General features: G+C 37.3%; 77 protein-coding genes and 1 pseudogene (2 of these 78 running past the window's edge). 73 read left to right on the top strand and 5 right to left on the bottom strand.

Annotated features, from left to right (window positions below):
• Window positions 1-420 carry the start of a sensor histidine kinase gene (locus tag NST85_RS20550; protein WP_127193410.1) on the bottom strand. The gene continues 948 nt to the left of window position 1, outside the view, so only the first 420 of its 1368 coding nucleotides appear in the window; it begins with the start codon at window positions 418-420; its stop codon lies beyond the left edge, outside the window.
• Window positions 417-1091, bottom strand: coding sequence for a response regulator transcription factor (locus NST85_RS20545; protein WP_127193409.1), 675 nt, complete (start codon window positions 1089-1091; stop codon window positions 417-419). The genes NST85_RS20550 and NST85_RS20545 overlap by 4 nt, the downstream gene beginning before the upstream one ends.
• Before the next feature lie 164 nt (window positions 1092-1255).
• Here NST85_RS20545 and NST85_RS20540 point away from each other — a divergent pair, with 164 nt between their 5' ends.
• The 64 genes from NST85_RS20540 (at window position 1256) to NST85_RS20225 (ending at window position 43675) form a co-directional block, all read left to right on the top strand.
• Window positions 1256-1924: a Yip1 family protein gene (locus tag NST85_RS20540; RefSeq protein ID WP_341190240.1), complete on the top strand. Its 669-nt coding sequence runs from the start codon at window positions 1256-1258 to the stop codon at window positions 1922-1924.
• Between the two features lie 445 nt (window positions 1925-2369).
• Complete coding sequence (locus tag NST85_RS20535; RefSeq protein ID WP_127193407.1) at window positions 2370-2936, top strand: GNAT family N-acetyltransferase; 567 nt, start codon at window positions 2370-2372, stop codon at window positions 2934-2936.
• Window positions 2933-3892: a hypothetical protein gene (locus NST85_RS20530; protein ID WP_341190239.1), complete on the top strand. Its 960-nt coding sequence runs from the start codon at window positions 2933-2935 to the stop codon at window positions 3890-3892. Before NST85_RS20535 ends, NST85_RS20530 begins: the two co-directional genes overlap by 4 nt.
• A gap of 73 nt (window positions 3893-3965) precedes the next feature.
• Complete coding sequence (locus NST85_RS20525) at window positions 3966-4181, top strand: class I SAM-dependent methyltransferase (RefSeq protein ID WP_341190238.1); 216 nt, start codon at window positions 3966-3968, stop codon at window positions 4179-4181.
• Window positions 4178-4555 carry a class I SAM-dependent methyltransferase gene (locus NST85_RS20520; protein WP_341191142.1) on the top strand — a complete coding sequence of 126 codons (378 nt, stop codon included), beginning with the start codon at window positions 4178-4180 and terminating at the stop codon, window positions 4553-4555. The genes NST85_RS20525 and NST85_RS20520 overlap by 4 nt, the downstream gene beginning before the upstream one ends.
• On the top strand, window positions 4555-5322 hold the full coding sequence (locus tag NST85_RS20515; RefSeq protein WP_341190237.1) for a hypothetical protein: 768 nt from the start codon (window positions 4555-4557) through the stop codon (window positions 5320-5322). Before NST85_RS20520 ends, NST85_RS20515 begins: the two co-directional genes overlap by 1 nt.
• A gap of 32 nt (window positions 5323-5354) precedes the next feature.
• Window positions 5355-5927 carry a histidine phosphatase family protein gene (locus NST85_RS20510; protein ID WP_341190236.1) on the top strand — a complete coding sequence of 191 codons (573 nt, stop codon included), beginning with the start codon at window positions 5355-5357 and terminating at the stop codon, window positions 5925-5927.
• A 45-nt stretch (window positions 5928-5972) separates the two neighbouring features.
• Complete coding sequence (locus tag NST85_RS20505; RefSeq protein ID WP_127193402.1) at window positions 5973-6482, top strand: hypothetical protein; 510 nt, start codon at window positions 5973-5975, stop codon at window positions 6480-6482.
• 40 nt (window positions 6483-6522) lie between these two features.
• Window positions 6523-6903 (top strand): glyoxalase, encoded by a 381-nt coding sequence (locus NST85_RS20500; RefSeq protein WP_127193401.1) that lies wholly within the window; start codon window positions 6523-6525, stop codon window positions 6901-6903.
• A gap of 36 nt (window positions 6904-6939) precedes the next feature.
• Window positions 6940-7407, top strand: coding sequence for a DUF4362 domain-containing protein (locus tag NST85_RS20495; RefSeq protein ID WP_341190235.1), 468 nt, complete (start codon window positions 6940-6942; stop codon window positions 7405-7407).
• A 54-nt stretch (window positions 7408-7461) separates the two neighbouring features.
• A complete protein-coding gene (locus tag NST85_RS20490) occupies window positions 7462-7962 on the top strand; it encodes a DinB family protein (RefSeq protein ID WP_127193399.1) in 501 nt (166 codons plus the stop codon).
• Between the two features lie 36 nt (window positions 7963-7998).
• Window positions 7999-8253 (top strand): DUF2164 domain-containing protein, encoded by a 255-nt coding sequence (locus tag NST85_RS20485; RefSeq protein ID WP_341190234.1) that lies wholly within the window; start codon window positions 7999-8001, stop codon window positions 8251-8253.
• An 89-nt stretch (window positions 8254-8342) separates the two neighbouring features.
• Window positions 8343-8843, top strand: a complete 501-nt coding sequence (locus NST85_RS20480; RefSeq protein ID WP_127193397.1) for a DNA topology modulation protein FlaR — start codon at window positions 8343-8345, stop codon at window positions 8841-8843.
• Between the two features lie 63 nt (window positions 8844-8906).
• Entirely contained in the window at window positions 8907-9425 is a 519-nt protein-coding gene (locus tag NST85_RS20475) for a GNAT family N-acetyltransferase (protein ID WP_127193396.1), read from the top strand.
• 47 nt (window positions 9426-9472) lie between these two features.
• Complete coding sequence (locus tag NST85_RS20470; RefSeq protein ID WP_127193395.1) at window positions 9473-10021, top strand: DNA topology modulation protein; 549 nt, start codon at window positions 9473-9475, stop codon at window positions 10019-10021.
• 229 nt (window positions 10022-10250) lie between these two features.
• Complete coding sequence (locus NST85_RS20465; RefSeq protein ID WP_341190233.1) at window positions 10251-10565, top strand: hypothetical protein; 315 nt, start codon at window positions 10251-10253, stop codon at window positions 10563-10565.
• An 18-nt stretch (window positions 10566-10583) separates the two neighbouring features.
• Window positions 10584-11330, top strand: coding sequence for a metallophosphoesterase family protein (locus NST85_RS20460; RefSeq protein ID WP_127193393.1), 747 nt, complete (start codon window positions 10584-10586; stop codon window positions 11328-11330).
• A 44-nt stretch (window positions 11331-11374) separates the two neighbouring features.
• Window positions 11375-11908 carry a hypothetical protein gene (locus NST85_RS20455; RefSeq protein ID WP_148125751.1) on the top strand — a complete coding sequence of 178 codons (534 nt, stop codon included), beginning with the start codon at window positions 11375-11377 and terminating at the stop codon, window positions 11906-11908.
• Between the two features lie 20 nt (window positions 11909-11928).
• Window positions 11929-12363, top strand: coding sequence for a GNAT family N-acetyltransferase (locus NST85_RS20450; protein ID WP_341190232.1), 435 nt, complete (start codon window positions 11929-11931; stop codon window positions 12361-12363).
• A gap of 20 nt (window positions 12364-12383) precedes the next feature.
• Complete coding sequence (locus tag NST85_RS20445; RefSeq protein WP_127193390.1) at window positions 12384-12869, top strand: GNAT family N-acetyltransferase; 486 nt, start codon at window positions 12384-12386, stop codon at window positions 12867-12869.
• A gap of 39 nt (window positions 12870-12908) precedes the next feature.
• The gene (locus NST85_RS20440; RefSeq protein WP_341190231.1) at window positions 12909-13439 is read left to right on the top strand and encodes a hypothetical protein; all 531 of its coding nucleotides are present in this window, start codon (window positions 12909-12911) and stop codon (window positions 13437-13439) included.
• A gap of 35 nt (window positions 13440-13474) precedes the next feature.
• The gene (locus NST85_RS20435) at window positions 13475-14035 is read left to right on the top strand and encodes an AAA family ATPase (protein WP_127193388.1); all 561 of its coding nucleotides are present in this window, start codon (window positions 13475-13477) and stop codon (window positions 14033-14035) included.
• A gap of 112 nt (window positions 14036-14147) precedes the next feature.
• Window positions 14148-14537: a zinc ribbon domain-containing protein gene (locus tag NST85_RS20430; protein ID WP_127193387.1), complete on the top strand. Its 390-nt coding sequence runs from the start codon at window positions 14148-14150 to the stop codon at window positions 14535-14537.
• A 75-nt stretch (window positions 14538-14612) separates the two neighbouring features.
• On the top strand, window positions 14613-14996 hold the full coding sequence (locus tag NST85_RS20425; protein ID WP_211350174.1) for a MerR family transcriptional regulator: 384 nt from the start codon (window positions 14613-14615) through the stop codon (window positions 14994-14996).
• 50 nt (window positions 14997-15046) lie between these two features.
• Window positions 15047-16003, top strand: a complete 957-nt coding sequence (locus NST85_RS20420; RefSeq protein WP_211350172.1) for an aldo/keto reductase — start codon at window positions 15047-15049, stop codon at window positions 16001-16003.
• Window positions 16004-16118: 115 nt separating this feature from the next.
• Entirely contained in the window at window positions 16119-16499 is a 381-nt protein-coding gene (locus NST85_RS20415; protein ID WP_127193386.1) for a hypothetical protein, read from the top strand.
• A 174-nt stretch (window positions 16500-16673) separates the two neighbouring features.
• On the top strand, window positions 16674-17375 hold the full coding sequence (locus tag NST85_RS20410; RefSeq protein WP_341190230.1) for an NUDIX hydrolase: 702 nt from the start codon (window positions 16674-16676) through the stop codon (window positions 17373-17375).
• 353 nt (window positions 17376-17728) lie between these two features.
• Window positions 17729-18115 carry an ACT domain-containing protein gene (locus NST85_RS20405; RefSeq protein WP_127193384.1) on the top strand — a complete coding sequence of 129 codons (387 nt, stop codon included), beginning with the start codon at window positions 17729-17731 and terminating at the stop codon, window positions 18113-18115.
• Complete coding sequence (locus tag NST85_RS20400) at window positions 18103-18879, top strand: Cof-type HAD-IIB family hydrolase (protein ID WP_127193383.1); 777 nt, start codon at window positions 18103-18105, stop codon at window positions 18877-18879. The genes NST85_RS20405 and NST85_RS20400 overlap by 13 nt, the downstream gene beginning before the upstream one ends.
• Before the next feature lie 113 nt (window positions 18880-18992).
• Entirely contained in the window at window positions 18993-19892 is a 900-nt protein-coding gene (locus NST85_RS20395) for an alpha/beta fold hydrolase (RefSeq protein WP_127193382.1), read from the top strand.
• Window positions 19885-20331: an aminoacyl-tRNA deacylase gene (locus NST85_RS20390; protein WP_341190229.1), complete on the top strand. Its 447-nt coding sequence runs from the start codon at window positions 19885-19887 to the stop codon at window positions 20329-20331. Before NST85_RS20395 ends, NST85_RS20390 begins: the two co-directional genes overlap by 8 nt.
• Before the next feature lie 47 nt (window positions 20332-20378).
• A complete protein-coding gene (locus NST85_RS20385) occupies window positions 20379-20714 on the top strand; it encodes a hypothetical protein (RefSeq protein WP_127193380.1) in 336 nt (111 codons plus the stop codon).
• 53 nt (window positions 20715-20767) lie between these two features.
• Window positions 20768-20926: a hypothetical protein gene (locus NST85_RS20380; RefSeq protein WP_170220220.1), complete on the top strand. Its 159-nt coding sequence runs from the start codon at window positions 20768-20770 to the stop codon at window positions 20924-20926.
• Between the two features lie 83 nt (window positions 20927-21009).
• On the top strand, window positions 21010-21525 hold the full coding sequence (locus tag NST85_RS20375; RefSeq protein ID WP_341190228.1) for a GrpB family protein: 516 nt from the start codon (window positions 21010-21012) through the stop codon (window positions 21523-21525).
• Between the two features lie 25 nt (window positions 21526-21550).
• Window positions 21551-21967: a hypothetical protein gene (locus NST85_RS20370; protein WP_341190227.1), complete on the top strand. Its 417-nt coding sequence runs from the start codon at window positions 21551-21553 to the stop codon at window positions 21965-21967.
• A gap of 12 nt (window positions 21968-21979) precedes the next feature.
• Window positions 21980-22327: an ASCH domain-containing protein gene (locus NST85_RS20365; RefSeq protein WP_341190226.1), complete on the top strand. Its 348-nt coding sequence runs from the start codon at window positions 21980-21982 to the stop codon at window positions 22325-22327.
• 69 nt (window positions 22328-22396) lie between these two features.
• The gene (locus NST85_RS20360) at window positions 22397-23017 is read left to right on the top strand and encodes an O-methyltransferase (RefSeq protein ID WP_341190225.1); all 621 of its coding nucleotides are present in this window, start codon (window positions 22397-22399) and stop codon (window positions 23015-23017) included.
• Window positions 23018-23022: 5 nt separating this feature from the next.
• On the top strand, window positions 23023-23586 hold the full coding sequence (locus NST85_RS20355) for a GNAT family N-acetyltransferase (RefSeq protein WP_341190224.1): 564 nt from the start codon (window positions 23023-23025) through the stop codon (window positions 23584-23586).
• A 28-nt stretch (window positions 23587-23614) separates the two neighbouring features.
• On the top strand, window positions 23615-24001 hold the full coding sequence (locus NST85_RS20350) for a hypothetical protein (protein ID WP_341190223.1): 387 nt from the start codon (window positions 23615-23617) through the stop codon (window positions 23999-24001).
• Between the two features lie 34 nt (window positions 24002-24035).
• Window positions 24036-24380, top strand: coding sequence for a CPBP family intramembrane glutamic endopeptidase (locus NST85_RS20345; protein ID WP_341190222.1), 345 nt, complete (start codon window positions 24036-24038; stop codon window positions 24378-24380).
• Window positions 24381-24572: 192 nt separating this feature from the next.
• Window positions 24573-25229 (top strand): MgtC/SapB family protein, encoded by a 657-nt coding sequence (locus NST85_RS20340; RefSeq protein ID WP_341190221.1) that lies wholly within the window; start codon window positions 24573-24575, stop codon window positions 25227-25229.
• Window positions 25230-25249: 20 nt separating this feature from the next.
• A complete protein-coding gene (locus NST85_RS20335; protein WP_341190220.1) occupies window positions 25250-25912 on the top strand; it encodes an HD domain-containing protein in 663 nt (220 codons plus the stop codon).
• A gap of 21 nt (window positions 25913-25933) precedes the next feature.
• The gene (locus NST85_RS20330; RefSeq protein ID WP_341190219.1) at window positions 25934-26638 is read left to right on the top strand and encodes a class I SAM-dependent methyltransferase; all 705 of its coding nucleotides are present in this window, start codon (window positions 25934-25936) and stop codon (window positions 26636-26638) included.
• 26 nt (window positions 26639-26664) lie between these two features.
• A complete protein-coding gene (locus tag NST85_RS20325; protein ID WP_127193371.1) occupies window positions 26665-27123 on the top strand; it encodes a GNAT family N-acetyltransferase in 459 nt (152 codons plus the stop codon).
• A 98-nt stretch (window positions 27124-27221) separates the two neighbouring features.
• A complete protein-coding gene (locus tag NST85_RS20320) occupies window positions 27222-28157 on the top strand; it encodes a phosphotransferase enzyme family protein (RefSeq protein ID WP_341190218.1) in 936 nt (311 codons plus the stop codon).
• A 13-nt stretch (window positions 28158-28170) separates the two neighbouring features.
• On the top strand, window positions 28171-28443 hold the full coding sequence (locus NST85_RS20315) for a hypothetical protein (protein ID WP_127193369.1): 273 nt from the start codon (window positions 28171-28173) through the stop codon (window positions 28441-28443).
• Between the two features lie 19 nt (window positions 28444-28462).
• Window positions 28463-29005, top strand: coding sequence for a GNAT family N-acetyltransferase (locus NST85_RS20310; RefSeq protein ID WP_341190217.1), 543 nt, complete (start codon window positions 28463-28465; stop codon window positions 29003-29005).
• Window positions 29006-29039: 34 nt separating this feature from the next.
• Window positions 29040-29669 carry an HAD hydrolase-like protein gene (locus tag NST85_RS20305; RefSeq protein WP_341190216.1) on the top strand — a complete coding sequence of 210 codons (630 nt, stop codon included), beginning with the start codon at window positions 29040-29042 and terminating at the stop codon, window positions 29667-29669.
• Between the two features lie 16 nt (window positions 29670-29685).
• Window positions 29686-30207 carry a DinB family protein gene (locus NST85_RS20300; protein WP_341190215.1) on the top strand — a complete coding sequence of 174 codons (522 nt, stop codon included), beginning with the start codon at window positions 29686-29688 and terminating at the stop codon, window positions 30205-30207.
• 22 nt (window positions 30208-30229) lie between these two features.
• Window positions 30230-30811 (top strand): DJ-1/PfpI family protein, encoded by a 582-nt coding sequence (locus NST85_RS20295; RefSeq protein ID WP_341190214.1) that lies wholly within the window; start codon window positions 30230-30232, stop codon window positions 30809-30811.
• Window positions 30812-30846: 35 nt separating this feature from the next.
• Window positions 30847-31323: a hypothetical protein gene (locus tag NST85_RS20290; RefSeq protein WP_341190213.1), complete on the top strand. Its 477-nt coding sequence runs from the start codon at window positions 30847-30849 to the stop codon at window positions 31321-31323.
• Window positions 31324-31343: 20 nt separating this feature from the next.
• The gene (locus tag NST85_RS20285) at window positions 31344-31811 is read left to right on the top strand and encodes a GNAT family N-acetyltransferase (RefSeq protein WP_341190212.1); all 468 of its coding nucleotides are present in this window, start codon (window positions 31344-31346) and stop codon (window positions 31809-31811) included.
• A 140-nt stretch (window positions 31812-31951) separates the two neighbouring features.
• Window positions 31952-32755: a phosphotransferase family protein gene (locus NST85_RS20280; protein ID WP_341190211.1), complete on the top strand. Its 804-nt coding sequence runs from the start codon at window positions 31952-31954 to the stop codon at window positions 32753-32755.
• A gap of 30 nt (window positions 32756-32785) precedes the next feature.
• On the top strand, window positions 32786-33499 hold the full coding sequence (locus tag NST85_RS20275) for a class I SAM-dependent methyltransferase (RefSeq protein WP_341190210.1): 714 nt from the start codon (window positions 32786-32788) through the stop codon (window positions 33497-33499).
• A 125-nt stretch (window positions 33500-33624) separates the two neighbouring features.
• The gene (locus tag NST85_RS20270; protein ID WP_341190209.1) at window positions 33625-34356 is read left to right on the top strand and encodes a Type 1 glutamine amidotransferase-like domain-containing protein; all 732 of its coding nucleotides are present in this window, start codon (window positions 33625-33627) and stop codon (window positions 34354-34356) included.
• A gap of 92 nt (window positions 34357-34448) precedes the next feature.
• Complete coding sequence (locus NST85_RS20265) at window positions 34449-35315, top strand: alpha/beta hydrolase (protein WP_341190208.1); 867 nt, start codon at window positions 34449-34451, stop codon at window positions 35313-35315.
• 103 nt (window positions 35316-35418) lie between these two features.
• On the top strand, window positions 35419-36351 hold the full coding sequence (locus NST85_RS20260; RefSeq protein WP_341190207.1) for an ABC transporter ATP-binding protein: 933 nt from the start codon (window positions 35419-35421) through the stop codon (window positions 36349-36351).
• On the top strand, window positions 36348-37493 hold the full coding sequence (locus tag NST85_RS20255) for an ABC transporter permease (protein WP_341190206.1): 1146 nt from the start codon (window positions 36348-36350) through the stop codon (window positions 37491-37493). Before NST85_RS20260 ends, NST85_RS20255 begins: the two co-directional genes overlap by 4 nt.
• Window positions 37490-37951, top strand: a complete 462-nt coding sequence (locus NST85_RS20250) for a VanZ family protein (RefSeq protein ID WP_341190205.1) — start codon at window positions 37490-37492, stop codon at window positions 37949-37951. The genes NST85_RS20255 and NST85_RS20250 overlap by 4 nt, the downstream gene beginning before the upstream one ends.
• Before the next feature lie 17 nt (window positions 37952-37968).
• Window positions 37969-38808 (top strand): GNAT family N-acetyltransferase, encoded by an 840-nt coding sequence (locus NST85_RS20245; RefSeq protein WP_341190204.1) that lies wholly within the window; start codon window positions 37969-37971, stop codon window positions 38806-38808.
• Window positions 38809-39114: 306 nt separating this feature from the next.
• On the top strand, window positions 39115-40569 hold the full coding sequence (locus NST85_RS20240; protein ID WP_341190203.1) for an ABC transporter substrate-binding protein: 1455 nt from the start codon (window positions 39115-39117) through the stop codon (window positions 40567-40569).
• Window positions 40570-40693: 124 nt separating this feature from the next.
• Window positions 40694-41536 carry a carbohydrate ABC transporter permease gene (locus tag NST85_RS20235; protein WP_341190202.1) on the top strand — a complete coding sequence of 281 codons (843 nt, stop codon included), beginning with the start codon at window positions 40694-40696 and terminating at the stop codon, window positions 41534-41536.
• Window positions 41536-42375, top strand: coding sequence for a carbohydrate ABC transporter permease (locus tag NST85_RS20230; RefSeq protein WP_341190201.1), 840 nt, complete (start codon window positions 41536-41538; stop codon window positions 42373-42375). The genes NST85_RS20235 and NST85_RS20230 overlap by 1 nt, the downstream gene beginning before the upstream one ends.
• Window positions 42376-42643: 268 nt before the next feature.
• Complete coding sequence (locus NST85_RS20225) at window positions 42644-43675, top strand: LacI family DNA-binding transcriptional regulator (protein WP_341190200.1); 1032 nt, start codon at window positions 42644-42646, stop codon at window positions 43673-43675.
• Window positions 43676-44191: 516 nt separating this feature from the next.
• Here the strand turns inward: NST85_RS20225 and NST85_RS20220 are convergent.
• A complete protein-coding gene (locus NST85_RS20220) occupies window positions 44192-44575 on the bottom strand; it encodes a hypothetical protein (RefSeq protein ID WP_341190199.1) in 384 nt (127 codons plus the stop codon).
• 1095 nt (window positions 44576-45670) lie between these two features.
• Here NST85_RS20220 and NST85_RS20215 point away from each other — a divergent pair.
• The 4 genes and pseudogenes from NST85_RS20215 (at window position 45671) to NST85_RS20200 (ending at window position 49383) form a co-directional block, all read left to right on the top strand.
• A complete protein-coding gene (locus tag NST85_RS20215) occupies window positions 45671-45793 on the top strand; it encodes a hypothetical protein (protein WP_341190198.1) in 123 nt (40 codons plus the stop codon).
• A 544-nt stretch (window positions 45794-46337) separates the two neighbouring features.
• Window positions 46338-46610, top strand: a complete 273-nt coding sequence (locus NST85_RS29375) for a hypothetical protein (protein WP_445671160.1) — start codon at window positions 46338-46340, stop codon at window positions 46608-46610.
• Window positions 46611-47716: 1106 nt separating this feature from the next.
• The gene (locus tag NST85_RS29370; RefSeq protein ID WP_445671186.1) at window positions 47717-47836 is read left to right on the top strand and encodes a hypothetical protein; all 120 of its coding nucleotides are present in this window, start codon (window positions 47717-47719) and stop codon (window positions 47834-47836) included.
• Window positions 47837-48547: 711 nt separating this feature from the next.
• Window positions 48548-49383: pseudogene (locus tag NST85_RS20200) on the top strand (IS256 family transposase).
• Between the two features lie 101 nt (window positions 49384-49484).
• Here NST85_RS20200 and nrdG read toward each other — a convergent pair.
• Window positions 49485-49985, bottom strand: coding sequence for an anaerobic ribonucleoside-triphosphate reductase activating protein (gene nrdG, locus NST85_RS20195; protein WP_341190195.1), 501 nt, complete (start codon window positions 49983-49985; stop codon window positions 49485-49487).
• A 4-nt stretch (window positions 49986-49989) separates the two neighbouring features.
• Window positions 49990-52179, bottom strand: a complete 2190-nt coding sequence (gene nrdD / locus NST85_RS20190; RefSeq protein WP_211350170.1) for an anaerobic ribonucleoside-triphosphate reductase — start codon at window positions 52177-52179, stop codon at window positions 49990-49992.
• A gap of 156 nt (window positions 52180-52335) precedes the next feature.
• Between nrdD and NST85_RS20185 the strand changes: the two genes are divergently transcribed.
• The 5 genes from NST85_RS20185 to addB all read left to right on the top strand — a co-directional run.
• Window positions 52336-52881, top strand: a complete 546-nt coding sequence (locus tag NST85_RS20185; RefSeq protein ID WP_341190194.1) for a GNAT family N-acetyltransferase — start codon at window positions 52336-52338, stop codon at window positions 52879-52881.
• Between the two features lie 78 nt (window positions 52882-52959).
• Window positions 52960-53421 (top strand): hypothetical protein, encoded by a 462-nt coding sequence (locus NST85_RS20180; RefSeq protein ID WP_127193343.1) that lies wholly within the window; start codon window positions 52960-52962, stop codon window positions 53419-53421.
• A gap of 101 nt (window positions 53422-53522) precedes the next feature.
• On the top strand, window positions 53523-54044 hold the full coding sequence (locus tag NST85_RS20175; RefSeq protein WP_341190193.1) for a hypothetical protein: 522 nt from the start codon (window positions 53523-53525) through the stop codon (window positions 54042-54044).
• 28 nt (window positions 54045-54072) lie between these two features.
• Window positions 54073-55131 carry a methyltransferase domain-containing protein gene (locus tag NST85_RS20170; protein ID WP_127193341.1) on the top strand — a complete coding sequence of 353 codons (1059 nt, stop codon included), beginning with the start codon at window positions 54073-54075 and terminating at the stop codon, window positions 55129-55131.
• Window positions 55132-55357: 226 nt separating this feature from the next.
• Window positions 55358-55817, top strand: the start of a protein-coding gene (gene addB, locus NST85_RS20165; RefSeq protein ID WP_127193340.1) for a helicase-exonuclease AddAB subunit AddB. Its footprint extends 3065 nt past the window's final position; the window shows 460 of its 3525 coding nt (coding positions 1-460); it begins with the start codon at window positions 55358-55360; its stop codon lies off the right edge, out of view.

Genomic DNA, 55817 nt, shown 5'->3' with positions numbered 1-55817 from the left:
CATCGCTTTCGTTCCCATTTCCGTTTTCAACGGCAACCCTAAGAGGACCGTAGCAATACCTCTCGGAGAGTCTTGAACAACTCCTCCGTCTAATACTTTCTGTAGTTGCTCCATCGTCACATTGCTAGGTTTCTGTCCGTTAGGTTTTCCGTAAGACTGGAACTGGCCCGTTGCTTCGTAAATTCGAATATGATAAGAATTGAGCTGCTTCATTCCACTTACGAACGAGTCCGCTTCACTTAACGGAAGGATCTTATAAATCTGGACAATGTCTTGGCCAAAGTTACGTAAGTTGATTTGAGCGTTTTCGTTCAATTTTCCTTCAAATATCCAAGTTGACACATAGAAAGAAATGATCGTACCCGCGATGACCGAGACTAGAAATGTCAAGACAACACGTATATATAAGGATCTGATCATTCGTATACCTCAAGCCGGTACCCAAGCCCGCGTACCGTTTCGATACGGAAATCGGGTGTATTTGCGAACCGTTCGCGCACGCGTTTAATATGTACGTCTATGGTTCGATCATCTCCAGCATAATCGATCCCCCAAATTTGATCGATCAACTGCTCGCGTGTATAGACTTGTCCGGGTGTTCCAGCGAGCTTATATAGCAATTCGAACTCTTTGAGCGGCAAAGTGAGTGATTCCGTCCCTCTCGTCACCTTATATGTCTGCCGATCAAGAATGACGTTGCCGATCTGGATCGTCTGCGTGGAACCAATCCGGTATCGTTTCAGTAACGCCCTAACACGAACCGTTAACTCTAACGGATCGAATGGTTTCGTCAAATAATCGTCCGTCCCAAGTTCGAAGCCTTTCACTTTCTCCCATGTTTCGCCTCTCGCAGTCAGCATAAGTATCGGAAGATCAGGATTGGCTTTTCGGAGCTCCTTGCATAATGTCCAGCCATCCATAATAGGCATCATAATATCGAGTACGACAAGATCGACATGCGTTGAGGCGTAAATGGCTAGTGCTTCTTTACCATCCGCGGCCTCGGCAATTTCGAATCCATCGTTGCGTAGAAACAAACAGACGAGTTCACGAATGTTCGCATCGTCGTCAGCAACTAGTATAGTAGGCATCGGTTCCCTCTTTTCCTGTTTCCACCCTAAATAGTAATAATCATTATACTACAAATCGTTTCGAATTCATCGGGGCTATTCCCTTTGGGGTTTCGGGATGTATAATAATGGAATGACAAAGGTAGGGAAAATAACCCATATTTTAAGTAAATAAGGAGGAAATCATGGAATTGTTAAAAGACGAACAAAGACTCCATGATGCTAATGGAAGTAATGGAAATGATCGATGGAATATTTGGCTTAAGATTTGGATCAGACCCAGAGAGACGATGAGGCGTATTCTTAATGAACCAAACAATGTAGATCAGGTCATTTTACTCTTGCTAGTAGGAGGGTTTATCTACGGTTTGAATCAATCAGTCCTAAAGAATTCAGGTGATTCAACATCATTATGGTCTCTACTTTTATCACTAACATTCGCAACGATTATAGGAGCAATTATTTACTATTTTGTAATCGGGGGATTATTTTACTGGGTAGGTAAGTTGTTAGGTGGAACTGGTTCATATCGAGATGTTCGTTTGTCATTAGCTTACGCGTACATCCCTAGTGTAATAACACTGGTGACTTGGATCCCATCCCTTATCTTGTTTGGCAAAGAAAACTTTACTTCAGAAACTCCAAGGATGGATAGTAGTATTGGTTTACTCATCATTTTTTTAATTTTTGGAATAATTGAGTTTATTATAGGCATTTGGAGTGTTTTTATTTTCTTAAAATGCCTTGGGGAAGCTCATCGGTTTTCTGCTTGGAAGGCTTTGTTAACGTTTATATTACCATTTATCTTACTAGTAATACTTGGTGGAATAATCGCAGTAGCTTTAGGTGGATAATTTGTAGGTGAAGGTGGTTGGCAGATGGATAAGTATACAAAACCAAACTGTCATCTTATATCCATCATACATATTATCCGTGTGTACAAAGTGGGGAGTGCTGTCTATGGGAGAACGATTATATTACCTTATTGAATTTATTGTATTTATTGGAATTGGGGTCTATTCTCTATTTAAACCAGAGTACCTAAAGAAACTAATAAGTAATAAACTTGTAGTAAGGATACTTGCAGTGGTATGTCTGGCTTATGGTTGTGTGAATCTTTATAATTTTTTGAATTACTAATTCATATTGCGATATGTATAATAATGGAATAAGTCCAGTCGACTCGACAAATGACCCAGTCTAAGATAAAAGCTATCTAAGGCTGGGTTATTTCGTGAATATGTGAACGTTGTTGTGGGAAAGATCTTTGCCAATTACCTTGAAAGGAAGATCTAGAATATGATTATAGAAACCGACAGGCTTTTTATAAGTGATTTTAAGGAGGAGGATTGGTCGAAGGTTCATAGTTACTGTTCCGATGAAGAGGTAACAAAATATACATTGTGGGGCCCCAACTCAGAAGACCAAACGAGGGATTATATTAATAGCTCTATTTTAGCTCAGTATATAAAACCTAGAGAAAAGCATGAGTTAGCAATAACTATCAAAACTACTAATGAACTAATTGGTAACTGTTGCTTAAACATTGAGGGGAGCAATGCTGAGATTGGGTACTGTTTTTCTAAGGAATATTGGGGAGACGGGTTTGCTACAGAGGTTGCAAATGGACTGTTAAAGTTTGGCTTCAACCAAATGGGACTTCATAGAATTTATGCGACGTGTAGACCACAGAATACCAGCTCAGCAAGAGTAATGGAGAAGATCGGAATGAAGAAGGAAGGCCATTTAAGAGAACATGTTAGATCCAAGAATAATTGGCAGGATTCGTTTGTTTACTCAATACTTATACAAGAATTTGAATCTATTTTGAATAACAATAAGACTACTTCTGGGATAATTCTATGAAAGCTATCGTAGTCTTATCGTTGCTTCTAGTACTTATGGGATGCTCGGGTGGGTTGAATTCAAAAGACGAACCTATCTCGCCAAATGCCACCAACTCCACTAATGAACTCAAACAACCAATCGGAATTGAGACTACGGACGTAACATTCAATGATTTTATTGTACCTTCAGAATATCAATTAAAGCGGGATCTTAGTCATTCTGATATCGATGCTACGTACAGATTATACGAGTTCGAAGTGGGCAACTCTCTTCAAGAGATAGAGGATTGGATAAGAAGTGAATCATCTCGCTTGGGTGGAGAAATTATGGAGCGATACACGTTTGATACTAAGTCTGAGGAGAGTATGGATTTAATCGTTCTGTTACCCTCCAAAGTCGGAACGAGAATAATTAGCACGTATACACCCCGATACATGGACAAGAAACACTTAGTAATTGAAGAAACACTTATTAAGCAACCCAGAACAATTGACCAAAATTACGAAGACCATGCCTTAGTTATATATACTCCTACGGAGAATGGATTAATAAAAGAATCATTTAAAGGTAATTACTATCATCAACATACCGATATTTTTTCAGTCTATTTCTATACACAAGCATTTTTCCAAGAGTTAATTGAAGTTAATAAATACAATCTAGAACTTAAATATGATATGACCAAAGATGAGTTGGATTATACTGTTGGATATTTTGATAAGGAAGGAAATGAGATGGATCCATATGACATAACGGATGAGAATCGTGATGAATTTACGTTCGGGATTCAACTAAAGAAAGATTTCCTACCCCGTGATGAAACCCAAAGAGAATTGATATTATTCAATTGGGCAAAGACAGTTTTAATTGGTGACAAAGCGGATTCACGAGTGTATGAAGGTAGTGAGAAAGTTAATTTTTTATCTGCGGGAAAAGTGTTTAAATCATTTACATTACACGAACTAGTGGAGTAAAGAAAATTGAATTGGATTATTGGACTAACGATGAAACTAAGCAATATAAAAAAATATGGGAGGAGCTTAGCGCATGAGTATTTTAGAATCATTGATCGAACAATCGAAGAATCCCAATAAAAGAATAGGCAAAATCATGTTAAATATCATGAACAAAGCTCACATGAGTAGAACAAAGATTGCCTTAAATAAGTTGAGTATAAAAGAAGGTTACATCCTATTGGATATCGGTTGTGGTGGAGGGGAAACCATACGTGAAATGTCCAAAATGAACACCAATATAAGATAATTGGGGTTGATTATTCGGAGACATCCGTAAATTTATCAATTGAAAGAAATTCTAAAGATGTGCAGTCTGGGAAGGTTGAAATAGTTGTAGGAGAAGTATCAAAATTACCCTTCGAAGATAATTATTTTGATATCATTACAGCAGTTCAGACCCATTATTATTGGCCCGATCTTAAAAATGATGTAAAAGAAGTGTACAGAGTGATGAATACAAATGGGAAACTCTTAATTGCTGCTGAAATATATAAAATTAATTATCATATGGAAGGTTATAAAACAAGTGATGAAATGAAAGAATTGCTGCAAAGTTTAGGATTTAGGAAAGTAACGATAGAAGAAGATGGAAAATGGCGATACGTTATAGGAGAAAAATAATGCTAGCAAATCAATTAGACGGTAAAGAAACTATACATAAAGTTAGACTCTTAAGAAAAATGTATTTGGCTGGGCTATTGGGCGGGAAAGTGATGCCTGAGGACGCTAATCCAGGTTTAGACAGGGATTCTGCAACCAATTACTTATATTTCACTTTATCGATGGCACTTAACTATCAACGTAATTCATACACACTATGGGATTCAGCACAAAAATCCTTTAACGATAAAGAAACTGTTGGAATATTTAATCCTAGTTATGTAGCATCAATAGATGAGAATGAATTGAGAGAACTACTATTGAAACATAAGCTAGCGCTGCAGCCAAATAAGCATTGCGCTACTTGGAGAACATTATGCCAAACTATACATACTCACTTTGAGGGTGATATCCGAAATTTATTTATTGAGTGCGATTGGTATATCCCGAATATTCTTGAGTATATCCAAAAGTCGCATAAACAGCATTTTCCGTACCTGAGTGGTCCAAAGATCTGTAACTATTGGCTATATGTTATTAGTAACTATACGGGTGCTAAATTGTCTGGAAAAGAGGCATTGTCAATTGCCCCTGACACCCATGTAATTCAATCGACAGTACGTTTAGGTTTAGTAGAAGAAAGAGATATAAATGACAGTAATATTCAAAGTAAAGTAAATAAAGTTTGGAAGGATCTTTTAACTAACACGGAATTGTCGTTAATTGATCTCCATACTCCCTTATGGTTGTGGAGTCGTAATGGATTTAAGGAACTAGTAGAAAGTTAACCAGGGACACCAACAATTATATGGAGGTATTTATGAACACTTATATTTATATGGTAAGGCACGGAGAATCACTTAAAACGGAGGGGAACGAGAGAACACGAGGGCTAACTGACAAGGGTAAGACGGATGCCCATATAATAGCTGAATTATTAAAAGATGAGGGAATAAATACGTTCGTTTCAAGTCCGTATAGTAGGGCAAGTTTAACTATAGAGAATTTAGCCCATTCATTAGGTAAAGAAATAGTAGTATTTGAAGATCTTAGAGAAATAGACTTCTCAAGCGATGATAAGATATTGGATGATAAAGAAGTGTACCCAGCAGTAAGAAAGATGTTTGCTGACCCAGGCTTCTCGTTGCCTGGAGGGGAGTCTATTACGACTTGTCAGAAACGATCTATAACTACCTTGAAGCAAATTCTAAGGGAATATAAAGGTCAGAAAGTTGTACTAGGAACTCATGGGGCAGTTATGACATTAATGATGGGGTACTTCGACAGTCAGTACGATCTGGATTTTTTATTTAAAACTTCGAAGCCCGATATTTACAGAATGGAATTCGATGGGGAAGTATTGAGGGAAACCAAGAGATTATGGCAAGGTTAATTACAGCAGTGTGCCTGAAATCCTCAATAGAAGGAGAACAATAAAATGCGACTCCACAGGATGATTCCCTTTTTACTTTTATTTTTCACCATGGGTTGTTCAAGTTCAAGTCCCGTTTTCGCACCACCACCTTCAGTTTCAAGTAATCTAGAACCTAAAAGCAAGATGTATAGTGACGGATCCATGCATATTGAAGAGAAGGCAACTTCACTTGGAATTGTGCCATTCGATACGACAGATACAAGTGGAAATGATAATGTTGACTTTGATTATTTAATAGAAGAAGTTCCTGAAGTAGAAGAGTATAAATTAATGAAGCAAGGGATTAATCCAGATTACGATTTTTATATTTATGAAAATCCAGAGGCAATCTTTCTTAAAAGTACTGATTGGGAGAGTGAATACTATATAGTAGAAGTTGGAGAGAGAACTGGATCAGAAACGATTCATATTTGGCATAAATTTGCGGTTGAATATGAACTAGAAGATGTCTTGATCTATGATAGTTCAACTGGAAAATACATAACGTTAGATGAATGGAGATCGAAGAAGTAGCGAAGCATAAACGATCATTATAAAAGAAGGTGCATAGCGTATGAATAATGGGTTCTCACACTGCCTACAAATCTTTCCGACGATCAATATTAACAGAACAGCAGAATATTATGAGAGATTGGGGTTCAGAGCTGTCTATTATCTAGATTCGATAGAGCCACATGTATGTTTATATCGGGATTCAATAGAGATTATTCTAACACAGTCTAAGCAAGATATATTTGTACCCAATAGAGTAAGTCATGGATATGGTTATGACGCTTACTTTATCGCAACTGAACAACAAGAAATAGAACATGAGTTTATAAATCTAGGTGTTAAGATCGTGCGCCCATTATCAACTACTGATTATTACAATAATGAATTTGTATTTGAAGACGTTGATGGTCGATGGATTGCAGTGGGTAATAAGATATTATAGATGAGCAGAACGAGAATATATCGGAGGGTGAACTAGATGAAAAAGTATATTTTATTACTAAGCCTGTTACTTGCTGTTGGATGTTCTAATAACAAAGTAAATAACGAAGTTCAAACACCTCTAGATTTTACTTTAGAACAAGCAGAGAAGAATGGTGACATTATCGTGGGTCCTTCGGGTCAAAGGAATACGGAAAAAATGGATGATTTCATATCAAGCCACAATAATAATGAGAAGGCAACATTAAGAATTGCTACTTATACTGATGAAGGTGATGCAATTCTATATGACTTAAGTACAGACGAAGATACAATTTATTATTCAAGTGACAATACTAGAGACGCTTTCGGTGGAGATGTTGGAATTAAGAAGACAACATGTAAGAACATAGTTAAAGAAGAAGATACAGAAACCACATTATATATTATCGAGGGATGTAAAGATCGTATAGGACCCTATGATTCGGTAAGAGATATAGATATAGTATTAACATTAGTAAAGTAGTATCTCCTTGGCTCTCAGAGGTATACACTTTTAGTAAAACGAAGGAGGACTTACATGCAAACATTTTTCCGTTATAACTGGACGGTAAGAGAACAATGGTATCAATGGTGTGAAGATGTAATGTATGATGAGTTGATTCGTGAACGAACCGGTGGTGTGGGTAGCATATTGCAAACTCTATTTCACATTATTGATGTTGAATGGAGTTGGATCCGTATATTACAAGGAAAGCCAGACTTCCAAGAAGATTTTGAGAATTATAAGACTTTAGATAAACTTATAGAACTAGATCTTAAGTTTCGGCCTGAGGTAGAGGAATTTGTTGAAGCATGGAACGAAAGCATGGAGAAGCGCCCTTGTTATGATCCCCAGCCTGATGGAAATGTAGCTATAGATGCGTGGGGAGAAGTTATGCGTCACGTGATTGCACATCAGATCCATCATATGGGACAATTATCGGTATGGGCGAGAGAAGTTGGCAAGAAGCCAATATCCGCAAACGTCATTGGTAAGGGTCTCATTAAACTAGAAACAAAAGTTGAAGATAACGGATAAAATTCTAGTGTCCAAGTGGAGGTTATCGATATGGTCATGTCTATCAAATTAGCTAAAGAACAAAAAGCAGAAATTATTAATAACATTCAAGCCTATTTTGAAGAAGAACGATCCGAGAGCATAGGGGAATTAGGGGCGGATCAATTAATTGATTTTATGATACAAGAATTAGGACCGCACATTTATAACAAGGCAATTGAAGACTCAAGAAAGCTAATAACTGAAAAAATGAATCAAATTGATGATGAGTTATACACATTAGAGAAGCCTATTAAAAACTGGAAAAGATAGCTTTCAGACAAAAGACGCCTCAGCCTAAGATAAGAGTATCTATGGGCGGGGCGTTTCGTAAATACTCAAATATTGTTAGGGGTGATCAGATGGGGTTGAAAATACATATAATAGGCGGTGCTGGAAGTGGTAAGTCCTACATAAGTGAGAGATTGGCTCAGCAATTAAACATTCCTCATTATGATTTAGACGATATATTTTGGGATAATACCTCGTATAGTTATGGTGTTAAAGCCGATGAGGATTTACGAAACCAACGCTTTCAAGAAATAGTAGACTGTGATTCATGGATAATTGAAGGGGTATATCTGGGGTGGATTAAATCGAGTATTGAAAGGGCCGATAAGGTATTTATATTACAACCAAATATGAAGCTTCAACATAAACGTGTTATTTTCAGATTTATTAGGAGAAAGTTGGGTCTCGAACAAGTAAAAATGAAGGAAACGTTCAAAGGACTAAGAGAACTATTGAAATGGAATAAAGGATATAACGAGAAGAAACTTCCGAGTTTTATTGCTTCGCTAGACCAATACAAGAATAAAGTAATAGTAACGACCGATAGTGAGGACATATTTAAATACATATAAGATGAAGAATGCCCCTATGTTATTTGTGGGTAGATAAAATATTAAATTGTTGAGGTGATGTTGATGAAGTTAAGGAGAGCAGAACCAAGTGATATTGAAGGGCTTGCCTATGTTAGTGTTGAGACTTGGAAAACCACATATGCTGGTTTAATTTCAGATGCATTTTTATCAACTTTAACTGTAGAAGGGCGCAAGGAGATCTGGGATAGGTCTTTCAAGAATCTTAATATAGATGAAGTAACATTTGTATTGGCTGATAATCAGGATAGAATAATAGGATTTGTAAAGGGTGGTCGCTGTAGAGAAAGTAATTGTGATTCGGCCGCAGAGGTTTATTCAATATATATATTGAAAGAGTTTCAAGGAAGTGGGTATGGAAAATTACTATTCAAAGAGATGGTAGAACATTTAATAGGAAGCCATTATCATACACTTAAAGTGTGGGTTCTGGAAGGTAATCCAGCAGTACACTTTTATACTAATTTAGGAGGCCAGATAGTTGGAAAGAAAGAAATAAAGATAGGAGAAGAAACACTCATAGAATTAGCAGTACAGTGGAAGGACATTAAAGATATACGCTAGCTGTAGGAATGGGACGAAACAAGTTGAATGTTAAAGAGGTCATACATATGAAAATAATGATCATTGGCTCGAGTGGTTCAGGTAAGTCAACATTTTCACGGGAAATAGGAGAATTATTAAAGTTGCCTGTGTATCATCTAGATGCTTACTTTTGGAAGCCAGGCTGGATTCAGACTCCACATGAAGAATGGGAGAACTTTAATACACGTTTAGTAACGAAAGAGGAGTGGATCATTGATGGCCACTACGGAAGAACGGTTGAAATTCGAATGCAGGCGGCGGATGTTATTATTTTCTTTGATTTGTCTCCGTGGATCACAACATACAGAGTAATTAAGAGAAGAGTTCAGTATCATGGGAAGACAAGACCAGATTTAAATGAAGGTTGTCCAGAGTCGTTAGACTGGCAATTTATAAAATATGGTTGGAATTTCCGCAGGGATAAGAGACCTGGAATAATTGAAAAACTTAAGAAGCATTCATCGGATTCAAAAATCATAATAATTAAGAATCGTAAGGAGTCAAGGTTGATAATACAAGCACTAAGAAGTACAGGTAAAAGCTATTTAGAAGATAAGGAGAACGCCCCAGACTAAGATAATAGTTATCAAAGCCTGGGGTATTTCGTGAATACAAAACAGCTGCTTGAAAGGAGAGCATATGTCGTTTTACAACAACTATCCACTAAATTCGAACCAGGATATATTTTCGAAAAATTCAACGGGACGATATTTTGCCTATTTATCGAACAGGAGCAAGTGTTTATCTTTTTTATCAAATAACATAGAAGACTTTGATTTTAATAGCAACGAATTATATAAGGCGATGCCAATGGGTTACACGACACTAACCATTTTAGAAAGGGCGTTTCTTATTGATGGTGAGGGTATCAAGACATGGCCTGTTGAGAACGAAGGAAAAATCTACATTATTAGAAATGAAATGGTGCCGAAGCATTACTGGGGTCAAGACCAGAAGGAATATCATTTACTTCTTGAGTCATTTAAGGGAACCTATGCATTAAAGAATGCAACGAAGTGGTGTGAGGATTTATTTATAAAAATTAGTAACGAAGAGAGTAATAGTAACGTTTCAAAATTAATAGGGGCTGTAGTAGTAGAAGAATTTAACTGGCATTAGTTGAAAAGGAGAAAACTTATGACTCAATCCATCGCAATTATTTCAGATATTCATAGTAATAGTATTGCACTAGAGGCTGTATTAAAGGATATTTCAGCTCGCGATATTAAACTAATCGTTAATTTAGGAGATAGTTTGTTCGGTCCGATTGATCCAGTAGGTACGGCTCGTCTATTAATGAATAATACAGATGTTATAAATATTATGGGGAATTGCGATCAGATTCTTTTAAAGGAAGAAAGTGATTCTGCTACATATAAATTTGTAAAACCATTTATCAATGATGAGATCAAGCAGTGGATCAGATCATTTAAAACCACATGGGAGTTTGAAACCATTCTGTTCTGTCATGGAACACCGTTTTCAAATGAACAGTATTTGTTAGAAGAAGTAAATGAGATGGGTGTTCAATATAAGAATCAACAGCAACTTTCAATGGAACTTGAGGAAGTGCCACATCATTACATTTTTTGTGGTCACAGTCATGTATTTAGAACAATATATTTACCTAGTGGTAAGTTGATTGTGAATTCTGGAAGTGTAGGGTTACCTGCCTATGATGACGAGGCACCTTTTCCGCATGTGATGGAATCTAACTCCCCCTATGCCGATTACGTTATTGCTCATAAGACTGAGGATGGAAATTGGAGTATTGAACATATAATGATTCATTATGACTGGGATAAAGCTAGTTCTATTGCTGAAGATAATGGGCGAAGAGATTATGCATTTGCAATAAAAACAGGCAGGGCATTAAGGGAGTGATGCCCCAACACAACTGAATTTTCTATTATAAAAGGAGATCTATGATGAAAAGGAAATGGTTGCTGTACATTATTATAATTTTATTATGTTCAAACCTAATTACGCTCTATTTTTTATGGAATTCTAGACCAGTCGTTGAATCACAAAAGGATACTAATAATTTTGTTCTATATGAATTAGAGGGAAAGGGAGACAACTGGCAGGTTAATGATTATAAGGTTCTCAAAACGACAACGAAAATCAAAAGAAGTTTAGCCAGATTAGTGTACCTAGGAGAAAGCAATCAACTAGATCAATCAACATACTTTACATTCCAGGTCATTGAAGAGAATAAGGTCGTATACTCGAATGAATACACAAGTGAAGGTGGATCCATTAGTATATTATTAAACATTGATGATTTAGGCTCAATTGAGAGTGAGTTAACTAAGTTCGATATGGATATCAGCCGTGAAAATATTGAAAACACAGAAATTAAATTGATATGGGAAGATAACAATGGAAAAATAAACGAAGAAACGATTAAATTATCTATAATTGATGAGGTATCAGACGTTTATCTAAAACCTAACAAATAATCATTGAAAGTGGGATCACCATGATTACTATACAGCAAATTAAAACTGAAGATTTAGAAGATCTATGCGAACTCTTCGATGAGCTAATTAGCGAAAAGACAAATTACACAAAACTAGTAGAGGTATTTCAAACTATAGAGAACAATGATAATTATATTATTCTTGGTGCATTCAATGAGGATGGATTAGTTGGTACTCTTATGGGGATCATTTGTCATGATTTTGTAGGAGAATGTAAGCCATTTATGGTAATCGAGAATGTTATTGTGTCCAATCGTGCTCGAAGACAGGGAATTGGGAAGAAGCTAATGTTAGAAATCGAAAGGATCGCCAAAGAAAGAGATTGTTACTATATCATTTTAGTATCGGGGGAACAAAGAAAAGAAGCCCATGTGTTTTATGAGAAGTTAGGATTTAAGGATGAACAAGTAGAGGGATATAGAAAACATTTATAGTAAATGGAGGGCTCAAAAATATGATAACTATTCAATCGGTCGAGTATCATCAAAAATCAACATTACGGAACCTTATTGAACTATATAAATACGATTTTACTGAGTATTATCCAGAGGATGTCAATGAGAATGGTCTATATGAATATAAGTATTTCGATCATTATTGGACCGAGACCGGTAGACATCCATATTTTATTCGTGTAGAAGGTATACTGGCTGGATTTGCTTTGGTAAGGGAGATCGAAACTACGGATAATAGTACAATTTATTCAATAGCTGAATTCTTTGTAATGAAGAAATATAGACATCAGGGGATTGGCCAATATGTTGCAGCCGAATTGTTCAATAAATTTAATGGAGTTTGGAAAGTTGCTCAAATTGAAACGAACAAACCTGCTCAGAAATTTTGGAGAAAGACCATTGAGGGATATACAAATAACAATTTTCAAGAAATTAGAGAAGATGGGTGGGATGGACCCATTCAAACATTTTCGACAATAACCTAATAAAGCAGAAGATAATTCAGACTAGAAGGAGCAATTAATGTGCTGAGAAAAGAAGCATTCATCTTATACCTAGTTCTAGTAATGTTCGTATCTGGATGTTCGTCAAATTCGCTAGAGGGTATGCAGAAATATCAAAACGATAAACAAGGAATAGAATTTAAACTTCCAGAAGACTGGACGGTCACAGATAAATCAATGGGGCAAGGGATTACATGGCTAGTTGTTTCAGAAGATGAATATATTGTATTAGAAGGACACACTGGGCCATTTATAAATATCTATGGCTTCAAACCTGGTGATATGAGCATTATTTCTGAAAAATTGGAATCTCTTAGAGAGATTAGTGATGGTAAGGATTTAACTGAAACTACATCAAAAATAGGAGGCAAGGAGGCTATAAAATTTGTAACCGAAGAGCTTGGTGAAGGGAACGAAAAAGGGAGAATCGTATTTTACATAATAGACGATAAGGACATGTCGATGTTAATTGAGACCATTGAATTAGCAGAAGATCACGATAATAGTATAAAGAAAATGGACAATACAATTAAGTCGATAAAGTTTAAATAATAATCAAAATACATAAGATTCAAAAGGGAGGACACATGAAATTCATTATCATTTTTGGGCCACAAGCAGTTGGTAAGATGACAGTAGGGCATGAGCTAGAGAAAATAACGGAATTAAAACTTTTCCATAATCATATGACTATTGAATTAGTTTCTCCCTTTTTTAATTATGGTACAGCTGCGGGAAAAAGATTGGTTGGTTTATTTCGTCGGGAGATATTTGAAGAGGTTGCAAAGAGCGATTTAGAGGGATTAATTTTTACATATGTATGGGCGTTTGACTTGAAAGCTGACTGGGACTATGTTGATAAAATATGTGATATTTTTGAATCCAAGGGCGGGGTTGTTTACTTTGTCGAGCTGGAAGCAAATTTAGAAGAAAGGCTTGAGCGTAACAAAACCCCACACAGATTAAATCACAAACCAACAAAAAGAAATATAGAGCGTTCTGAACATGATTTAAGAAGTACAATGGAAAAATACAGATTAAACTCTTATGATGGAGAAATCCATAAGGAAAATTATATTAAAATTAACAATACTGAACTAAGTCCCGAGGAAGTCGCAGTGATCATCAAGGAGAAGTTTCATCTATAGACTACACATGACCCAGTCCAAGATAAGAGCTATCTATGGCTGGGTCATTTCGTGAATCGAAAAATATTGAGGAAGAATATCTTAAATATAAACTAAGAAAGGAAGAAAAATTATGAACGAATGCCCTTGGTGTGCAAAGGAAGTAGTTATAGTGAATAATATTTGCCCTGAATGTAAGCATGAAGTCTTACTGGATAAACAGGGGAATGTTACTTTTGAATATGCTGAAGAAATAGAAGAGTCTACAAATAGCGAGGAAAATTTAGAACAAGCAATAATGGAAAGATTTAAGTGTGTAAAGTGTGGTCACAATGAATGCGATGTTAAGGAAGTAGCAATGACAGGGACAGGATTAAGTAAAATTTTTGATGTGCAACACAATCATTATTTATTCGTATCATGTGATTATTGTGGGTACGTCGAAGTGTACAATCCAGATATTCTTGCAAGGAAGAAAAGTGGAACCGTAGGAACTATCATGGACATATTCTTTGGGAGTTAAGTTAATTATTTATAGGGTTGACTTAGAGTGAACTCTAACTAGTAAAATGAAGTTAATCAAAGAGGAGGCCTCTTCATGATTGATACGGAATTATCCATTCAGCAGGTTGCAGCTAGAATAGGACTTAGTGTACACACCCTTCGATATTATGAAAAGATTGGTCTGATGGAACCCATATGCCGAGCATCAAACGGACATCGTACTTACCATACGCATGATCTTGAATGGATTATACTTCTTATGCGATTACGCTCTACCGGAATGCCGATTGCTGAGATGCAACGGTTTGCGGATATGATGCGTCTAGGGGATGCGGGGATTAGTAAGCGAAGGGAACTGCTGGAGGAACATGAGCAAAAACTGCTTTTGCAAGCTAAGGAGCTCCAGGATACTTTGAGTGTTCTACGTGACAAGGTTACATATTATAGGGCATGGGAAGCAGCCCAGCATCAAGAGTAGGATGAAATGATCAGAGTCCAGACTCACTTTTGTTGAGGAGGAATGTTACAGTGCAACAACTGCCATTAGGTGCCACAGGTATGAAAGTAAGTGCATTAGCCCTAGGGTGTTTAAACTTCGGCTCACGTACAAATAAAGAGATGTCCTATCGTTTACTAGATCAATATCAGGACGCAGGCGGATCTTTCTTGGATACGGCGAACAATTACGCCTTCTGGAATGATGGATGCGTTGGTGGGGAAAGTGAATCGCTGCTTGGTCAGTGGATGAAAGAACGTGGTAACCGGTCACGCATGACTATAGCAACAAAGGTTGGAGCTAAGCCGACCTTTCCGGGTGGTGGATTTGAGCATAAGGAAGGATTAAGTCGCAAAGCAATCGAGCAAGCGATCGATGAAAGTCTGCGGCGTCTTCATACTGATTATATTGATTTGTATTATGCTCACATTGACGATGCGGACATACCTCTGGAAGAGACGCTAGAGGTTATGGAAGGATTAGTTCGGGCGGGGAAGGTTAGGGCTCTTGGTTGTAGTAATTATAGTGTTTCTCGAATAGAAGAGGCTCGAAGTATCAGTCAAGCCCATAACTGGACATCATACTCCTGCATTCAGCAACGTCATACATATCTTCGTCCGAATAGGGATGCGGATTTTGGCGTACAGCTGAGTGCGGATGATGATTTGTTAAAATATTGTGAGCGCCATGAGGACTTTTCAATCCTTGCTTATTCACCTTTACTTAATGGTGCATATACACGTGAGGACGTACCTTTTCCCGAGCAGTACGAAGGACCAGAAGTTCAGGCAAGAATGAGAGTTTTGAAGGAAGTAGCTGCAGAGACAGAAGGGACAATGAATCAGGTAATCCTGGCTTGGCTACTGCAAAATACTCCGTCCACGATTTCGCTGGTTGCTGCAAGTAGTTTTGGACAACTTAGAGAGAATTTAGGCTCTTTGGACATCCGGTTAACTCAGGAACAGTTGGAGCGATTAAACAAGGCATAGACATCATCAAAGTTGAATCGGTGAACACGTTAATCAGCTTAAGGCATGGTGCCTTAAGCTGATTAACGTCATAAAATGTGAAAAGGTTAAGAATTCAACAAGAGAGGAGTCACAAATGCATAAATCCTTAATGTTAACAATGCTACTTGCTCTTTCATTGCTATTGATGAGTTGTTCAAAAGATAATGCAACACAATTATTAGGTATTTGGGAAGCGGATCAAGTAAGTCAGAAAGTGGGTAGTAAGGAATTAATAAGTCAATATAATCATTGGGAAATAACTGAAGAGAACATAATACTAAAAAGTTTTAATTTCGAAATCCAAGGAGACACAACAATACAAAAATTTAGTGAGCAAACAAGGACATTAAAATATACATGGGAATCGAATAAACAACTCCAAATAGATAATCAAACATTTAATATCAAGCTGAAGAAAAATGAGATGAACCTAATAAATGAAAATATTGTTATACACTTTAATAGACAAAAATAATGGATTAACACCGCATTTACGATACAGGGCTACCGCTTCTTGTTTGGCAGTTGTATAATCATGGAAGAAGATAACAATAACCCAGTCTAAGATAAGATCAATCTAAGTCTGGGTTATTTCGTGAACCCTCAAATGTTATACACTAACACTGTTATTTCGGAGGAGTGGGTATTTGTGAAGATCAAAGCGATTAAAGGATTAGATGAGATCAGGGAAATTGTGAAAGTGTCCATGGAAGAATCTAAGTCTGTTATTGAAATGTTCGATGTCTTCGATGAAAAGATGATCAAGATCGGTATAGATAGTCGAGAAAATGTGCATGCCAAAGGGCTTTGGCATCAAACATTTCAGTGTTGGATAGTTAATCATACGATTAGCGAAGGAGGAAGTTTTCTTTTTCAATTACGACATAAAGACAAAGATACATATCCGGGGTTACTTGATATATCGTGTGCTGGACATCTGCAAGCTGGAGAAGTAGTGGATGATGGAGTTCGTGAATTACAAGAAGAGCTTGGTATTACAGTTTCGATCGATGAATTAACATACTGTGGGATGATAGCAGAAGAAAATTTCATTTCGACGGAAATTATGGATAGGGAATTTAATCATGTCTTTATTCATGAGAGCAATAATAATTTAGAGGATTATGCCTTTCAGAAAGATGAGATTTCCGGTTTATACTTCGTGAATATGAAGGAATTCCAGAGGCTACTAAATGGAGAAATAGACACCATCTTAATTGAAGGGATAGTAATGGATGAGGTACTGCAGACCGTACGGCCTGATCAAAGAAAAGTTCAAGGATCCGATTTCACTCCAAATTCATACGAGTATTATCAACTGATATTTAATAAGATTGATAGCTTACTCTAGTATTAAATTAATAGACAGGTAGTGGTATGATGCTTATGAATAGCGTATTGATCATTGGATTTTTATTTTCTCTTGTTGCTATTTTTAGAAATGATGAAGAAGAATAATTAAAGAGTTTTTTAATATCGATTTCTGTTTTTTCAATACTACTGTGTGTACTAAAAATAAATGAATCAACTAGCCATCTAGCAGTAGTAAATTTCTTGATAGGTGTTTCAGTGGTATCATTTTTGATCTATCAATTTTTAGAGACAGATATTAGATGGAAATAGTATAGAGACGAAGAATGATGGATTTAAGTTGATTTTTAGTTTTGATTATAGCAACTATGTGACTGCCAAGGAGGATCTACTATGAGACTACTTTTACTAGAAGAAAATTACGTAGTAGTTAAATTCAAACCCAATCATGGGTTACCACAGTGGGCATCGGATTATGATGGTGGACTGCTATCCATAACTTTTACCCCAGAAGAGCTATCGATAGTTTGTAAAGAAGAAAAAGCATTAGTTGAAAATGTAGAACATATTGAAAAAACGTGGAGATGCCTAAAGGTTGAAGGGCCACTTGATTTTAATCTAACCGGTATTTTAAATGAGTTAACCAAACCGTTAGCAGAACAACAAATTAGTATATTTGCTATCTCAACATTTGATACAGATTATCTATTAGTCAAATCATACAATATTGATAATGCAATTCAGGCTCTTGAGCAACAAGGACATATATGTACAAGATAGTATTTTTTGATGTTGACGGTACCTTATTAAGTGAAATTGACAGAAAAATGCCGCTGAGTACACAAGTAGCAATTGAGAAGTTAATGAATAAAGGAATAAAAGTAGTGCTTGCTACAGGCAGACCGTACAATTTGTGCGCAGAGTTTAAGATGATGGGAATAGATACTTTCATCTCAGCAAACGGAGCTCTTGTTAAATGTAATGAGAACACCATTTATAAATCAGTGCTGACAACAGAGACAGTTGAAAGTGTCTCAGCTTTCGCGGAGTTGAACGGGCACGGTATTTCTTATTTCACTGAGGGCTACACCATGAACGGTATAGGTTCTGAAAATGGGCGGATTATGAATGCATTAAGAGAGACTTTGTCGCTTATGGATTATCCAGAAAAAATGGGCTCATTGTCAGAAGAAATATACGGTATGTGTTTGTATGCAGACGATAGCGAAGCTCAAAAATTCGTGGACAGATTTCCAGCACTGAGTTTCAAGCGATGGCATGGCTATGTAATGAGCGTGTTTGAAGAAACGGAAGCATGCAAATCATCAGCGATACAGAGAGTATTGGAGCATTTCAACATTTGTAGATCTGAAGCCATCGCTTTCGGAGATGGTGGAAACGACATCGATATGTTGGAGTATGTAGGGTTAGGAATTGCCATGGGGAACGGAGGGCAGCAGTTACAACAAATAGCGGACTTTGTTACTAAAAAGGCTAGTGAAGACGGAATTTCCTACGCGTTAGAAAAATTTGGTATCATATAATATAAGAGATGTATGAACATAAGTTATAATTACAAAAAGTACTACTACAACAATGACCCAGTCTAAGATAAGTGTTATCTAAGGCTGGGTTATTTTGTGATTGGGGGATAGTGATGGGAAGAAAGAGTATCAACACGCAGGTAACTTCGAGCAATCCGATGCACTTTAAAACTTCAGAGAAAGAATTGAAATACAATATTGCATATGAAAAAAGTCTTTCTTTATGGAGTGTCCCATATACAACAATGTATGTTCCTACACGATTTGGACGAACCCATGTTATTTCTTGCGGTCCAGATGATGGGGAACCCCTCATTCTTTTACATGCCATGGGATTTAGCTCAACGATTTGGTTTCCCAATATTGAACCGTTAGCTACAAAATACAAAGTGTATGCCATTGATTTTATCGGTGATTTGAATAAGAGTGCACCCAGCATGTTACCTGCAAATAGGGAAGAGTGCGGAGAGTGGTTAGACGAAGTGCTGAATAGATTGGGAATTGATGCCTGTATTATGGGTGGGATTTCTTATGGAGGTTTTCTAGCCTTAAATTATTCTATTTATGCGACTTCTAGAGTTAAAAAGTTGTTCTTGCTTAGTCCAGCATCCACATTTGTACCGTTACACAATCAATTTATTTATCGAATTATTGCGATGAATGCAATTCCAGTGAAATGGAGTGTACATCACTTTATAAAGTGGTTATCCAAACATAAACTAAACAAAGCGCTTGTAGACCAATTTCACGCAGCATTTAGATATGGTTCTCTTTCGTTACGAGTTCCTCCAAGTGTATACAGCGACGATGAGCTTAAGAAACTTGTTATGCCTGTCCTTCTTCTCCTCGGAGATCAGGAAGTAATTAGCGACGTCAACTTGGCATACACTCGTGCCACTCAATTAAGTAAGAATATACTTGCAGAGATTATTCCTGGAACAGGTCATCTGCTTAATTTAGAGAATCCGGACTATGTAAACATGAAGATTAATGAGTTCTTGCATTATGGATAAATTAATATCGATCTTAGAGGAACAAGATATTGAGTATGAGATTCTCGAACATAGAGAACAAATAAACACCGCACAGGAAGGTGCAGACTACTTTGGTATTGTTATTGGTCAAACTGCTCCGACTCTTATCTTGAAAACAGAGAAAGGATTTTATGCTTTAATTGTCTCAGGGGATTATGGAAGAGTGAACCTTGATATTATCAAAGAATTAATATCCGTAGAGCAGGTGAAATTAGCTTCCCCCAAGGAAGTTGAACAAGTGACGAGTAGTAAGATCGGAAGCGTATCCTTAGTCAATCCAGGAATTCCAACTATTTTGGATAATCAACTGAATCGCTATGCATTTGTGTATGGAGGAACAGGAATCCCGCAGACGACATTAAAGATACGACCAAGTGATTTAGAGAGGGTTAATGAAATCGAAGGTTATATAGGATAGGTATTTGAGAAAAGATCTTAACTACTACACAAAAGAAGGTGCGTTTAATGGAGCGAAGAATAGTAAAGGGTGGGATTTACAGTTTCATTATTGGCTTATTAATTGGTGTGTTAGTTTTCCCAGATTATCAAACCACGAAATTGGCTGGGTCCAATGTTTATGAAATTGTTCATGATCCATTAAGAGTCTATTTATTTAAACTTATTCGATTCTCATCTATATTATCGCTATTAACTATGATTATGGCATGGGTGACTGGATACTTTGTGTTTACGAATGAGAAGACTAAATTTAGTGAATTAGTAAAAGGATTTATAAAGGCATTGGTCGTAGGTTTGCTAATCATTTTAGTGGCGTCTTTAATTACTAGTTTATTTAAATGAATTATCACCTGTATAACTTGATTGTAAATATACTCTTGAAGGAGCTGGGAAATATGCAAAAAGCTTTAATAGTTTACTTTCTTACGGAAAAGAGAAACAATATTGATGAACTTAATAATCTTTTAGCAGAAGGATGGAAAGTGGAAAGTCAAAGACCGATGGGTGTCGGAGATAATAACGCAGCATTCTCACTAGTTATTTTAGAAAAATAACTCAGACATACAACCCGGCCTTAGGTAGAACTAAGGTTGGGTTGCTTCACTTCATAGACGTGAGGAGATTGGAGAGATCTATAATGGTAGAAAGAACAAAAGTAGTTGAGGTTGTACCCTACAACCCAGAATGGAAAACGGAGTTTGAACAGATCAAGACGATGATAATGAACTATATTGGCGATGTAATCCTTGCCGTTGAACATGTTGGCAGCACTTCTATTGAGGGATTATCCGCTAAACCCATTATTGATCTTGATGTTGTTATGGACAGTTATGATGTACTGCCAGATATTATTGAGCGTTTAGAAAAGGCCGGATTTGAATACCAGGGTAACTTAGGCATTGAAGGCCGTGAAGCATTTAAGAGAACTTTTGACGACGGATTTATGAAATATCATCTCTATGTATGCCCTAAAGATGGAAAAGGATATGTCGAGCATATTGCATTTCGAGATTACTTACGTGCAAACGAATCGGCTAGAAAAGATTACGAAACATTAAAGCTTAAATTAGCGGAAACCTATCGCTATGATATTGATAATTACTGCGATAAAAAAACAGACTTTGTAAAAGATATCCTAAGATTGAAAGGATAGGACTCAATTACCAAGGAGGTAACACATGAAAAATAATCATGTTTTATACAATGTAGCTTGGATTATCGGAGCGTTGGTATTGGTTTACTTGGGTAGTTCATATCTTGATTATGCGAATGAAAAAGTCAGAACAATGTATGATGGAACATATATTTTATGGGCACAGGTCATTGTTCCTTTTGTCTTAGGAGTGTATTTAGGAATCATGAATGGATTCCCAAGCAGAGTTAAGTTTAACAAATCCCAAATGATCATTTTTATCCCGAGCTTTTTGCTTATGCTGTATGCCATTGCTCCATACTATATTCAAATCCCTTATAATAGAATTTATCTAGAGATTATGAGACAACATGGCCATTATTTATTTGGGATCATAAGTGGAATGACTTTCATATCCGGACTATTTGAAACAAAGCATAAGAAGTTAACTACAACTTACTAAGGAGTCATACGAATGAAGCATACGATGTCATTATTTAACGAGCCTTTTGAAGCCATCAAGTCAGGTGCAAAAACTGTAGAGATTAGACTAAATGATGAGAAGCGAAGATTAATTCAAGTAGGGGATAATATTGAGTTTTTTAAACTTCCAGATAAGCAAGATCGTATAGAAGTGCTCATAGAACAATTGATGGTTTTTAAGACTTTTGAAGAGATGTACAATACACTATCGTTCAAAGACTTTGGTTGCGAAGGCAGGTCAATGCAAGAAATGATCGATGGAACATATGAAATATATACTCCTGAACAAGAAGATAAGTGGGGCACGCTGGGTATCAGAATCAGATTAATTGAATCATAGTTCATTGGCTTGGGTACGGCGAATAGCTTTCTGAAAAGAGCCAATTAGGTTATTAAAGGAGTGTTGTACTTGTCGAATATTAAAGATTACATATTGAGTTTTATTACTTTAGATAATAATTTATTAGGTTCAATTAGTGAAGAAGAAGCACAGAGAAAGGATATTCAACCAGGAGTCGGACCGGAAGTTGGTAAATTATTAGGTCTGCTCATAAGATTAATAGATGCCAAAAGTGTCCTTGAGTTTGGGACTTGTATCGGTTATTCAACAATTTGGATTGCTGAAGCTCTGAAGGAAACATGTGGGGAGCTATTATCCATTGAATATAATGAAAATATTTTAACAGAGGCAAAGAAGAATGTAGAGCTAGCTGGGTTGGATCAAGTTGTGAATTTCAGATTGGGAGATGCCAGTGAAATCATCAAAAGTTTAAGTGGCCCCTATGATCTGATTATTCAAGATTGCGATAAAGCATTATATCCAGAAATGCTAGAAGAGTGTATAAGATTAACACGACTAAATGGGATTATTATCGCTGATGACACATTATTCAAGCCAATGGGGATTCCAGATAAATTTAGTAGACCTGTCGATGAGTATAACCACAAAGTATTTTCTGATGATAGATTGTACAGTACAATTCTTCCGATTGGTGACGGGATAACAATAAGTATAAAGATTAAGGAATAATGAGAATGAATAGGGAAACTTACATGAAATCGGAAGAGAGAGGTACCATGATGAGTGGCAAACTAACTTTAAAACGATTATCAAACTTGGATGAAGCGGCTTTACTAGATCAACAATTTTCTCAACATTTCCCGTGGTACAAATCAGGAGACTATTACAAGGAGTGTCTTGAAGAGAATCGTGAAGGTAAAAGAGTTACACTAATGGCGTTTTACGAAGATCAATTAGCTGGATGCTGTCACTTACTATACGAATCGAAATATCCTTTTTTCCAAAGTGATAAAATACCGGAAATTAATGACTTGAACGTATTCCCAGAATTCAGAAGAAAGGGGATAGCAAGCAAATTATTTGATGAAATAGAGTCCATAGCAGCAACAACATCTAAGTATATAGGTCTGGGTGTTGGACTTTACAAAGATTATGGGAACGCTCAAATGATGTATGGTAACCGTGGGTATGTTATGGACGGTAAGGGAATGACATATAACAATATCCAAGTGCAGCCGGGTCATTCCGTAATGGTTGATGATGAATTGCTTATTTATCTAGTAAAAGAATTAGACTAAGCATCATTAGACTTAAGGGGAGAAACGTATGGCTTTATGGGAGCAACTTTTACTATTTGGAATTCCAGGCCTTTTATTGTTTTGTGGTTTTCATTATTGGACACCGAAATTAACGAATAAAGGAGTATCCCTGATTTTTTCCTTCTGGTTCTTTTTATGGATACCAGTTATTATCTTACTTCCCTTATCCATTTTGTTGTATTGGTTGGGTGGGGGGAGCATGATATTTGCTGATTTCAAAGAACGATTTCATCTTGTCGCCTTTTCCAATACCGATTGGCTTTGGGTGGTTGGGGCTGTTATATTTACCATCATCGCTGATCAACTGTTAGAACCCGTAGGCAAATATTTTGCAAGGTTACGTTTTTTCTCCCCACCAAGTTACCTGCCAGCACCATTTAATCCACCCCAGTAAGTTTTTTGGCGTTACGCTAAAAGGGAATTGGCGATTGCTAGCTGTCTTTATACCAATACATATCATTGCCATGTTTAGTGAAGAGTTAATGTGGAGAGGTTACATTTTACCATTACAGGTAGATACTTATGGGGTTTATGCATGGATTATAAATGGTTTACTATGGGCGTGGGTAGTGCATGCTTGCTTAAAATGGCATCTAATTGGCATGATCCCTGGAATGTTAATCGCACCTTGGATAGCGCAGCATACAGGTTCAACCTGGGCCTCATTTGCTGTACATGCTATTGGCAACGCCCCGCTTTGGGTCATTTTACTTGTAGGTGTTCTAAAGTCGACGATAGATGAAGAGCCAAATCACGTAGAAAAAACAGCTTGAACTAGCATTATTGTATAACCACCGTATAACAGCACATTTCTGTATTAGGGAGTGCCTCTCTGATTAGGAGTGTGCTGTCTTTTTGATAAGGCATAATGCACCTGCGCCGAGGGCGAGAGGAATGTCATTTTACACTGTGATACAATATTTGTAATTGAACTCTGGTTTATCCACTATGGGAAGGTGAAAACAATGGAATTTGAGCTTTTGTTACGGGTTCTTCTCGCTGGAGTATGTGGCGTAGTTATCGGATATGAACGTAAAAACAGAAGGAAGGAAGCGGGGATCCGGACGCATTTTGTTGTAGCCGTGGGAGCTGCATTAATGATCATCATTTCGAAATATGGGTTCCAGGATCAAATCGGTTGGGAAAATTTATCGTTGGATCCATCCAGAATGGCTGCTGGGGTTGTCAGTGGTGTCGGCTTCCTTGGAGCAGGAATGATCTTCATGCAGAAGCAAAGTGTAATAGGACTTACAACAGCAGCAGGGATATGGGCTACAGCAGGTCTGGGAATGTCTATAGGTGCAGGAATGTACCTTATCGGTATTGGAGTTACACTGATCCTAGTTTTGGGACAGATTATTTTGCATAGCCATTTCATTTGGACTAAATCCCCCAAAACTGAAAGACTTCTGCTCGCATTAGCAAATGAAGAAGGCGCCATCGATAAAGTCATGGAGAGATTGAAAGATGGACGCATTGAAGTGTCGAGCTTTACATCCGAGAGTAATGAGTTGGAGATTTCGCTGGAACTGACCGTGACATTTCAAGGAGCGGCTACAGTTATGGACCTGGTAACATTAATTCAAGATGAACCTTTTGTGAAGAAGGTTGCGGTGGAATAGCAGTTGGAAAAGAGGTCAATATGAATAGTGAAGCGCGTATTATCAAACTTGCTGAAGTGTTTGTGAAGCAAGAATTAGAATTTGATTCATCCGGTCATGATTGGTGGCATATTGATCGAGTAAGAAAGCTCGCCTTGGAAATTGCTAAGACCGAGAAAGAAGCAGATGGTTTCATATGTGAATTATCAGCTCTTCTACATGATGTAGCGGATGAGAAATTGAACGATTCAAAACAAGCGGGACTAGACAAGGTTGAAAATTGGCTAGCTAGCAACATTGCAGACAAGAACATCACAAACAGAGTAATGACTATTATTGCGACTATGTCTTATAATGGCGGACAGAATCCACCTATGGAATCAATTGACGGGGAAATTGTTCAAGATGCCGATCGTTTAGATGCACTTGGGGCCATTGGCATTGCTAGAACATTCGCATACTCGGGGGCCAAAGGTACAATCATCCATAATCCAGAACAAGAGTTTTCACAGTTCTCAAAAATGGATTACAGGTCTAATAATAAGACGGCGATATACCATTTTTATGAGAAATTATTAAAATTGAAGGATTTAATGAACACACCACATGCCAAAGAACTGGCTGCAAGAAGACATGATTTTATGGAAGAATATCTAAGACAGTTTTATAGTGAGTGGAACTTAGAGGATAATGGTGGATTGTAGAATAGAAACCGAGGTGAACTCATGGACAGAATAGCGTTAATTAGAACAGAAGAAAAGAAATATCATGACCTCTGTTATGAGAATCACAAGTTATTCGAACCGGGATCTTGGTTACATAAGCCTGTCAAAACAGTAATGGATCTCATGGAAGAATTCAGCGGGCAACAAAATATAAATGTGCTTGATCTGGGATGTGGAATAGGTAGGAATAGCATTCCTATTGCTGAAACACTAAAGAATAGAAACGGCATAGTAGTATGTGTTGATTTATTAGTATCAGCAATAGAAAAGTTACAAGAAAATAGCGAGAAATTTGAAGTTCAACAATATATTGAAACGGTACAATCTGATATTGAATATTTCCATATCGAAGAGGACGATTATGACGTCATCATAGCTGTCTCAGCATTAGAACATATAAGTTCAGAGGAAGCATTGGAAAGAAAGCTTCATGAGATGGCGGTAGGAACAAAGCCAAATGGGATGAATTGTATTATTATTAACTCCAACATAAGAGAGATTGAAAGGGATTCAAATGTAGATCTTGAACCGATGTTCGAAGTGAATTTAGCAACCGATAACATGCTAGAATTGCTGGATCGACAATATGAGGGTTGGGCGATTCAAACAAGATTAGTGAAACAATTGGAGTATGACATTTACCGTGATGAGCAACTTGTAAGTTTAATTACAGACTGTATAACCTTCGTGGTTAAGAAGATATAGATCAAATCTTGTAAGGGGTTATATATATGAAGGTCAAAATTAGTTTGTTGGAAGACATTAAAGATGCACCATGGGACTTACTACTATTAGCCGATCCATCAAGTGAGTTAATTGAAGAGTATTTGAGTAGGGGACAATGTTTTGTTACCTTAATTCATGATGAAATTGTTGGAGTGTTCGTACTTATAAGAACTCGGCCAGAAACAATGGAATTAGTAAACGTTGCCGTTCGAGATGATTTTCAAGGTAAAGGAATTGGAAAGCAGTTAGTATTAAGTGCAATCGACAAGGCCAAAGAACAAGGGGCTAAGACCATTGAAATCGGAACAGGGAACTCAAGCATGCACCAACTCGCGTTATATCAGAAATGTGGATTTCGCATCACTGGCGTCGATCGGGACTTTTTCATTCGGCATTATGAAGAAGAGATCTATGAGAATGGAATTCAGTGTATAGATATGATTCGGTTAAGTATTGACGTGTGATTTATAAGCTCTCTTTCATTAGTGAAAAGGTGGTATATTCGGGGTGGTTATTTTTTCATATTCGTTCAATTGGACAATGGGTTGCAGGGGGATTAATCATGATTAGTGAAACTGTATTAAGTCGGATTCTAGAGTTATTAAATTATCCATCAGAAGACATTCATTTAATTGGTGGATATTTCAATAATGTTTATGAAATCTCTGCTGTTCCACCCATTGTTGTTAAGATATTTGATAGAGGGATAGATAGTGAAGAGAAGATAATGTCTGAAATCGCATGGACTCAGTTTCTCAAAGAAAATGGGGTACATGTAGCGGTTCCGATATTAATAGGGAACGAATCGTATATTTATAGTTTGACCGAGGAATTATTTTTTGTTGCTTACAAAAAAGTTAATGGAAGGCATATAGATATCAATCATGAAGATTGGAACGATAAATTGTTTCATCAATGGGGTAGAGGGATGGGGACCATGCACTCCTTATCCAAGTTATACAAAGGTAAATACGGGCGCCCAGAATGGAATGAGCATCCGATGTATCAATTGGATATGAATCATTTTGATCCTACTATTAAAGAAAAATGGGAGAACTACCTTGTAGGTATCCATTCAATTCATAAATCCAAAGATTCGTATGGGATAATACATGGCGATCTACATCAACATAATTTTCTATATGACAAAGGTGAATTAGCATTTATAGATTTTGGAGACAGTGAATGCAATTGGTTCGCGTATGATATAGCTATAGCAATTTATCATGCATCCCAATCCTACGCAATGGACAAGCGAAATAAATTTGCATCTTCATTTTTTAATGCTTTCATTGATGGTTATTCAATGGTAAATTCAGTGGATGAGACATTGAATAGCATAGATTTTTTCGTTAATTTCAGGCACTTGTATTCGTTTGTTTATCATACACAATATTCAGATAGAACTAAGTTAAATGAACGACAACTTCAATATTTAGAAGACATGAAATTATCGATCCTGAATCACGATTCTTATTTAGGGGTCAGATTAGTTTAAAGGAGGAGCAACAATGGATGAGAAGGCAGCAGAGCGATGGGACGATATAAGAGCAAAAGGAAGAAATCACTTCATTATAAATACTGGCGTTATACGATGGGGATTAGGAACAGCAATTCTATTCTCTATAATTGTTACTTATATGAATAAGGGTGCAGCGGGAATAACGTTTACGGATCAAGACTTTTTGAGGAACTTTATTATCTCCCTTATTATATTCCCAATTGGAGGATATTTCTGGGGTGCGTGGATGTGGAAATCGCAAGTTAAAAAATATATGAAGTAATAAAAGGGGCGGTGCAGAGATGTTGATATATACAACTGAAGAGCTCACTGTCCGTGAACTTGAGAAAACCGATGAGGTTTTACTTGTAACTTGGTTATCAAATCCTGTAGTACTGAAATATTATGAAGGTCGTGACCGGCCACATGACCTCGATTTGGTGAGGGAACATTTTTACAAAAATGATAGTGTGACTCGCTGCATTATCGAATTCGAAGGTAAGCCTATTGGATTTATTCAATTCTATCCTTTAGATGAAGAGTCACGGAATGAATATGGATATATAAACCCTGATGAGAAGATCTATGGAACAGATCAATTCATTGGTGAAATTAATTACTGGAATCAAGGTGTTGGAAAGAAACTTGTTACATCGATGACAGGTTACTTAATCAACCACAAACATGCAGATAAGATCGTAATGGACCCGCAAACATGGAATTTACGTGCTATAGCATGTTATGAGAAATGTGGATTTAAGAAGATCAAATTAATGAAAGAGCATGAAAGTCACGAAGGACAATTAAGAGATTGTTGGTTGATCGAATATTCGGCATTGGATTAATCACATGTCTCGACAATAGAAAGAGGGGGGAGATTTGAGAAAGCATATCGTTTTTGATTTTGACGGAACACTTGTAGATACGACTAAAGTAATTGTTAAGGTGTATAACGAGTTAGCTGATCAATACAAACTCAAGAAGTTATCTCAGGAAGAGTTTCAAAATATGATGAATCTCCCCCTGAGACAGAAATTAAAGGCACTTGAAGTATCAATCTTTAAGGTGCTGAGGATGAGAAGGATCGGTCAAGACTTTAAAGAGAAGTATAAATCTTATCTGGGAACGGTTGATTTCTGCGATGGAGTACTAGAGGTCGCACGGCAATTGGAAGATAAGGGGTATGTGCTATCCATTCTTACTTCGAATTCAGAATTAAATATCACCTACTACTTAAACAGTAAACAGATCAACTTATTTCAGCATATAAGTTCTTCAAAAGGACTAATGGGTAAAGACCAAGCCATTAAGAAGTATATGAAGGAGCATCAATTATCTAATCAAGAACTGATTTATATTGGGGATGAGGTTAGGGATATTCAGGCTTGTAAGAGAAATAATGTGGAAGTCATTGCTGTCTCCTGGGGTATTTACAGCAGAGACCTACTATTATCTGAGGAACCCAACTATTTAATCGATGATCCACATGAAATAATAAAAATCATTTGAACCGGAGGCATTTAAAATGATCAATATGGATAATATTTATCTCATCACGGATATCCCCGAATTTACGCCTCAAATCAGTCGCCTGATCTCTATGATGAATTACGCTAGACACACAACCATTGAAGCGACTAAGGATCTATCTGTTGACGAATTAGATTACTTATTAGACTCTGAAAGTAATTCGATTGGTGCATTATTGTTACACTTTGCTGCGGTAGAATATGCTTACCAAGTTGAGACGTTTGAAGGGAGGCACTTGTCAGAAGAAGAGTTAGCCGTTTGGAGGCCAGCTCTAAACTTAGGAGAAGAAGGCCGAGATAAGATTAAAGGGAACGATTTAAATTTTTATTTAGATAAGATGAATGAAGTAAGGCAAAGAACGTATGAATTGTTCCAAGGAGTTAATGACGACTGGTTATATAAGCAAGAGGAGTTTTGGTATAACAAACAGGCAAATTACTACTTTATGTGGTATCACGTGTTTGAGGACGAGATTAATCATAGAGGTCAGATTAGAATGATTAGGAAGAGATTTTAGAAACGGGGAGCGAGGTTTTTTTATGAAAATTGCCTTTGTTATCTTTAATGGAATGACGTTTCTAGATTTTATTGGATTTTATGATGTCATCTATCGCTTGAATATGTTTGAAGAGACTAAAGGGACCACTTGGGACATTTGTGGACTCTCAGAAGAAATCTCCGATGAATTAGGATTAACTGTTAAAGTAAATCGGGTCAAACCAGACCTTTCTGAATATGACTTATTATTTGTCCCAGGAGGAATGGGAACACGTGAACTTCGATACGATGACGAATTTATTACATGGTTAAAACAAGCTGACAAAGTTAAATACAAAGTGTCTGTTTGTACAGGTTCGCTTTTACTTGGAGCAGCAGGATTTTTAGAGAATAAGAAAGCGACAACCCATCCTAATGTCTACGAGTTGCTTGAACCGTATTGTGCAGAAGTTATTAAAACTAGGATTGTGAAAGATGGAGATCTGATAACAGCTGGCGGAGTATCGACCTCTATTGACCTTGCGTTATATGTTGTTAAGCTTTTTGTAAACCAAGAGGCAGTAGAGATTATCAAACAACAAATTGACTACCCATATGAAGTGCAAGGAATCATTGAAGTCTAAGCCTCTCAAGATAAATTTGAAGATGGAGGATATTTATGAGCATTGGGTTAGACGAATTTTTCATTCTATTGGATGATGAGGATAAACTTTTATACGCTCAAATCGCGGATTATGTAATTCATCTAGGATACAAACCTAGAAAAGCAAAGACCCAAGCAATAAATTATGTTTTTACAAACAACAAAACAAAGAGACATTTGCTCAAGTTCTCCATTGAGGAAGGGATTCCTCATCTAAAAATGAAATTTTATGCTACTAAGAAATATTCACTAATATTCCATGAAGGTGTAAGAGCGGTGGTTGAAGAGTTCAATTATAAATATACAGGTTGTTATAAGTGTGGAAAATGTAAAGATACATTAGATGGTTACGAATATACATATCCGGATGGTCGCAGATTTTTTAGATGTGGTAGTGAACTAATTAGTTTACCAAGATTCTCGCAAAGTGATATACCGGAAATCCTAGAATTAATCGAGAAGCAACACACCTATTATGTGTCGAAGTTATAATCGGAATAGAGGTGACATGTTTGGACTCACCAGTAGTGATAAGGGAATATAGTTCGGATGATAGTCACTCCATTTCAAACATAATTAGAGAGAATTTAATCAAAGTAAATATTAAAGACTATTCAGAAAAGATTATTAACAATATATATGAAATTTTTACTCCAGAGTATATAGCTGAGCTATCAACATGCAGGAAAGTATATGTTGCTATCAAAGATAATTCAATTATTGGTACTGCAAGCCTTGATAAAGATACTATATATACCGTTTTTATCGATATTAAGCAGCACAATAAGGGAATTGGGCGGCAACTGATTCATTATATTGAACAGATTGCCATTGACTCTGGAATAACATTACTTAAACTTCCTAGTAGTATAACAGGGCAAAAATTTTATGAGAATCTAGGGTATCATGCAGTAGATGTTGTTGAGTCCGAGGTTTATGGTAGAGATATCATTATGATAAAGAACTTAATCAAAGATTAAACAACATATAAAAAAACACAAATGCTAAAATGATTCCCCCACACCGTTGACGTGTTATTCCTGAAATGGACAAGTCTGCGCTGTGGGTTATTTGTATTCGTCGTAGTTAATCAGAAATTAATTTAGAGGAGAATTTACGGATGGCTAATACGAATGAAATAATTGCAGTTGGTAGGACAGCAGAGATTTTATCTTATGGCAAGGATCAAATATTAAAACTATTTCGTCCAGGTATTCCTGAACATCTAAGTAGTGATGAATTCAATATTAGTTCGGCGGTATTTAATTTAGGTTTATCGTGTCCCAGGCCCATTGAGATAATTGATTATGAAGGGCGCAAGGGGATTATTTACTCTCAAGTTGTCGGTGTAACCATGCTCAAAACACTCGAAAAAAAGATTTGGACAACCACTAAACACGGTAGAAAAATGGCAACACTTCATCGTGATATTCACTCAAGATCAGTATCAAACCTGCCAAAACAACGGGATATTTTAATAGACCGAATTCAGCATGCCCCGCTATTAACAACAGAAGAGAAGAACACAATCATTTTAAAGTTAATGGCCCTTAAAGAGGACACTAAACTTTGTCATGGAGACTTTCACCCTGACAATATCATGCTCGGAGAGAAGAAAGAATGGGTTATCGACTGGATGACAGGAATGGAAGGCAATCCAGCCGGAGATGTGGCTAGGACTATATTAATGCTGAAGCTGGGGAGTACATCTGAAGAAACTCCAAAAATCATTGCAGGTTTAATTGCACTTATAAGAAATAAGCTCCGTGCTGCTTACACTAAGGAATATTTGAATAACTCGGAGATAACCATGGAAGAGATTAACCAATGGATGGTTCCTGTTGCTGCAGCTAGGTTAACGGAGTGGTTACCTAATCAAGAAAAGAAAGAACTTGTCGAATTCATCAGAAGTTCTTTGAGCTAAACATAATTTTTTTAAGGAGAGTAGTCACAGATGCCTAATGAATTGATTAAAAATACAGATGATATTCTCAACATGCTAGATGCATTGATGCGCGAACCAGTCTTGTTCTGGGATAAGTTCTATAGTGATCGCAGTAAGAAGGTTCCGTTTTTTATCAATCACCCTGATGAGAATCTGGTGTCTTATCTTGATTCAGGACATGTGCAAGTTGGAAAAGTGTTAGAGGTAGGATGTGGACCTGGAAGAAATGCGATATACCTTGCTCAGAGAGGCTTTAAAGTCGATGCTGTTGATATTTCCGAAGAGGCAATAAGATGGGCTCAAGATAGGGTAAATGAACATAACGTTGATGTGAATTTTCAGTGTATCTCATTGTTTGAACTTCAAGCGGTTGAAGAATATGATTTCGTTTACGATTCAGGATGTTTACACCACATTTGGCCACACAGACGGATCGAATATATTGAAATGTTGAATAAAGCGCTGAAGCCAGGTGGATATTTTGGGTTAAGCTGCTTTGCCCCTGGATTTGCTGAAATCGGCGGGGCACTCGACACAACGGACTGGGAAGTGTATCGCGAACGGAATATGAAAGGCGGACAAGCGTATAGCGAAGAACAGTTGAAGATACTATTTCAAGATTATTTTGACTGTGTAGAGTACAGGCTGATGACAGAATGTAGTGAAAGTGATGAGAAATTCGGAGTTCCCTTTTTGGGGACATCACTTTGGAGGAAGAAGTAACTGAAAACCATTTGCGTGCCAATTGGTCAAAAAATACGTTCAGTTGCATATCTATTATATTATGACATTCCTCGGTATTCAGAATATTAATAGGCTTTGGCTAAAATAAGAAAGAAGGAAAAATCATGGGAACCATTGTAGTTATTGGTGGAGGAGAATTAAGTGAACTTGAGACATTGGAAATCGATCGTGAGGTTGTAAATTTAACAAACAAGTTGAAACCCAAGGCATTATTTATTCCCACAGCTAGCAATGATGCACTAGGTTATTGTGATTCTTTTGCAAGCGTATACGGTGATCGGTTAGGTTGTGAGACAAGAAGCTTATTACTTGCAACTAACAGTTATACACATGAAGAAATTGTTGATGCAATCATGTCTGCTGATTTGATTTATGTAGGTGGGGGTAATACCGCGAAGATGCTAGAGATCTGGAGGGAAACTGGGGTCGATACTCTTTTGAAAGAAGCATATGCTTCTGGAACAGTACTATCTGGACTAAGCGCAGGTTCCATATGCTGGTTTGAGTATGGTCATAGTGACTCAGAGGCATTTGAGGGTAATAAAGGATGGAAGTATATAAAATTAGAAGCGATGGGACTATTGAGAGGGATCCATTGTCCACATTATGACGAGGATAATCGTTCAGAGGATTTTATGCGTATGGTTCAAGGGAGCGGGTTACCTGGAATCGCAGTTGAGAATAATTGTGCAATGATATTTAAGGATAATGAATATAAAGTAATTTCTACAAAAGACACGGCAAGGGCTTTTACAATTATTGATTCTGATCAAGGAGTTATCGTATCAGAACTGACACAACATTCAAAGTTCAAACCACTTAGTGATTTGTATTAACGGAACTACATCTATCTTGTTCATTATCACATAGAGTGACAAGTTGTTCCTCGGGCCATACCGAGACATTTCAAACTCAGGAGGATATGAATATGAAAGAAACAAAGGTCTATAAGGAACTGAATAATTGTTCTATTAGTGCAGATGTATATGACCAGGGTAGCGATACTCCCGTAATTATATATATTCATGCAGGAGCTTTGATTTTTGGATCAAGAACGTGGTTGCCTGCTGAACAAATTGATTTTTATACTAACGCAGGATTTAGTGTGATCAGCATAGATTATCGATTAGCTCCCGAAACGAAATTGGATGTAATCATCGAAGATATAAGAGACGCAATAGATTGGGTTAGGACCAAAGCCAAGCAATGGTATGATTTTGACACGAATAACATGGCTCTAGTGGGTAGCTCTGTCGGTGGGTTCCTTAGCATGTTAATGGGAACTATGGACGTCAAACCTCAAGCTATCGTTTCTTTGTATGGATACGGAGATATTCTAGGGGAATGGCTTGCTCAACCTAGTGAGTATTACTGTAAGAAGCCAATTTTGAATAGAAATAATGCGTCTGAATATGTAGGAAATACAGATACCTCGGAGGGTGCGTGGGAGAGATTTAATTTCTATCTCTATTGTCGGCAACATGGTGTCTGGGTCAATGAGGTAACTGGCCTGGATCGAGTTAATGATCGAGAAGAGTTAATGATATACAATCCTATCGATCGCCTCAGTAGCGAATTTCCACCTACCTTATTACTCCATGGAGATCAAGATACGGATGTTCCCTATGAACAATCATTAATCATGTATGAGAAACTCAAAGAACATGGGGTTACAACAAAGTTAATAACTATAGAAGGCGCTGATCATGTTTTTGATCAGAATTTTGAAGATCCTTCCGTTCAAAATGCGTTTGCTAAAATTATTGATTTCCTTAGAATTCATTTAAGTAAGTGAAGAAGAAACTTAGATAATTTGGAGGTGAGAAGCGGGATAATCTGCACAATAAATTGTGGCCTTATTTTCTGTTGAGATTAGGAAATGTAGGGAGTGATAAAAGGTGGTAAACCAAAATGCACTCGAATTAAAGTCATTAAGTAAAAGTTTCGGGAACTTTAAAGCTGTCGACAACTTGTCTGTGAGCGTGAAACAAGGTGAAATATTCAGTTTGCTAGGGCCTAATGGAGCAGGAAAGACAACAGCAATTAATATGATCACCGGAGTATTGGAAATGGATGATGGTACTATCGAAATGAACGGTGTTACTTATCAAAAGGGAGGTTCCACTAGAGGTGGCATGATTGGTGTATGTACGCAAGAATTACAGCTCTGGCCTTTTATGACTTGTGAGGAACAACTACATTTCATGGGAAATCTCTACAAACTGGATACAAAGGTAATAAAGAAACGCTCCTTATCTTTGTTAGAAATGGTCGGCTTATCGGACAAAAGAAAGGTATGGGCTAAAAAGTTGTCAGGGGGCATGCAGAGACGTTTGCATTTGATTATGTCCGTTATTCATGATCCCGATATTGTCATACTAGATGAACCTGAAGCAGGACTCGATCCACAGAGTAGAATACTTGTCAGGGACTTTATTAAGTTCATGTCCAAATCCAAAACGATACTATTAACCACACATAATATGGATGAGGCAGAGAGATTGTCCTCTAGGGTAGCTATTATGGACAAAGGTAAAGTACTGGTTTGTGATACGCCAACGATGCTCCGCCAGCGAATTGCACCTGAGGAAACCATGGAAATATTGTATGAGCAACCTGTAGTGGTAACCGAGCAGTGGAAGTCCGTCCCATATAAGGTCCAGGTCAATGATAAAACCATACGTGTCACGGGTAATCGATTAGCGGCTGAGGCACCAAATATTCTTAGTAAGATGAGTTCTCTATGCGGTGATCCGGTTACAGTTAGCTTAAGGCAGAGTACGCTTGAGGATGTCTTCATAAAGCTGACTGGAAGGAGCCTACGAGAATGAGATTGTTAGCTGTGTTTAAGAAAAGCTTAATTGAGCAAATTCGTGATTATAAGGCACTTGTTTTAACGCTGCTTTCCCCTGTCATTTTTATCATCATATTTGGATTAGCTTTTGGCCAAGGATTCTATACCTATACTTTAGGAATATCAAATGATGATGTAGGAGTTATGGGTGAGAAATTAATCTATGAATTTCAGAATAGCAAATATCCTAACGGTAATTTGATGTTCTCTGTTGTCATGGTTGATTATGATACAGAACAGGTTTTAAATGGAATAAAGAAGCAAAAATATGATGCTCATCTCTACATCCCATCTGACTTTAGCGAATCGTTACATAACAGCGGACAAGGTGGAGAAACATCCTCAGTTCGAGTGCCCATAACAGGAAATCCCTCTTACATATCGTATAACTTAATTAGTAGCTTTGTGGAGAACCACATTCATAACTTTGTATGGACAAAGGTTATGGTGGACAATCCAATTGAGATTGTGTATGAAGAAACAGAATCAACGAAAATTAAATCGGAATTCGAGAATATGGCGCCAGGCTTAATGGTATTCTCCGTTTTCTTTCTACTTATTCTAAGCTCGATGGTTGTGACCAAGGAAGTAGAGAACCGGACGATTCAAAGAATTGTTTTGTCAAAAATTAAGCCATTTGAAATATATGCAGGAGTCAGCCTATCTCAACTGCTTCTAGCGGCCGTAATGCTACCCATGGTATTTGCAACTAGCCTAATGCTAGGGTTCACAACAACGGGTTCATTTGGTCTGGCATATCTTGTTGGGTTAATCGCTACCTTCTCTGCGATCGGGATAGGTATGATTATTTCAGCTTTTTGTAAAACATCTTTGGAAGCATTCATTATTGGAAATGTTGTTGTAACTCCAATGATGTTCTTGGCAGGTATTTTCTTCAAGGTTCCACCTGTTAAACTCTTTACTATTATGGGCAAAGAGATCGAATTACTGACGCTAATGCCGACACTTGATGCTGTAAATGCCATGAACAAGATCCTGATTAATGATGCGGATTTCTTCGGTATCCTTCCTGAGCTCATCGTGCTGACTTTATTATCAGCAGGTTACTTTATGTTGGGAGTATACTTGTTTAGTAGGCGGTATATGAGAAAAGCATGAGTAAGAATAGAGGTGAACCGTTGGGGAGTAAATACAAACCAATAATGAAGTTGCTTACGTGGATGATCTTCATAGGTTATAGTACATGTTTAATATACTGGATGTTCAGGGGATTTGGTCGATCTAGTCATGCTGAACTTAGATTTAATTATATCCCTTTTACAACCATCTGGAGTTATATCATGAATGTAAATCAACAGAATATAACGACCACAATTGTTAACTTAGTTGGAAACATCGGAGTGTTTGTTCCTTTTGGAGTTCTAATGCCATCAATATTTAAGCACTTGAGAAAATACCCGGTATTCTCGATCTATTTTATAAGTTCAATCCTGATCTTAGAGTTCATGCAGACCTTTCTTAAAGTAGGATCAGGGGATATAGATGATGTTATTCTAAACTTTGTAGGTGGAAGTATAGGTTATTTGTTATGGCTCAAAACCAAAATCAATGCTTAGAAACAGGGGGAGTCAAAGTGCATAATCAAATAAAATTAGAAGTGGCAACGGAAGTTGATGCGGAGCAGATTAGAGATTTGATGGTGAATGTTGAAGAAGATGAGGCATCAAAATGGTACACAGACGGTGAAAGGCCGTATATACCAGGTTTCGATTCGATAGCGATGCAACAATATCATGCTAGGAGTGGACACTATTACAAGATTCTTTTACAAAATACACTTGTTGGAGTAGTTCTTATCTCAACTACGGGAAGAGAACATGCGAGAATCGACCGTTTGTATATTGATCCACAGTTTCAAGGTAAACAAATTGGCTCGATCGTTCTACAACATATTGAAAATTTATTCCCACAGATTAGAACTTGGACGTTAGATACCAGTCAGAAGAGCCCTAGAAATCATTATTTTTATGAGAAGAATGGTTATAAGTTAATGTCTGAAGATCAAGATGAACGATATTATCGTAAAGAAGTTGTTGATCAACAATTGGAAACGCGGGACTTTGCTACCCGAAAGGGGTTAAATAAACATAATTTTCGAGAGTGCAGTATGCAAGATTCTGATTTCTATGATGTGAATTTAGCAAATTCAAGTTATTCGAATTCAAATATGAGCTGTCAAAAGTTCCAAAACATCAATTTATCAGGATCGCATATTACTAATACGAATATGAGTCATTCGATATTTGGAGACTCCAATATGAGAAAAGTTGAAATTTGCCATGTCTCACTAGCAGGCGCTTATATCCATGATTCTAATCTGCATAATCTTTCTGTTAATAATTGTAATATAGAAGGCATGAAGATAGATGGCGTACTCGTTAGTGACTTAATTAAAGCGTACAAGAGTAGATAAGATTCATTAACACAAGCAAAGTTTATTATTATATTATAAGAAGAGCCCCTGCTTAGTGTATATTGCTATGGGCATACATAATTTATTGCATAGGATTGGGGAGAGCAAATGAATAAGTTAATGTTAGTAGTCATTTGCTTTTTACTAATCATTAAAGTTTCTCGTTACATAGTACAGACGAAAATCTGTTGCAAAGTATAGGGCAGTATGCTAGGATAAAACCAAGGTTCGGAAACGTTACCGAAAAGGATTCCGACAATTAAATTGGAAGCGCAATCACTGCCTTCAATCAAGGGGATTCTTGAAATGTATTTCGAAACTGTAGTAGTAAATAAATTACTAGAAAAGCGGGGGAAAAAGATGAAAGTTAAAAAGGTTTTGGGACTTGCTCTTGCGTTGACTTTGGTTGGTGGACTAGTAGCGGGATGTGGCACTAAAGAAAATAATAGCGCAAACAATGGAAATAAGGGTGAAGAAAAAACTAATACTACAACAACATCTAAAGCCGAAGAAATTTATTTCTTGAACTTCAAGCCTGAAATAGCTCCAGTATATGAGAAGATTGCTAAGGATTATGAAGCTGAAACGGGTGTTAAAGTTAAAGTGGTGACTGCTGCCGCTGGGACGTACGAGACTCAATTGAAAGCGGAAGTTGCTAAGAAAGATGCTCCTACGATTTTCCAAATTAACGGACCTGTTGGTTATGAAGCTTGGAAAGATTATGCATTGGATTTGAAGGATTCGAAGTTGTACAGCTACTTATCTGATAAAAGCTTGGCAGTAACAAGTGGAGATGGCGTTTACGGTATCCCTTATGTAGTTGAAGGTTACGGTATCATCTACAATGAAGCAATTATGAAGAAATACTTCGCTTTGGCTGACAAAGCAGTTTCAATCTCTGCAACATCTGAAATTAACAACTATGATACGTTAAAAGCAGTTGTTGAAGATATGACGGCTAAGAAAGACCAACTGGGAATTAAAGGCGTATTTTCTTCTACTTCTCTAGGTGCTGGTGAACAATGGAGATGGCAAACTCACTTGGCTAACTTGCCGTTGTTCTATGAATTTAAAGACAACACAAATTTTGACAATACTGTTCTGGCTGGCTTAGATACTAAGGAAGTTGAATTTAAATATGCAAGTAACTTCAAGAACATTTTTGACTTATACATCAACAATTCCGTAACAAAAGGTACTCTATTGGGTAGTAAATCTGTAGCGGATTCTATGGCTGAATTTGCACTTGGTCAATCGGCTATGGTTCAAAATGGTAACTGGGCTTGGGCACAAATTAATGAGGTTAAAGGTAACGTAGTAAGTGCTGATGATGTTAAGTACCTACCAATCTACACAGGTATGCCTGGTGAAGAGAAACAAGGTTTGGCAATTGGTACAGAAAACTATTTCGTAATTAACAGCAAAGTATCTGCTGAGAAACAACAAGCATCCATTGCTTTCTTAGAGTGGTTGTACTCCAGTGAAAAAGGTAAAAACTATGTAACTAACGAATTAGGATTTATCTCACCATTTAATACATTTACGGAAGCTGAAAGACCAGCTGATCCATTGGCCAAAGAAGTAATGGCATGGATGTCCAAAGACGTTACTTCCGTAGCATGGACATTTGCAGCATTCCCAAGTGAAGATTTCAAGAACACTTTTGGTGATGCATTGTTAGAATATGCTCAAGGAAACAAACCTTGGGATGAAGTCGTAACTATCTTTAAAGATTCGTGGAAGTCTGAAAAGGCAAAATAATTAGTATGATAAGCAGGTAGAATTACGATATGCCACTGTGTACCTTTGGGTGCTCAGTGGCATAATACATCAATGGATGAGTTTAGATAGTTCAACTCTAAACTTTTTGATAGGAGAAGAGAATATGCAAAAGTCGATTAAAAAATATTTTGCGCTCTTTGCATTGCCAACTATACTAGCCTTTACGGTGGCATTTTTAATACCATTTATCTTAGGTGTATATTTGTCTTTTACAGAATTCACGACAGTGAATGACGCAAAATGGGTAGGCATAAGCAATTATATCAAGGCATTCTCTAACCAGGACTTTCTAAACGCTCTTTGGTTTACAGTAGCATTTACTTTAGTAGCAGTAGTAGCAATCAATCTATTTGCGTTTATCATAGCGTTGTTGTTAACCCGGGGGAAAAAAGGTACTAATTTATTTAGAACGGTATTCTTTATGCCAAACTTAATCGGCGGTATCGTATTAGGATATATATGGCAATTGATTATAAATGGTGTTTTGTTTAAATTTGATGTGACTTTAACATTTGATGCTAAATATGGATTCTGGGGATTAGTCGTTCTAATGAACTGGCAACTCATCGGTTATATGATGATTATCTATGTTGCGGGTCTTCAGAATATTCCTAAAGATGTGATCGAAGTAGCAAAAATTGACGGAGCTTCTCGTTTCCAAGTGTTACGTAATGTAACCTTACCGCTAATTATGCCAGCTATTACAATTTGTTTATTCCTATCTTTATCGAATTCCTTCAAATTGTTTGACCAAAACTTGGCCTTGACAGCCGGAGCACCATCTAAACAAACAGCTATGTTAGCTTTGGATATATTCAACACCTTCTATGGTAAAACGGGTTATGAAGGCGTGGGGCAAGCTAAGGCCGTCATATTCTTTGTTTTAGTGGCACTAATCGCATTAGTACAACTTGTTATTACTAGAAGAAAGGAAGTTGAGAATTGATGAATAAGACAAAAACAAGAGTAAGTGATTATATTCTATACATCATTTTGTCAGTTTTGGCTATTCTATTTTTGTCGCCAATCTTCATCGTTCTCATGAACTCCTTTAAAGGTAAATTCTTCATTAGTGATACTCCTTTTGCAGTTCCTAATAGTGATACTTTTGCCGGCTTAAGTAACTATACTAGTGGTATCACTAAGATTGGTTTCGGATCGGCATTTGGTATGTCACTGTTTATTACAGTGTGTTCCGTTGCCGCTATTGTTTTATTTACATCAATGACAGCATGGTATATTACAAGAGTTAAGACAAAGTTTAATAGCCTATTGTTCTATGTATTTGTATTCTCGATGATCGTTCCATTCCAAATGGTTATGTTCACAATGACAAAGGTTGCCAACGTCTTAAGTATTGATAATCCAATAGGAATTATATTAATATATCTGGGATTTGGTTCCGGCTTGTCGGTATTCTTATTTAGTGGGTTCGTCAAATCAATACCGCTTGAGATTGAAGAGGCCGTTATGATTGATGGATGTAATCCTGCTCAGTCGTTCTTTAAAGTAGTACTGCCAATTCTTAAGCCCATCGCAATCACTGTAGCCATTCTAAATGTAATGTGGGTATGGAATGACTACTTACTACCACTCCTAGTTATTGGTACGGAATACAGAACTATTCCAATTGCAATTCAGTACCTAAAGGGTGGATATGGATCAATCGATATGGGAGCCATGATGGCAATGTTAGTCTTAGCTATTATACCTATTGTAGTATTCTATCTGACCTGTCAAAAGTATATTATTGAGGGTGTTGTTGCAGGGGCTGTTAAGGGATAAGCTTTATCTCTTGGGTGTAGCTTACAATATGTACATCGGTACTTATTATTCTTTGGATTAGAGTAGGGTTCTTTCTTGGGGATATCGACACCAAGAAGATCCTACTTTTGTTGCACTTGTATGTAATTTACATTTTGATATAGAATAAGTTTATCTCATCACAGCTGTTGGAATTATAGGAGAACCTATTGATTTATTGGTTTCACGCAACTTTAATTGATATATTGATGGATGAATGAAACTACACTGTAAGGGAAGAACAAACACTATGGAACGAATGACAATTATTGATATTGCCAAAATGTGTGGAGTTGGGGTAACAACAGTATCTAGAGCTATGAATAATCATCCGGATATTAGTGAAGAAACCAAAGCGATGATTATGAAGGTGATTAAAGAAAATCATTATGTTCCAAATAACAGCGCGAGGAATTTGAAGCGTTCTGCTTCGAAAACAATTGCCGTTTTGATTAAGGGAATTACCAATCCTTTTTTCAATCATATGATTAAGGTATTTGAACAAGAAATTCAGAGGAAGAAATATTCTTTCTTTTTGCAACGGGTAGATGAAAATCAAGATGAAATCGAAGTGGCTATTGAACTAGAGAAAGAAAAGCGGTTGAAGGGTATTGTGTTTTTGGGAGGATATTTTTCACACTCCCAAGAAAAGCTAAATCAATTAACTGTACCTTTTGTACTTAGTACAATTGGGATGACCGAAGAGTTTGATCTGAATAATTATTCTTCAGTATCAGTGGATGACTTTAAAGAAAGCTATAGAATGGTAGACTATTTATGTAATCAGGGCCATACAAAAATTGCAATCATTACAGCAGCTATGGATGATGTGAGTATTGGTAAGTTAAGATACGAAGGATATAAACAAGCTCTTAAAGATCATGGGATAGATTATAATGCACAATTGGTATGGTGTATGAAAGAAAATATTGAGAGCTATACCATGGAGAATGGATATACAGTTACCAAAGATATGCTGGAGTCTAATGAAGAGTTTACAGCTATTTATGCTATCTCTGATAATCTAGCAGTTGGCGCATGTAGAGCCATATTTGAGGCCGAGAAGAGGGTTCCAGAGGATTACTCAGTTGCGGGTTTTGATGGACTGGATATATCCTTTTATTATAATCCTTCACTTACTACGATTAGACAGCCGGTAGAAGAAATTGCTGAAGAGACGATAAAGATCCTGTTTGATTTGATCAATAAGAAAATAACGCACGCGCACAAAGTATTCCCAGCAGATTTGATAGTTCGTGAATCTACGAGAGCCATATTATAACGGTTGCTCTAGTGTCATTCTGCATTGGCTCTGTTCAAATCATCATGTCTCATCGATGGGGTTGTTATGAAAATGCTTCTATGGAGATCATCTTATTTTATTATTACTACATGTTCCCTTATCATAAACATATACAATTAAGGATGACGCACAATTATGAATAGAAGAGGATATTTCGTATATAACTAACATTGGCCGCAACGTAAGCAAAATAAGCAGCTTCCAGTGGAGTACCGGCAACAGCTTACAGACTAGGTGTTTTTAGTGTCTACACAATACAACGGGGGCTTGATCAATTTGTAAACAGCCCCCCGTTCTTATGGTTTTATTTGTGAAATCCATCATGTAAGTAATTTTACTCACCTTAATTTTCCGAAAATTCACATAAGTCAGACTTCATTTTTAGCTAAATCCCTCTATGAATATTCCTCACCAAGCATGGGGTGGAAGTAATTTCTTTTACTGCTACTTAAAGGAGATTATTCATATTTAAGATCTTCAATATCAAATGTACAATTACGGCAAGAATGTGAATTCTCTATAACCGACATCAAGTCCTAACTTATTGTAATTAGCTCGTACGTATACATAATCACCAGTAAATCCGTAAATTACAGCATCGCCATGATAGTAATCAAAATAAACAGTTGAAGCAGATACTACACCAAACTGCGGACGTCCATTAACTATATCTTTAGTATACTCGATACTTACATAACCAATTAATTCACCCGTAGCTTTACTATAAATTTCTTTAGCTTGACCATATGTTGCGATACGAGAGGCCGTATCTATCTTAGAACTGGCATAATTGGAATTGGCTGCAAAAGAAGATGTTCCAACGGAACATATAAGAAATAGAGCTATAAGGACAGTAACAACAATTCTACTATTTTTCATAAATATACATCCTCCTAATTAAGTTTGAAATAAAAAGCTACTCTCTTAAATACATAACCATATTAAAAGGCGGAAATAAACTAAGGATATGAACATCACCCTTTCTAATATTTCTTTTTATACTATGGTTAATTATAAATCATTTCCATAATTTTGTAAACATATCACTTTATTCCCATAATTAAATAATTATGACTAAATTAGGAGTCAAATTCCGAATTATTGGAAGAACTAGGAAGTAGTTATTTTATGATTGCCAGAGAACGAAATAAGGAGACTAGTAGATAGCGATAGAAAACTGAAAGAATACAGGAACTCTATAGGTCTCGTTGTATCTTAGTTAATGCATAGTAAGTTATATTTCTATTTAATTGGTTATTTCGGTTTTACATGTAGAAAACATACTTATATGTAATATTGGTTTTTTAAATAAAATCATTTTTACAAAGGGCAAGTTATTTGAAAAAATGTGACGACTTGGTAAAATTTATGTTCAGTTTTTTTGAAAAATATTTACAGGAATTTTATTTAAAAAATATAAGCCATACAACATAGGTGTCCGTCTAATAGGTTAAGTTAGAAAATTAAACAGAGAAGGAAGGTGATTATTATCATTTGTACAGTCAAAAAGGCACAAAGGGGAAACGATAAAGCCTTCGTAAATCTATTCCAACAATATGAGAAAAATTTCTATTGGATTTATGTGTATGTAATAACAAGGACGTTGCATTAGATGTGGTTCAAGAAACAGCTTACCTCTCGTTTAAAAAGATCAATACATTGAAGACCCCAGAGCATTTCAAAACATGGTTAACGAAAATTGTTATTAGTTGTTCGAGCGTTATTCTTCGAAACGAAAGGAATTAATTAATTTAAAACCAGGATATGAAGAATTCGTGGGGGTTTGGATGATGAAGATATACCACTCACGGTATCACTTCAAGAATGAGTAGATACGTTAAACGAAGATGAAGAATATTAAGGTTTTATTTTGATCATACCTTAAGAGAAATTAGAAATCCCCTTTGAAACAGCTAAATCCATATTATATCGTGTATTAGATAAGCTGCGTATATAAGTGAAGGAGGCCGGTATATGAGTAATCGAATAAACCAAGAGCTAGAAAAAATTGAAATCTCCATAGAACTACATGAAAGAAGTGAACTAGGAATTAAAGCTGCAAGTTCTGAAATGAAAAGTAAAGGTATTAATGAATAAAACAATAAAGCTACCGTAGCTGTCTTATCAATTAGTATAACGGCAGCAGGTAATCCTGGTTCGCAAGTTCACTTTAAGGTTTATTCATGAATATTACGAATTTGAAAGGGCAGTTTAGGAACGGAGTATATCAAGCGATGTAGCTCATGTTGCGTTCTAATCGAGATAAACAACGGAAATATGAATTGGTTTCTATTGAAGACCTGGTACATACTGATCATATGCTCCGTAAAATTGACAAAAATATTGACTTCTCGTTTATAAACGGGAAGGTTCGTCATCTCTATTGCCAAGGCAACGGGCACCCAGCTATTGATCAGCTAGTTCTTTTCAAGATGATATTCCAAAGGCTACTTCGTTCTGAGAGCCAACTGGAACGCGAGGGTCAAACGAATATCACGGATCGTTGCTTTCTCTTGTCTAGGACTTACCGACCGAGTTCCAGATCACAACAATTAGCTGGAATCGCCGGACCCGATTCAAAGATACTACTGTTTTTACAAATATTTTTGATGAAATCGTGCTTCAAGCGGTTTCTCATCGAATGGTTGGCGGACGTGTGCTCATCTCTGACTCGACCCATGTGAAAGCCAATACCAACAAATATAAATTCACAAGAGAACAAGCTCAGCAGAATACGCGATACTATGTGGATGAACAGAACGCGGTTGTAGATGTAGAACGTCAATCACAAGGGAAAAAAGCTCTAAAACCACGAGAGGAGGTGAACGAAGACAAAGAAGTGAAGGACTGTACAACTTCCCAGACTGCTGATATATGTATCGCGAAGGCAAGCCGGAAGGTTTCTTTTATCTGAATCATCGTACCGATGATGTGAAGTTCACCCTCATTACCGATGTTTCGTAATCACCAGCAATGTTTATGATTCCGTGCCGTACCTCTCTCGTTTAGACCGTCAACGTCAGCGAATTGGATTTGCACTTGAAGCCGTTGCTTTGGATTCTGGATATTTGTCAACCCCAATTTGTAAAGGGCTTGAGGACCGTAATATTTTTAGTTTCATTGCCCATCGCACATTCCATCCTACCCAAGGTTTGTATCCAAAGTGTATTTTATCCTGCCTCTAACTCGCATAAATAATTGGGGAACTGGTTAATTATCCTAAGTTTTGGATTAGTGAGAAAGGAAAAGAATGAATGACATTTAATATGCTTTTAAACTAAATATTATTGACATGTCGGAAAGTAATATAATTAACGATTACTTGTAGTGTCAAGCGTTTTAAGTGTCGAGGATGCAAAGAAACATTTTTTGAAGACTTGTCAGATAAGGATGAAAGTCGCTCCGTCACTAAACATTTAATAACATGGATTGAGAAAGCCAGTCTTAAAAAACCTTATTCAAGTGTTGCTGAAGATATCGGTGTAAATGATTAAACAGTTTGTAATATCTTTTTAGGATTATGTAGCTCGCATGGAACAAAAGCAATACATTAAAGCTCTTAGATGACTTGGTTTATTATGAAGTTCTTCTACGTAATCACTGAATGTAGCAATGGATATGTGGAACCAATATAGAAGAGCTTGTTCATACAGTTAATCCAAATTCCACAATTGTTAATGATAAATATTAAGATGGCGAAGGTTTTATAGAAGATAAGGAAATCGAATCATAAGAATATTAGCGTCAAAGAGCGTAGACAGCTATAAAAGGATCACTACGTACTCCTTAAGCGCAATAGGGAACTCAATGACTTTGGCGATCAATTAAAGCTTCAGATAAGGACTGACAACTTCCCTCTACTTGATAAAGGATAAAAGTTGAAGAGTAATTTTATGACATCTATGAAGCCAAATTTATTGATGACACCTACTATCTATCAAACTTGGCTTGCTGAGATACCTAATGATAATGCCATGCTTTGAACCACTCATTAAGTCTATGACTAATTGAGAAGAAGAGATATTCAATTACTTCAACTTATCCATTACAAATGCTTATACAGAGTCTCTTAACCACCTAATTAAGACAATGAATCATATTATCCGGGCGTGGCTACTCATTCGAAGCTCTGAGAGCTAAAATACTTTTTACAATGGGATATCGAAAAACAAAGAGAATGAAGTATAATTAGTTCTACGAAATGGGACTGCCATTTCCCCATTGACTAAGGCAATGGAAGAGGGCATTTTTAAGCCCTCTTTCCATACTATTTTCCGATTACTCTTTATTGCAAACAAGATTCAGGTCAAGAAGCTAACCGATTAGGTCATGTGGCTAATAAAGATAATTTTATACACCGCTTGATGATACGATACCTTGCATACAATGTATGAATTGTTAGGTAATTATTGAACAAACGGTCAAGTGTTTAGTCAAGATAGTGCAGATGGAAATAAAGACCTTTATTCTTATATTGAAGGTTAAGCTTTCAATAACTGCTGGATAAGTAACTAGAGTCGATAAAGGACTTCAGATTATAATCAGATCTACAATGATTTGTTTTATGAATGTTTGCTAGTAATCTCTCCAGGTTATAGATCACAATAAAAGAATCTTCAATTTCACTTTAACAATGGTATAGAGTTTTCTTTTTTGACTTTATAAGCTTAAAGGGCGATCAGTATTAATTAAGAGGCACGAGAGACCCCCAAAGAAAGTCTACTTTGCTTAACTCAATTCCAGCAACGATGGCGTAAAATAAGTTGTGTACCAAGATTTGGAGCCTAGTCAAGGCACAAAAAAGTAGGGTATTCTCGGGATTACCACAGCACCAAGAAGGGACCTTACTTGATGACTATTTTACCCGAAAATGCACTTAATAATCTATTTGAAAATCTTGTAACTCAGTTTGTTAAAGATAATTTGGAATCTATCATGAAAGCAGAAATTCAGCAGTTCATGGAGAACGATCAAACAGGTGAACGCAATAGCCGCAACGGTTAGTCGTCTACTTTGCTATGGGAATCGACGAAGACGGACACCGTCAAATTCTCGGATTCTATGTAGGTGGACAAGAGAGTGCCAACGGTTGGAGAGACGTGCTTAACGATCTATACAACCGCGGAGCTAAAGAAGTCCTTCTGGGTGTGTTTGACGGACTACCAGGGCTTGATGCAGCGTTTCGGGAGACGTATCCGAAGGCCGATGTGCAGCATTGCATTGTCCATAAAGTTCGCTCGACGTTCCCAAAGATCCGCATTCAGCACAAGACCGAAGTGATAGAAGACTTGAAGACTATTTATACTGCAGCAGACCATGATCTAGCGCTGGCTGCGTTTGACACGGTGAAAGCGAAATGGGGTAAGTTGTATCCGAAGGAAATGCGATCTTGGGAAGAACTACTGTCCACTTTGTTGACCTTTTACAAATATCCTACGTTGATAAAGGAAGCCATCTACACCTCTAATCCGATCGAACGAATGAATAAAGAAATCCGAAAACGTCTGAAGCCGATGAACAGTCTAACCAATATGGATGCGGCGGAGAAGATTGATTACCTCGACGTTATGGACTACAACGAACGCTTCGCGGAACGAGTCATTCGTGGGTTTAGTGATCTAGAGGTTAAAAAGAAATTGAATGAGATGTTTGAGTCACGTTATCCCACTACGTCTATGCAAGTGTAACTAAGGTTGGGTGTTCTTTGGAGTGGGGAGACCCCCACCCCAAAGAACACCCAACCATTTAACAACCCGAAGAGATACTCTCTTACACAAACTTCTTGACGCTACCCCAGAAACAGAGCCTTCCCTTGATGAAGGCTCTGTTTCACATTGATTACACGCTGATTCTCTGATCCTCGCCATTGTAGCTTCAAATTCCGCTGCTCTAAGATGAATTTACCGTCGATAAGTACATCACAATAGGCAAGTAACTCTGACTTAGAGGTGTCGGCTAGAATCTCTTCGAACGTGTATCCTGACCAGATCCATATATCCTTGCCGACACATTCTTGCTGTATCCGTCTAACGAGCCCCAACAAACCATCAACATGTTCAAAAGGCTCTCCGCCTAGGAGGGATAAACCGGAAATTTTGATGCCTTCGACATTCAAATCAGAAATAACCTGATCTTCAAATTGTGGTGTATAAGGGGTACCGTAATCAAAATTCCAGGTAGCTGCATTGAAGCACCCTTTACAGTGATGACGGCATCCGGAGGTGAATAGGGAATTTCGTAACCCTTTCCCATTAAGTACATCGTATTTTTTATAATCGGCTATATTCATAACATCACATATGCTTTACACGAGAGAGAACTTCTTTTTGTTTCCCCGCATTAAATGGCCGCTGACTTGGCTCCGACAGATACCCACAGCAACGTCTGATTACCGATGAAGTCTTTGGATTGCTATTATCACAGTTAGGGCACTTAAATCCAGTGTTTGTAGCTTCAAATTCACCCTCAAATCCACATTCTAAGCATTTATCAGTTGGCGTATTGGTTCCAAAGTAAGGTAATCTTTCATATGCATAATCCCATACAGCTTCCAGTGCCTCAGGATTTTTCACTAAAGAATCAAATTCGCAGTAGGTAATAAACCCGCCGTTCGCATGCTGAGGATAATCCTTTTCCAGCTCAATCTTCTCAAATGGAGTCACTTTCTTGTTGACATCGAGGTGGAAAGAGTTCGTGTAATACCCCTTATCCGTAATACCTGCAATGACCCCGAATTGTTCTTCATCCAGCTTACAGAAGCGGTAGCACAAGGATTCCGCAGGAGTAGAGTAGAGACTAAAACCATATCCCGTTTCATTTTTCCATGCCGTAGCCTTAGCACTTAAATACTTCACAATATCTAACCCTTTTTGGCGAAGTTTCTCATCATCAAAAATATGCTGTCCATACAAGGAAAGTATTGTTTCATGTATGCCGATGTATCCAAGTGAAATGCTGGCTCTACCATTCTCTAACAGGTGATCAATGCTATCTTCTGGCTGAAGCCTGCTACCTGCAGCACCTTCCATATACAGAATAGGAGCAACTTTGGCTTTGACTCCTTTCAGACGGTTCACACGGAACATAAGACCCTCTTTGCAGGTTTCTAACAATTCATCTAGCAAACGGTAGAATGTCTTCTCGGATCCTTTAGCTCGAATCGCAATACGAGGCAGATTGGCAGTTACGACGCCCATATTGAATCTACCATCGTGTAGTGCTTGTCCATCTTCCTCGTATGCACCCAAGAAGGATCTACAGCCCATCGGGAATTTGAACGACCCTGTAATTTCTTTGACCTTAGGTACGGATATAATATCCGGATACATACGTAAAGTGCTACATTTTAGTGCCAATTGTTTAATATCATAGTTAGGATCCTCAGGCTTCAAATTCACGCCCTCTTCCATCCCAAAAATCAATTTAGGGAATACAGGTGTTTTGCCATCTTTGCCTAGACCTCTAATCCGGTTCTTGAGGATAGCGATTTGAATCTGCCGCTCTTCCCATGATAGACCTCTACCAAAGCCGAATGTACTAAACGGAGTTTGACCGTTAGCACTGACCAAAGTGTTAATTTCATACTCCAAGGATTGGAAAGCATCAAAAGTCTCTTTTTCTGTGAGATGTTTAGCGTATTCAAAACAGTTAGGGTATGTTTCTTTTAACTGTTGATTTTCATAGAAAATATCCAATGCATCAATGTCCGTACGATTCATCGAATAGAGCCATTGTAATCCCGTTTTGAAATGCTTGATGAAGGACTGTGCTACATACGGAGCTAGAATGATATCAATCTCATTAATCGTATTCCCACCATATATATGGCTAGCTACTTGGGCAATAATTTGTGCCGTAATCGCAGTAGCTGTCGTAATCGATTTAGGAGTTTCAATTTGCGCGTTACCTAGCTTAAAGCCATTCTCCAGCATTCCTTTTAGATCAATCAGCATACAATTATAGATAGGGAAGTAAGGGCTATAATCCTGATCGTGAAAATGCAGGCTTCCATTGTTGTGCGCTTCAACAACCCGTTTCGGAATCATATACGTTTGGGCAAAGTCTTTTGCCATAATCCCAGCTAGCAAATCTCTTTGCGTTGGAATGGTTGCTCCATCTTTATTAGAGTTTTCTTTTAAAACTTCTTCATTTGTTAGGTCGAGAAGACCCTGGACCTTTTTATCCAAACTGCTGCGTTCCCGTCTTTTGAGCGTTCTAATTTCACGGTAACCAATGTACTCCTCGGCAGCGTCTTTACGTTTACTGTTCATCAGTGCGGACTGTACTTCGTCTTGAATATGTTCAATGTCTATTTTATGTAACTTAGAGATTTTAACCGTAACTTTATCAGCTACCTTTTGAGCTACATCCATATCTATTTTTTTGTCTGTACAATTCATAGCAGCACATATGGCATCAATAATTTTTTGCTGATTAAAGGGAACTTCAGACCCATCTCGTTTGATAACTAACGTAACAATCACCCTTTACAATAATATTGTTCAGTGAGTATATCATATTAAAATAGATTTTTTGGTGATGTCACACACAATTCATCTATAGTGACAAAATTCTCATGAAGTAATATTTTACCATGGTAAAATAAAGGGGATATTTGCAAGCCGTGGGGAGTTGTGGAGATGGAAATGATGGATACAGAAAGATTAGTTATTCGTAGATTTGTACCAGAAGATGGGGAGGATTTATACCAATATCTCTCGCTGCCTGAAGTTGTATTATACGAGCCTTACCCTGTCTTTTCGAAGGAAGACTGTTTTAGAGAAGCGTTAAGGCGTTATGAAGAAAAGGATAACAATGCATTTTGGGCTGTGTGTCTAAAACATAACAATAAAATGATAGGACATCTCTATTTCAAACAAGTGGAATTAGAACATTTTATGACTTGGACATTAGGATATGTATTTAACCCAAATTATTATAGTCAAGGTTACGCAACGGAATCAGCAAGAAGAATTCTGCAGTACGGGTTTGAGGAGTTACATTGCCATCGGATTATTGCTGGCGCAGATATAAGAAACACAGCTTCATGGAGACTGTTGGAACGCCTAGGTATGCGAAGAGAAGCTCATATGCTACAGAATGCTACTTTCAAAAGAACCGAGGATGGCGAGCCGATCTGGGTGGATTCTTATCACTATGCCATACTTGCAAGCAAGTGGATGTAATTTCCAACATAATGCAACTCTTTAGGATGCCTCATCGTTAATTTAGTAGAAGTTTAATTTACGAATGGGGGCGTTTTTTTGAAGAAGTTTATCTTTGCATGTCTCATTGGTATTCTTGTCGTTGCTGGATGCACTAATGACATAAAGCGATCAGAACCAGCGCTTGGTGGACCGGAAGACGTTTTGAAACAATATGTTAACGCCATAACCGATCGAGATTACGCAACCTTGGTGGAGCTATATGGAGGCGACTATGATTGGTTACAGATGTTCGCTCCGGAATCCGATCGACAGGATAAGGAGAAGATTTTTGAGAGTTATATTCAAAGTGTAATGCCAGAGAAAATTTCTTTCAATGAAATTAAAGATAAGAAAGAAATCAGCGAAGACGAATTTGTCTTTGTGATTACTTTTAAGGATGAGGATGGAACGCTTTTTGAAGTGAGGACGGAGGATTCAAGTAAAACCGAATTCACTTATACGGTAAAGAGAGTGGATGGAGTATTTAAAGTAATGGAACCACCTCCATATCAGTCGTAGATATTTGAGAGTAAACATTAAACAATACACGGCTCAGTCTTGTTTAGAAGAGCTATCTAAGTCGGAGTCGTAGTGGTGTGTGTTTAAGGAGACGACAAATTATGAATGATCTGTTATTTGGGGAAACTTTTCTTCGCATCTCGCTTCATAGAATGTGTGATCTGTATTTCTTGAAATTGAGCGAAGCATTCAAACCTTTAAATAAAGAGCAACTTTGGGTAGAACAATATCCTGGAAGCAATTCAGTAGGTGGAATTGTGATGCACGTAACGGAACATATTCATAGAAATTGTCTCAGATTAACAGAGCAAGAGCATCTATTAGGACAAGAGTTCCATAATTTTTTCCCGAATTCTAACTTTACCCCAGAGCAATTACTTGATCAGCTGGAACAGCAATTGAAGTCATGGAAGCAACTGATCATTCGATATATTAATAATCCGAACGATTTCAATATGGAAGATGTTCACCATATCTATCATTTGGTAGAACATACAAGTTATCATTTAGCACAAGTCATTGACCGTATTCAAGGAATAACAGGTATTAAGTTTGAGTTTTGTAAGCAAGGACTGAATGAGAAATTTCTGCGGGACCAGATCGAGGCATCTTTAATTAAATGAGTGGTGAGCCAGATATGGAGGTGATTATTTGGACAGCTTGGTTGAAGTTTACGGTTTAGATCATCCTGAAGATAAAGAGATCCAGTTTGTCGTGATGTTTTCCAAATATCGGGGTCGTTGGGGTGTAGGTAGGCAAAAGGGGAAGACAACATGGGAAGTGCAGGGCGGACACCGCGAATTAAATGAAGAGTTGAATGAAGCTGCAGCACGAGAACTATATGAAGAATCAGGTGCACGTACATTTAGAATAACCCCGGTTACGAAGTACTCCATGACAGTGGATGGGGAGAAGAGTTACGGCTTGTTATATTACTGTGAAATATTTGAACTTGGTGAGTTACCCGAAGAATTTGAGATAGAAGAAATAAGATGGGTTGATTCTTTTCCAGAGAATATGACCTATGGCAATTTACATAGACTACTTTTTAAAACAATCCAGCAATGGAACATAGAAGGAACAACTTGGGATAACTTCACGATGCGTGAGAAGAAAAAGGAAGATATCAAGCGATTTGACCAATTAGCTCCACATTGGAAGAACACTCCGGAATCAATTTCAGTAGCGAGTAGAATAATTGATTCCCTTGGAATTAGTCCTCATCACAAAATATTAGATGTAGCGTCTGGTACCGGCATACTACTTTCTGTGCTTGCAACTAAGGAGATTAGCCCCAAAAGGTATGTGGCCATTGATTTATCAAGTAGAATGCTTGAGCAATTAACTGATGAGTTTCCACAAGCTGAGACTTATTGTATGGATTTCGAAAATAAAATAAAATTTGATTTCTGTTTTGACTATATCATCATCTATGATAGTATTCCGCATTTTGATAATCTGGATAGGATCTTTGCGAATGCCCGCCATAACCTGCGGCCTGGAGGGAAGTTCATTATAGCTCATTCAAGGACAAGAGCAGGACTGCAAGCTCATCATCAGAGAATTGGATTCAAGAGCCCGCGTGAACCCATCCCGAGTCGTGAACGATTGATAGAATTATCCTTCAAATATGATTTTAGTAATATAGAGGAGTCAGATGACGAGTTCTTTTATTACCTTGGTGTGAAAACTATAAATGTGTCACAATAGCTCAGGCGGTACTATCTGGAAGGTATCCATATGGATATGATTTGTTAAATGCCGATGGCATATGAATTACGGCTCTGTTAGGGGAGAACTCGTCCCACAAACAGAGCCGTTTGTGTTATTTGAATGGAACATACATTCTTATTTTGCGCCATGCGATATGATATACTGGGACATAGATAATTTGTTCGGCTTTTTCTATTTAGATATTCCTTTAGGAGGCATTTACATGTCACTTCAATTCATTATCGGCCGCTCTGGTAGTGGTAAGAGCAATATGATCCTGGACGCCATTACTTCCAAGTTACGCGAGGAACCTGTGGGTTCGCCATTAATTCTACTAGCTCCAGAACAGGGGACATTTCAAATTGAGCGGGCAATTCTTCAGACTCCGGGCATTCGTGGAACCCTTCGGACGCAGGTGCTTGGCTTCCGCCGTTTAGCCTTGCGCGTGATGCAAGAGACAGGTGGTTCTGCTCTGGTCCCGATCAACGAGGAAGGCAAGAAAATGCTGCTCTACAAAATTATGCGGCGCCGTAAGGACGAGTTGAGGCTGTATGGACATGCCGGAGATCAACTTGGGCTGATCGATGAGATCAACTCTCTATATACAGAGATGAAGAAGTATAATACAAAATTCTCTACACTAGAGGATCATTTACGTTTTCTAGAGTCCTCAGCCTCTGAGT

This window comes from Paenibacillus sp. FSL K6-2524 (genome assembly GCF_038005525.1).
Classification (GTDB): domain Bacteria; phylum Bacillota; class Bacilli; order Paenibacillales; family Paenibacillaceae; genus Fontibacillus; species Fontibacillus anaericanus.
The sequence above is the reverse complement of the archived record's forward strand: the minus strand, read 5'-3'. Positions and strand labels throughout refer to the sequence as shown.

What these genes read in the sequence shown, in the direction of transcription:
- NST85_RS20545 (WP_127193409.1), bottom strand. Translation starts at nt 1,091, where the DNA reads ATGCCTACTATACTAGTTGCTGACGACGATGCGAACATTCGTGAACTC.
- NST85_RS20540 (WP_341190240.1), top strand. Translation starts at nt 1,256, where the DNA reads ATGGAATTGTTAAAAGACGAACAAAGACTCCATGATGCTAATGGAAGT.
- NST85_RS20535 (WP_127193407.1), top strand. Translation starts at nt 2,370, where the DNA reads ATGATTATAGAAACCGACAGGCTTTTTATAAGTGATTTTAAGGAGGAG.
- NST85_RS20530 (WP_341190239.1), top strand. Translation starts at nt 2,933, where the DNA reads ATGAAAGCTATCGTAGTCTTATCGTTGCTTCTAGTACTTATGGGATGC.
- NST85_RS20525 (WP_341190238.1), top strand. Translation starts at nt 3,966, where the DNA reads ATGAGTATTTTAGAATCATTGATCGAACAATCGAAGAATCCCAATAAA.
- NST85_RS20515 (WP_341190237.1), top strand. Translation starts at nt 4,555, where the DNA reads ATGCTAGCAAATCAATTAGACGGTAAAGAAACTATACATAAAGTTAGA.
- NST85_RS20510 (WP_341190236.1), top strand. Translation starts at nt 5,355, where the DNA reads ATGAACACTTATATTTATATGGTAAGGCACGGAGAATCACTTAAAACG.
- NST85_RS20505 (WP_127193402.1), top strand. Translation starts at nt 5,973, where the DNA reads ATGCGACTCCACAGGATGATTCCCTTTTTACTTTTATTTTTCACCATG.
- NST85_RS20500 (WP_127193401.1), top strand. Translation starts at nt 6,523, where the DNA reads ATGAATAATGGGTTCTCACACTGCCTACAAATCTTTCCGACGATCAAT.
- NST85_RS20495 (WP_341190235.1), top strand. Translation starts at nt 6,940, where the DNA reads ATGAAAAAGTATATTTTATTACTAAGCCTGTTACTTGCTGTTGGATGT.
- NST85_RS20490 (WP_127193399.1), top strand. Translation starts at nt 7,462, where the DNA reads ATGCAAACATTTTTCCGTTATAACTGGACGGTAAGAGAACAATGGTAT.
- NST85_RS20485 (WP_341190234.1), top strand. Translation starts at nt 7,999, where the DNA reads ATGTCTATCAAATTAGCTAAAGAACAAAAAGCAGAAATTATTAATAAC.
- NST85_RS20480 (WP_127193397.1), top strand. Translation starts at nt 8,343, where the DNA reads ATGGGGTTGAAAATACATATAATAGGCGGTGCTGGAAGTGGTAAGTCC.
- NST85_RS20475 (WP_127193396.1), top strand. Translation starts at nt 8,907, where the DNA reads ATGAAGTTAAGGAGAGCAGAACCAAGTGATATTGAAGGGCTTGCCTAT.
- NST85_RS20470 (WP_127193395.1), top strand. Translation starts at nt 9,473, where the DNA reads ATGAAAATAATGATCATTGGCTCGAGTGGTTCAGGTAAGTCAACATTT.
- NST85_RS20465 (WP_341190233.1), top strand. Translation starts at nt 10,251, where the DNA reads ATGCCAATGGGTTACACGACACTAACCATTTTAGAAAGGGCGTTTCTT.
- NST85_RS20460 (WP_127193393.1), top strand. Translation starts at nt 10,584, where the DNA reads ATGACTCAATCCATCGCAATTATTTCAGATATTCATAGTAATAGTATT.
- NST85_RS20455 (WP_148125751.1), top strand. Translation starts at nt 11,375, where the DNA reads ATGAAAAGGAAATGGTTGCTGTACATTATTATAATTTTATTATGTTCA.
- NST85_RS20450 (WP_341190232.1), top strand. Translation starts at nt 11,929, where the DNA reads ATGATTACTATACAGCAAATTAAAACTGAAGATTTAGAAGATCTATGC.
- NST85_RS20445 (WP_127193390.1), top strand. Translation starts at nt 12,384, where the DNA reads ATGATAACTATTCAATCGGTCGAGTATCATCAAAAATCAACATTACGG.
- NST85_RS20435 (WP_127193388.1), top strand. Translation starts at nt 13,475, where the DNA reads ATGAAATTCATTATCATTTTTGGGCCACAAGCAGTTGGTAAGATGACA.
- NST85_RS20430 (WP_127193387.1), top strand. Translation starts at nt 14,148, where the DNA reads ATGAACGAATGCCCTTGGTGTGCAAAGGAAGTAGTTATAGTGAATAAT.
- NST85_RS20425 (WP_211350174.1), top strand. Translation starts at nt 14,613, where the DNA reads ATGATTGATACGGAATTATCCATTCAGCAGGTTGCAGCTAGAATAGGA.
- NST85_RS20415 (WP_127193386.1), top strand. Translation starts at nt 16,119, where the DNA reads ATGCATAAATCCTTAATGTTAACAATGCTACTTGCTCTTTCATTGCTA.
- NST85_RS20405 (WP_127193384.1), top strand. Translation starts at nt 17,729, where the DNA reads ATGAGACTACTTTTACTAGAAGAAAATTACGTAGTAGTTAAATTCAAA.
- NST85_RS20400 (WP_127193383.1), top strand. Translation starts at nt 18,103, where the DNA reads ATGTACAAGATAGTATTTTTTGATGTTGACGGTACCTTATTAAGTGAA.
- NST85_RS20395 (WP_127193382.1), top strand. Translation starts at nt 18,993, where the DNA reads ATGGGAAGAAAGAGTATCAACACGCAGGTAACTTCGAGCAATCCGATG.
- NST85_RS20390 (WP_341190229.1), top strand. Translation starts at nt 19,885, where the DNA reads ATGGATAAATTAATATCGATCTTAGAGGAACAAGATATTGAGTATGAG.
- NST85_RS20385 (WP_127193380.1), top strand. Translation starts at nt 20,379, where the DNA reads ATGGAGCGAAGAATAGTAAAGGGTGGGATTTACAGTTTCATTATTGGC.
- NST85_RS20380 (WP_170220220.1), top strand. Translation starts at nt 20,768, where the DNA reads ATGCAAAAAGCTTTAATAGTTTACTTTCTTACGGAAAAGAGAAACAAT.
- NST85_RS20375 (WP_341190228.1), top strand. Translation starts at nt 21,010, where the DNA reads ATGGTAGAAAGAACAAAAGTAGTTGAGGTTGTACCCTACAACCCAGAA.
- NST85_RS20370 (WP_341190227.1), top strand. Translation starts at nt 21,551, where the DNA reads ATGAAAAATAATCATGTTTTATACAATGTAGCTTGGATTATCGGAGCG.
- NST85_RS20365 (WP_341190226.1), top strand. Translation starts at nt 21,980, where the DNA reads ATGAAGCATACGATGTCATTATTTAACGAGCCTTTTGAAGCCATCAAG.
- NST85_RS20355 (WP_341190224.1), top strand. Translation starts at nt 23,023, where the DNA reads ATGAATAGGGAAACTTACATGAAATCGGAAGAGAGAGGTACCATGATG.
- NST85_RS20350 (WP_341190223.1), top strand. Translation starts at nt 23,615, where the DNA reads ATGGCTTTATGGGAGCAACTTTTACTATTTGGAATTCCAGGCCTTTTA.
- NST85_RS20340 (WP_341190221.1), top strand. Translation starts at nt 24,573, where the DNA reads ATGGAATTTGAGCTTTTGTTACGGGTTCTTCTCGCTGGAGTATGTGGC.
- NST85_RS20335 (WP_341190220.1), top strand. Translation starts at nt 25,250, where the DNA reads ATGAATAGTGAAGCGCGTATTATCAAACTTGCTGAAGTGTTTGTGAAG.
- NST85_RS20330 (WP_341190219.1), top strand. Translation starts at nt 25,934, where the DNA reads ATGGACAGAATAGCGTTAATTAGAACAGAAGAAAAGAAATATCATGAC.
- NST85_RS20325 (WP_127193371.1), top strand. Translation starts at nt 26,665, where the DNA reads ATGAAGGTCAAAATTAGTTTGTTGGAAGACATTAAAGATGCACCATGG.
- NST85_RS20320 (WP_341190218.1), top strand. Translation starts at nt 27,222, where the DNA reads ATGATTAGTGAAACTGTATTAAGTCGGATTCTAGAGTTATTAAATTAT.
- NST85_RS20315 (WP_127193369.1), top strand. Translation starts at nt 28,171, where the DNA reads ATGGATGAGAAGGCAGCAGAGCGATGGGACGATATAAGAGCAAAAGGA.
- NST85_RS20310 (WP_341190217.1), top strand. Translation starts at nt 28,463, where the DNA reads ATGTTGATATATACAACTGAAGAGCTCACTGTCCGTGAACTTGAGAAA.
- NST85_RS20300 (WP_341190215.1), top strand. Translation starts at nt 29,686, where the DNA reads ATGATCAATATGGATAATATTTATCTCATCACGGATATCCCCGAATTT.
- NST85_RS20295 (WP_341190214.1), top strand. Translation starts at nt 30,230, where the DNA reads ATGAAAATTGCCTTTGTTATCTTTAATGGAATGACGTTTCTAGATTTT.
- NST85_RS20290 (WP_341190213.1), top strand. Translation starts at nt 30,847, where the DNA reads ATGAGCATTGGGTTAGACGAATTTTTCATTCTATTGGATGATGAGGAT.
- NST85_RS20280 (WP_341190211.1), top strand. Translation starts at nt 31,952, where the DNA reads ATGGCTAATACGAATGAAATAATTGCAGTTGGTAGGACAGCAGAGATT.
- NST85_RS20275 (WP_341190210.1), top strand. Translation starts at nt 32,786, where the DNA reads ATGCCTAATGAATTGATTAAAAATACAGATGATATTCTCAACATGCTA.
- NST85_RS20270 (WP_341190209.1), top strand. Translation starts at nt 33,625, where the DNA reads ATGGGAACCATTGTAGTTATTGGTGGAGGAGAATTAAGTGAACTTGAG.
- NST85_RS20265 (WP_341190208.1), top strand. Translation starts at nt 34,449, where the DNA reads ATGAAAGAAACAAAGGTCTATAAGGAACTGAATAATTGTTCTATTAGT.
- NST85_RS20255 (WP_341190206.1), top strand. Translation starts at nt 36,348, where the DNA reads ATGAGATTGTTAGCTGTGTTTAAGAAAAGCTTAATTGAGCAAATTCGT.
- NST85_RS20250 (WP_341190205.1), top strand. Translation starts at nt 37,490, where the DNA reads ATGAGTAAGAATAGAGGTGAACCGTTGGGGAGTAAATACAAACCAATA.
- NST85_RS20240 (WP_341190203.1), top strand. Translation starts at nt 39,115, where the DNA reads ATGTATTTCGAAACTGTAGTAGTAAATAAATTACTAGAAAAGCGGGGG.
- NST85_RS20235 (WP_341190202.1), top strand. Translation starts at nt 40,694, where the DNA reads ATGCAAAAGTCGATTAAAAAATATTTTGCGCTCTTTGCATTGCCAACT.
- NST85_RS20230 (WP_341190201.1), top strand. Translation starts at nt 41,536, where the DNA reads ATGAATAAGACAAAAACAAGAGTAAGTGATTATATTCTATACATCATT.
- NST85_RS20225 (WP_341190200.1), top strand. Translation starts at nt 42,644, where the DNA reads ATGGAACGAATGACAATTATTGATATTGCCAAAATGTGTGGAGTTGGG.
- NST85_RS20220 (WP_341190199.1), bottom strand. Translation starts at nt 44,575, where the DNA reads ATGAAAAATAGTAGAATTGTTGTTACTGTCCTTATAGCTCTATTTCTT.
- NST85_RS20215 (WP_341190198.1), top strand. Translation starts at nt 45,671, where the DNA reads ATGAGTAATCGAATAAACCAAGAGCTAGAAAAAATTGAAATCTCCATA.
- NST85_RS29375 (WP_445671160.1), top strand. Translation starts at nt 46,338, where the DNA reads ATGGTTGGCGGACGTGTGCTCATCTCTGACTCGACCCATGTGAAAGCC.
- nrdG (WP_341190195.1), bottom strand. Translation starts at nt 49,985, where the DNA reads ATGAATATAGCCGATTATAAAAAATACGATGTACTTAATGGGAAAGGG.
- NST85_RS20185 (WP_341190194.1), top strand. Translation starts at nt 52,336, where the DNA reads ATGGAAATGATGGATACAGAAAGATTAGTTATTCGTAGATTTGTACCA.
- NST85_RS20175 (WP_341190193.1), top strand. Translation starts at nt 53,523, where the DNA reads ATGAATGATCTGTTATTTGGGGAAACTTTTCTTCGCATCTCGCTTCAT.